This is a genomic window from Clostridium frigoris, assembly GCF_018861865.1.
GTDB lineage: Bacteria > Bacillota > Clostridia > Clostridiales > Clostridiaceae > Clostridium_AD > Clostridium_AD frigoris.
In genome coordinates this window covers 1-57,671 of sequence record NZ_JAHLDV010000007.1, presented here as the reverse complement: position 1 = coordinate 57,671, position 57,671 = coordinate 1, and the positions used below count along the sequence as shown (strand labels likewise).

Annotated in this window: 53 protein-coding genes and 1 pseudogene (1 of these 54 running past the window's edge); 33 read left to right on the top strand and 21 right to left on the bottom strand. The window is 30.5% G+C overall.

From position 1 onward, the window contains the following. Positions 1-383: the 3' end of an SNIPE associated domain-containing protein gene (locus KPL37_RS05390; RefSeq protein WP_216146391.1), read on the top strand. The gene continues 778 nt to the left of window position 1, outside the view; only the last 383 of its 1,161 coding nucleotides appear in the window; the start codon falls outside the window, past its left edge; its stop codon occupies positions 381-383. A gap of 247 nt (positions 384-630) precedes the next feature. Next, entirely contained in the window at positions 631-1,470 is an 840-nt protein-coding gene (larE, locus tag KPL37_RS05385; protein ID WP_216146390.1) for an ATP-dependent sacrificial sulfur transferase LarE, read from the top strand. Between the two features lie 55 nt (positions 1,471-1,525). On the opposite strand, the gene KPL37_RS05380 is transcribed toward larE, so the two are convergent. After that, positions 1,526-2,824, bottom strand: coding sequence for a lactate racemase domain-containing protein (locus KPL37_RS05380; RefSeq protein WP_216146389.1), 1,299 nt, complete (start codon positions 2,822-2,824; stop codon positions 1,526-1,528). Positions 2,825-3,087: 263 nt separating this feature from the next. Here KPL37_RS05380 and KPL37_RS05375 point away from each other — a divergent pair. The 11 genes and pseudogenes from KPL37_RS05375 to KPL37_RS05325 form a co-directional block, all read left to right on the top strand. Beyond that, positions 3,088-4,089: pseudogene (locus KPL37_RS05375) on the top strand (pyridoxal phosphate-dependent aminotransferase); the annotation flags it as partial. A 119-nt stretch (positions 4,090-4,208) separates the two neighbouring features. Further along, positions 4,209-5,225 (top strand): LacI family DNA-binding transcriptional regulator, encoded by a 1,017-nt coding sequence (locus KPL37_RS05370; RefSeq protein WP_216146466.1) that lies wholly within the window; start codon positions 4,209-4,211, stop codon positions 5,223-5,225. A gap of 87 nt (positions 5,226-5,312) precedes the next feature. Next, positions 5,313-6,563: an ABC transporter substrate-binding protein gene (locus tag KPL37_RS05365; protein ID WP_216146388.1), complete on the top strand. Its 1,251-nt coding sequence runs from the start codon at positions 5,313-5,315 to the stop codon at positions 6,561-6,563. A 116-nt stretch (positions 6,564-6,679) separates the two neighbouring features. Then, entirely contained in the window at positions 6,680-7,528 is an 849-nt protein-coding gene (locus tag KPL37_RS05360; RefSeq protein ID WP_216146465.1) for a carbohydrate ABC transporter permease, read from the top strand. Further along, positions 7,528-8,355, top strand: coding sequence for a carbohydrate ABC transporter permease (locus KPL37_RS05355; protein WP_216146387.1), 828 nt, complete (start codon positions 7,528-7,530; stop codon positions 8,353-8,355). Before KPL37_RS05360 ends, KPL37_RS05355 begins: the two co-directional genes overlap by 1 nt. 15 nt (positions 8,356-8,370) lie before the next feature. Then, positions 8,371-10,059 (top strand): glycoside hydrolase family 13 protein, encoded by a 1,689-nt coding sequence (locus tag KPL37_RS05350; protein ID WP_216146386.1) that lies wholly within the window; start codon positions 8,371-8,373, stop codon positions 10,057-10,059. A gap of 223 nt (positions 10,060-10,282) precedes the next feature. Then, positions 10,283-11,368, top strand: coding sequence for a Gfo/Idh/MocA family protein (locus KPL37_RS05345; RefSeq protein WP_216146385.1), 1,086 nt, complete (start codon positions 10,283-10,285; stop codon positions 11,366-11,368). Positions 11,369-11,390: 22 nt separating this feature from the next. Then, on the top strand, positions 11,391-12,146 hold the full coding sequence (locus tag KPL37_RS05340; protein WP_216146384.1) for a sugar phosphate isomerase/epimerase family protein: 756 nt from the start codon (positions 11,391-11,393) through the stop codon (positions 12,144-12,146). 1 nt (position 12,147) lies between these two features. Next, on the top strand, positions 12,148-13,071 hold the full coding sequence (locus KPL37_RS05335) for a sugar phosphate isomerase/epimerase family protein (RefSeq protein ID WP_216146383.1): 924 nt from the start codon (positions 12,148-12,150) through the stop codon (positions 13,069-13,071). 21 nt (positions 13,072-13,092) lie between these two features. Continuing rightward, entirely contained in the window at positions 13,093-14,121 is a 1,029-nt protein-coding gene (locus KPL37_RS05330; protein ID WP_216146382.1) for a Gfo/Idh/MocA family protein, read from the top strand. Between the two features lie 58 nt (positions 14,122-14,179). After that, positions 14,180-15,034, top strand: coding sequence for an AraC family transcriptional regulator (locus KPL37_RS05325; protein WP_216146381.1), 855 nt, complete (start codon positions 14,180-14,182; stop codon positions 15,032-15,034). Between the two features lie 59 nt (positions 15,035-15,093). Here the strand turns inward: KPL37_RS05325 and KPL37_RS05320 are convergent, their stop codons facing one another. From KPL37_RS05320 to KPL37_RS05310, 3 genes are all read right to left on the bottom strand, one after another. Next, positions 15,094-15,930 carry a polysaccharide deacetylase family protein gene (locus KPL37_RS05320; RefSeq protein ID WP_216146380.1) on the bottom strand — a complete coding sequence of 279 codons (837 nt, stop codon included), beginning with the start codon at positions 15,928-15,930 and terminating at the stop codon, positions 15,094-15,096. A 294-nt stretch (positions 15,931-16,224) separates the two neighbouring features. Further along, complete coding sequence (locus KPL37_RS05315; RefSeq protein ID WP_216146379.1) at positions 16,225-17,679, bottom strand: hypothetical protein; 1,455 nt, start codon at positions 17,677-17,679, stop codon at positions 16,225-16,227. Between the two features lie 11 nt (positions 17,680-17,690). Then, positions 17,691-19,061: an MBOAT family O-acyltransferase gene (locus tag KPL37_RS05310; RefSeq protein ID WP_425514025.1), complete on the bottom strand. Its 1,371-nt coding sequence runs from the start codon at positions 19,059-19,061 to the stop codon at positions 17,691-17,693. 411 nt (positions 19,062-19,472) lie between these two features. Between KPL37_RS05310 and KPL37_RS05305 the strand changes: the two genes are divergently transcribed. Then, positions 19,473-19,814: a hypothetical protein gene (locus KPL37_RS05305; protein ID WP_216146377.1), complete on the top strand. Its 342-nt coding sequence runs from the start codon at positions 19,473-19,475 to the stop codon at positions 19,812-19,814. Positions 19,815-19,886: 72 nt separating this feature from the next. Here the strand turns inward: KPL37_RS05305 and KPL37_RS05300 are convergent, their stop codons facing one another. Further along, positions 19,887-20,039, bottom strand: coding sequence for a helix-turn-helix domain-containing protein (locus KPL37_RS05300; protein WP_216146464.1), 153 nt, complete (start codon positions 20,037-20,039; stop codon positions 19,887-19,889). An 8-nt stretch (positions 20,040-20,047) separates the two neighbouring features. Then, a complete protein-coding gene (locus KPL37_RS05295) occupies positions 20,048-20,800 on the bottom strand; it encodes an AraC family ligand binding domain-containing protein (protein ID WP_216146376.1) in 753 nt (250 codons plus the stop codon). Positions 20,801-21,122: 322 nt separating this feature from the next. Between KPL37_RS05295 and KPL37_RS05290 the strand changes: the two genes are divergently transcribed. Continuing rightward, positions 21,123-23,318 (top strand): alpha-galactosidase, encoded by a 2,196-nt coding sequence (locus KPL37_RS05290; protein ID WP_216146375.1) that lies wholly within the window; start codon positions 21,123-21,125, stop codon positions 23,316-23,318. Positions 23,319-23,377: 59 nt separating this feature from the next. On the opposite strand, the gene KPL37_RS05285 is transcribed toward KPL37_RS05290, so the two are convergent. The 9 genes from KPL37_RS05285 to KPL37_RS05245 all read right to left on the bottom strand — a co-directional run bounded on the left by KPL37_RS05285 (position 23,378) and on the right by KPL37_RS05245 (position 34,022). After that, positions 23,378-24,100: a phosphatase gene (locus KPL37_RS05285; protein ID WP_216146374.1), complete on the bottom strand. Its 723-nt coding sequence runs from the start codon at positions 24,098-24,100 to the stop codon at positions 23,378-23,380. A gap of 216 nt (positions 24,101-24,316) precedes the next feature. After that, the gene (locus KPL37_RS05280; RefSeq protein ID WP_216146373.1) at positions 24,317-25,339 is read right to left on the bottom strand and encodes a metal-dependent hydrolase; all 1,023 of its coding nucleotides are present in this window, start codon (positions 25,337-25,339) and stop codon (positions 24,317-24,319) included. An 86-nt stretch (positions 25,340-25,425) separates the two neighbouring features. After that, the gene (locus tag KPL37_RS05275; protein WP_216146372.1) at positions 25,426-26,067 is read right to left on the bottom strand and encodes a pentapeptide repeat-containing protein; all 642 of its coding nucleotides are present in this window, start codon (positions 26,065-26,067) and stop codon (positions 25,426-25,428) included. 199 nt (positions 26,068-26,266) lie between these two features. Beyond that, the gene (locus KPL37_RS05270) at positions 26,267-27,391 is read right to left on the bottom strand and encodes a Ger(x)C family spore germination protein (RefSeq protein ID WP_216146371.1); all 1,125 of its coding nucleotides are present in this window, start codon (positions 27,389-27,391) and stop codon (positions 26,267-26,269) included. Positions 27,392-27,453: 62 nt separating this feature from the next. Next, positions 27,454-28,551, bottom strand: a complete 1,098-nt coding sequence (locus KPL37_RS05265; protein WP_216146370.1) for a GerAB/ArcD/ProY family transporter — start codon at positions 28,549-28,551, stop codon at positions 27,454-27,456. Continuing rightward, the gene (locus KPL37_RS05260; protein WP_216146369.1) at positions 28,544-30,031 is read right to left on the bottom strand and encodes a spore germination protein; all 1,488 of its coding nucleotides are present in this window, start codon (positions 30,029-30,031) and stop codon (positions 28,544-28,546) included. Before KPL37_RS05260 ends, KPL37_RS05265 begins: the two co-directional genes overlap by 8 nt. A 162-nt stretch (positions 30,032-30,193) precedes the next feature. Then, complete coding sequence (locus KPL37_RS05255) at positions 30,194-32,029, bottom strand: extracellular solute-binding protein (protein ID WP_216146368.1); 1,836 nt, start codon at positions 32,027-32,029, stop codon at positions 30,194-30,196. 2 nt (positions 32,030-32,031) lie between these two features. Continuing rightward, complete coding sequence (locus tag KPL37_RS05250) at positions 32,032-32,922, bottom strand: ABC transporter permease (protein ID WP_216146367.1); 891 nt, start codon at positions 32,920-32,922, stop codon at positions 32,032-32,034. Positions 32,923-32,936: 14 nt separating this feature from the next. Beyond that, positions 32,937-34,022 (bottom strand): ABC transporter ATP-binding protein, encoded by a 1,086-nt coding sequence (locus KPL37_RS05245; RefSeq protein ID WP_216146366.1) that lies wholly within the window; start codon positions 34,020-34,022, stop codon positions 32,937-32,939. Between the two features lie 404 nt (positions 34,023-34,426). On the opposite strand from KPL37_RS05245, the gene KPL37_RS05240 reads away from it, so the two are divergent. From KPL37_RS05240 to hisE, 10 genes are read left to right on the top strand one after another with little or no spacing between them, the layout of a single operon-like run. Next, complete coding sequence (locus KPL37_RS05240; RefSeq protein ID WP_216146365.1) at positions 34,427-35,716, top strand: ATP phosphoribosyltransferase regulatory subunit; 1,290 nt, start codon at positions 34,427-34,429, stop codon at positions 35,714-35,716. Positions 35,717-35,718: 2 nt separating this feature from the next. Continuing rightward, positions 35,719-36,369, top strand: coding sequence for an ATP phosphoribosyltransferase (gene hisG, locus KPL37_RS05235; protein ID WP_216146364.1), 651 nt, complete (start codon positions 35,719-35,721; stop codon positions 36,367-36,369). After that, positions 36,366-37,658 carry a histidinol dehydrogenase gene (gene hisD, locus KPL37_RS05230; RefSeq protein ID WP_216146363.1) on the top strand — a complete coding sequence of 431 codons (1,293 nt, stop codon included), beginning with the start codon at positions 36,366-36,368 and terminating at the stop codon, positions 37,656-37,658. The genes hisG and hisD overlap by 4 nt, the downstream gene beginning before the upstream one ends. Next, the gene (gene hisC, locus KPL37_RS05225) at positions 37,658-38,698 is read left to right on the top strand and encodes a histidinol-phosphate transaminase (RefSeq protein ID WP_216146362.1); all 1,041 of its coding nucleotides are present in this window, start codon (positions 37,658-37,660) and stop codon (positions 38,696-38,698) included. Before hisD ends, hisC begins: the two co-directional genes overlap by 1 nt. A 51-nt stretch (positions 38,699-38,749) precedes the next feature. Next, positions 38,750-39,340, top strand: a complete 591-nt coding sequence (hisB, locus tag KPL37_RS05220; protein ID WP_216146361.1) for an imidazoleglycerol-phosphate dehydratase HisB — start codon at positions 38,750-38,752, stop codon at positions 39,338-39,340. Between the two features lie 11 nt (positions 39,341-39,351). Continuing rightward, entirely contained in the window at positions 39,352-39,954 is a 603-nt protein-coding gene (gene hisH / locus KPL37_RS05215; protein ID WP_216146360.1) for an imidazole glycerol phosphate synthase subunit HisH, read from the top strand. After that, positions 39,954-40,670, top strand: a complete 717-nt coding sequence (gene hisA, locus KPL37_RS05210) for a 1-(5-phosphoribosyl)-5-[(5-phosphoribosylamino)methylideneamino]imidazole-4-carboxamide isomerase (RefSeq protein ID WP_216146359.1) — start codon at positions 39,954-39,956, stop codon at positions 40,668-40,670. Before hisH ends, hisA begins: the two co-directional genes overlap by 1 nt. Before the next feature lie 3 nt (positions 40,671-40,673). Next, on the top strand, positions 40,674-41,435 hold the full coding sequence (hisF, locus tag KPL37_RS05205; RefSeq protein ID WP_216146358.1) for an imidazole glycerol phosphate synthase subunit HisF: 762 nt from the start codon (positions 40,674-40,676) through the stop codon (positions 41,433-41,435). A gap of 27 nt (positions 41,436-41,462) precedes the next feature. After that, positions 41,463-41,801: a phosphoribosyl-AMP cyclohydrolase gene (hisI, locus tag KPL37_RS05200; RefSeq protein WP_425514028.1), complete on the top strand. Its 339-nt coding sequence runs from the start codon at positions 41,463-41,465 to the stop codon at positions 41,799-41,801. Between the two features lie 58 nt (positions 41,802-41,859). Next, positions 41,860-42,195 carry a phosphoribosyl-ATP diphosphatase gene (hisE, locus tag KPL37_RS05195; protein ID WP_216146356.1) on the top strand — a complete coding sequence of 112 codons (336 nt, stop codon included), beginning with the start codon at positions 41,860-41,862 and terminating at the stop codon, positions 42,193-42,195. Between the two features lie 59 nt (positions 42,196-42,254). On the opposite strand, the gene KPL37_RS05190 is transcribed toward hisE, so the two are convergent. Then, entirely contained in the window at positions 42,255-43,019 is a 765-nt protein-coding gene (locus KPL37_RS05190; RefSeq protein WP_216146355.1) for a DeoR/GlpR family DNA-binding transcription regulator, read from the bottom strand. 259 nt (positions 43,020-43,278) lie between these two features. On the opposite strand from KPL37_RS05190, the gene KPL37_RS05185 reads away from it, so the two are divergent. From KPL37_RS05185 to pbfA, 6 genes are read left to right on the top strand one after another with little or no spacing between them, the layout of a single operon-like run. Beyond that, complete coding sequence (locus KPL37_RS05185) at positions 43,279-44,031, top strand: ABC transporter ATP-binding protein (protein WP_216146354.1); 753 nt, start codon at positions 43,279-43,281, stop codon at positions 44,029-44,031. Next, entirely contained in the window at positions 44,024-45,649 is a 1,626-nt protein-coding gene (locus KPL37_RS19685; RefSeq protein ID WP_246578138.1) for an ABC transporter permease subunit, read from the top strand. Before KPL37_RS05185 ends, KPL37_RS19685 begins: the two co-directional genes overlap by 8 nt. Before the next feature lie 39 nt (positions 45,650-45,688). Continuing rightward, the gene (locus KPL37_RS19680) at positions 45,689-46,675 is read left to right on the top strand and encodes an extracellular solute-binding protein (RefSeq protein ID WP_246578137.1); all 987 of its coding nucleotides are present in this window, start codon (positions 45,689-45,691) and stop codon (positions 46,673-46,675) included. Between the two features lie 21 nt (positions 46,676-46,696). Further along, entirely contained in the window at positions 46,697-47,794 is a 1,098-nt protein-coding gene (gene phnW, locus KPL37_RS05175) for a 2-aminoethylphosphonate--pyruvate transaminase (RefSeq protein WP_216146353.1), read from the top strand. Continuing rightward, the gene (phnX, locus tag KPL37_RS05170) at positions 47,787-48,602 is read left to right on the top strand and encodes a phosphonoacetaldehyde hydrolase (protein ID WP_216146352.1); all 816 of its coding nucleotides are present in this window, start codon (positions 47,787-47,789) and stop codon (positions 48,600-48,602) included. The genes phnW and phnX overlap by 8 nt, the downstream gene beginning before the upstream one ends. Next, positions 48,574-49,968 carry a (R)-1-hydroxy-2-aminoethylphosphonate ammonia-lyase gene (gene pbfA / locus KPL37_RS05165; protein ID WP_246578136.1) on the top strand — a complete coding sequence of 465 codons (1,395 nt, stop codon included), beginning with the start codon at positions 48,574-48,576 and terminating at the stop codon, positions 49,966-49,968. Before phnX ends, pbfA begins: the two co-directional genes overlap by 29 nt. A gap of 214 nt (positions 49,969-50,182) precedes the next feature. Here pbfA and KPL37_RS05160 read toward each other — a convergent pair whose 3' ends face one another. The 5 genes from KPL37_RS05160 to KPL37_RS05140 all read right to left on the bottom strand — a co-directional run bounded on the left by KPL37_RS05160 (position 50,183) and on the right by KPL37_RS05140 (position 55,687). Next, the gene (locus KPL37_RS05160) at positions 50,183-50,890 is read right to left on the bottom strand and encodes an MIP/aquaporin family protein (RefSeq protein WP_216146351.1); all 708 of its coding nucleotides are present in this window, start codon (positions 50,888-50,890) and stop codon (positions 50,183-50,185) included. A 78-nt stretch (positions 50,891-50,968) separates the two neighbouring features. Next, on the bottom strand, positions 50,969-52,459 hold the full coding sequence (gene glpK / locus KPL37_RS05155) for a glycerol kinase GlpK (protein WP_216146350.1): 1,491 nt from the start codon (positions 52,457-52,459) through the stop codon (positions 50,969-50,971). A 120-nt stretch (positions 52,460-52,579) separates the two neighbouring features. Continuing rightward, positions 52,580-52,945, bottom strand: coding sequence for a DUF1667 domain-containing protein (locus KPL37_RS05150; protein ID WP_216146349.1), 366 nt, complete (start codon positions 52,943-52,945; stop codon positions 52,580-52,582). Between the two features lie 6 nt (positions 52,946-52,951). Continuing rightward, the gene (locus tag KPL37_RS05145; RefSeq protein WP_216146348.1) at positions 52,952-54,211 is read right to left on the bottom strand and encodes an NAD(P)/FAD-dependent oxidoreductase; all 1,260 of its coding nucleotides are present in this window, start codon (positions 54,209-54,211) and stop codon (positions 52,952-52,954) included. A 36-nt stretch (positions 54,212-54,247) separates the two neighbouring features. Further along, complete coding sequence (locus KPL37_RS05140) at positions 54,248-55,687, bottom strand: NAD(P)/FAD-dependent oxidoreductase (protein WP_216146347.1); 1,440 nt, start codon at positions 55,685-55,687, stop codon at positions 54,248-54,250. 304 nt (positions 55,688-55,991) lie between these two features. Here KPL37_RS05140 and KPL37_RS05135 point away from each other — a divergent pair, with 304 nt between their 5' ends. Both KPL37_RS05135 and KPL37_RS05130 read left to right on the top strand, forming a co-directional pair. Then, positions 55,992-56,564 (top strand): glycerol-3-phosphate responsive antiterminator, encoded by a 573-nt coding sequence (locus KPL37_RS05135; protein WP_216146346.1) that lies wholly within the window; start codon positions 55,992-55,994, stop codon positions 56,562-56,564. 182 nt (positions 56,565-56,746) lie between these two features. Continuing rightward, positions 56,747-57,385 (top strand): histidine phosphatase family protein, encoded by a 639-nt coding sequence (locus KPL37_RS05130; RefSeq protein WP_216146345.1) that lies wholly within the window; start codon positions 56,747-56,749, stop codon positions 57,383-57,385. Positions 57,386-57,671: the final 286 nt, after the last annotated feature.

Below are 57,671 nucleotides of genomic sequence, written 5' to 3'. Positions count from 1 at the left end.
CTACTATGCTTCAAGATATAAGGGAAAAGCAAGTGAATATGATTAAATCCAAAGAAGCTATAGAATTTAAGCAATGGATTATTAATGGTAACATAAATGAAGATAACCAATTGGTTGGAGATATGACGGATGATATGATTAAACTAGTTGTTAGAATATTTAATGATGAGTGTGATTCTATAATTAATAAGGTTAAATTCAGTAATATTGAAGCAATAGAAAACAGGATAAAAAAATTCTTTGAAGATTTAAATAAACTTGGAAATATAACACAAGTTAAAATATCACCTAAATATTTCAATACTAAATTAGAAGAACTTCACCTTTCTTATGAATATAAATTGAAAGATCAAGAAGAAAAAGAAGAAAGCGAAACTACATAATAATATAATTAGTGAGTTTTTGGCTGTTGATGAATAAATCAATGGTATTGAAGTCTAATGTTATATCTAAAAATAATGTGAAGGACTAGTGTAATTGCTAGTTCTTTTTTTGCACCTTTCATATAAAAATCAGTATTGAAAAAAAATAAACAAATTATTATGTTCAAAAGTTAAATATTATGTTACATTAAATGTGTTAAAGATTTTATTATCAATAGTAATAGTTTTTATGACAAGGAGGACAAATATGGAGTTAAATCTGAAGTTTCAAAAATTAAAGGATAGTATTCAAGATTTAGGAAGTGTAGCAATAGCATATTCAGGAGGTGTTGATAGTACTTTTTTATTAAAAGTATCAGCTGATATCTTAGGTGATAAAGTTATAGCAATTACTGCAAAGTCAACAACATACCCAGAAAGAGAATTTAAGGAAGCTGTTAAATATATTGGAGACATTGGAGCAAAACACATAGTAATAATCTCAGAGGAATTAGAAATTGAAGGTTTTGCTAAAAATCCTATAGATAGATGTTATTTTTGTAAAAAAGAGCTTTTTTCAAAAGTTAGAAAAGTTGCTGATGATAATAATATTAACGCAGTATTGGATGGTTCTAATGCTGATGATGTTTCAGACTATAGACCAGGAATGAAGGCAGCGAATGAATTAAAAGTTATTAGTCCATTAAAGGATGCTGGACTTACAAAAGATAATATAAGAGAATTATCAAAAAGGCTAGGATTACCAACTTGGAACAAACCAGCTTTTGCATGTTTATCATCAAGGTTCCCATATGGTAATGAAATAACAGTTGAAAAATTGAGCATGGTTGAAAGAGCAGAACAATTTTTACTTGATTTAGGATTTAGACAGATAAGAGTGAGGCATCATGGAGATATAGCAAGAGTAGAAGTTAATGCCCAGGAAAGAAGTAAATTTTTCAGTACAGAAATGATGGATAAGGTTGCAAATGAATTAAAAATCATTGGTTTCAAATATGTTACCCTTGACTTGTTAGGATATAGAACTGGAAGTATGAATGAAGTACTTAGTGACAAAGAAAAGAATTCAGTAAAAGCCCTTGATTAAAATCAAGAGCTTTTCTACTTATTTAAACTTTATTTGATAAGAGCAAACCATTGTTCTAATTAATAGGTAGAAATTTTGGTAAGGTGTTTGATCCATGAGGCATTATATAAGTTTTTAGATTTTTGCCTTTTTCTGCGTAGGTTAAGTTTAGCGCCTCATCTATTGTTTTAACTATTTTAATCCCAGTATTTTTAAAAAATTTAGGATCTAAATCTGATACTACAATGAGATTAAAATTGTGTGCAGTTTCACAAGAAAGACATCCAACATGTTTTGAAATTGTGTAACGCTCTCTTAATGATTTTTCTCGGTCAATTAAGGTATCATAGTTAGAAAGCATTGACCTAACATCATCATCTCCGCCAAGTCCTTCACTACACTCTGTTAATGCGATGATAGTTCCTCCAATTTTTGCAGCTTCTCTTGAATTCATAAGAAGTTTTGAAGATTGATAAAAATTAATATCTTTAGGATATCCACCGGCGGTAGCTATTACCAAATCAGCTTTTTCTTTTATATATGCACAGTCAGACTCATCAACATATTTTCTTCCTTGTGCATGTGCCTTGATGCAATCGCCTGCAACTGCCGCAGAGATATTTCCATGACTGTCCATGATCACATTGAACATAAAACTTGGTTTTACAAAGGCACAGGCCTCTTCCATATCTAAATGTACAGGGTTATTTATTATGTTTCCACATCTGATTTCATCTCGAGTGCCTTCTCCTAAATTTTCGTTAAGTGAAAGACCGTGATTTGCCATTATTGTTTCATATGATGCAATTCCAGGTAAAATTGATTTTTTTCCACCGGACCATCCTACTAGAAAATGATATACTATTCCTCCAGCAATTATAATACGGTCACATTCCATGGCCTTTTTATTAATGGATACTGGTGTACCAAAGTTAGTTTTACCTAGATAAACTAAATTATCTTTATCTTTACAATCATGATCAATTATATTATATTTACCGTAAAGGGTGTTTCCTAGTAATTGTTTATATTCATTTTGAGTTTGTTTTCTATGAGAACCAGTAGCACTAATAAATAATATATCTTCATCAACTATACCAGCTTTAGTGAGTTCAGCCACAATGAATGGAAGATATAAGGATGACTTTTGCCATGCCCTAGTAATATCAGGTATAACAATACAAATTTTTTCACCTGCATGTACAATTTCACTAAGTTTAGGACTTGATATAGGGTTTTGTAAGGCTTCGTTTATTACTTCTTCTTCAGTTTTAGAACTTGTTGAAGGGATATTATCAAGAACTCCAATAACATCTTTTTCGTTAATTGAAAACTTAACAGTGCCTCTTCCTTGTTTTAATTCAAACTTTTTCATGATTAGTTCCTCCCATATGTTCTCTTTCTATACATTAAACATGAAATTTTGAGTTATGTCAATGGATGGCTCGGTAGTTAAATTCTATTTAAGGAAAAGCATTGACAATTATTTTCATGAGTAATATACTAAGGATTAATAAGTTTAATTGTTTAATTATTCTGTTTATTAATATAATTATAACTTTCCTCTATCTAGGGGAGTAGTTTTTTAATATCTGAAAATATAAAATGAATATAAATAAATTATCTGATAAGGAAATGCAATATGCTGTTACTGGGGGTGCACAAAATTTTAGGGAAGCATTAGCTAAAAAACAGTCAAGATTTATGGGTATAAATATTGACCCCAATACTGAAATTGTTGTAACTTGTGGGAGTACAGAAGCAATGATGGTAGCGATGATGAGTGTTTGCAATCCAGGCGATAAGGTTATAGTCTTTTCTCCTTTTTATGAGAATTACACTGCAGATGCAATTTTATCAGGAGCAGAACCTATATTTGTTTCACTAAGGCCTCCTAGTTTAGATTTTAATGTTTTAGAATTAGAAGCAGCTTTTAAATAAAAGCCTAAAGCACTTATACTATGTAATCCATCAAAACCAACTGATAAAGTATTTACATACGCTGAGTTAAAATTATAACTGATTTAGCAGAAAAATATGATGCTTTTGTAATTACAGATGAAGTGTACGAACATATAATCTATGCTCCATATAAACATACATATTTTGCAGCACTTCCAAATATGTCTGAGAGGACAATTTCTTGTAGTTCTCTATCGAAAACCTATTCAATGACTGGATGGAAATTGGGTTACATTATAGCTCCAGAAAGAATTGTTGATGTTGCAAAAAAAGTTCGCGATTTTCTTACAGTTGTTGCAGCAGCTACACTTCAAGAGGCAGCTGTTACGGCCTTGAATTTTGATGATGTCTATTATAAGGGATTATAAAAGGTATACACTGATAAGAGAAATCTATTTTTAAAAGGTCTTGATGACATAGTAAATAACATATTCAACTCCACAAGGGGCTTATTATATAATGGTTGATGTATCAGAATTTGGAGTAAAAAATGATGTAAAGTTTTGTGAATGGCTAGTGCAAGCGGTTGGGGTTGCAGCAGTTCCTGGTTCGAATTTTTTTAAAGAAGATGTACATCATTTAACTAGACTTCATTTTACTAAAAAGGTGGACACGTTAGAAGAGGCTCTTAAGTGGCTGACCTCGCTAAAAGATAAGGTGAAAGGAATAAGCTTATAAAGCAAAAGTGGAAATGGATGTTAGAAATATTAAAAAACAATTAAAAACCATATACTAATATACATATATATGGTAAAATAATTTTGTGTTAATCGTTTACTGAAGGGAAAATGAAAATTATGAATAGAGCAATTAAAAAACCAACTATTAAGGATGTTGCAAAAAAAGCTAATGTCTCAGTAGCTACTGTTTCTAGAATTCTTAATGATCTAGGTGGCTATTCAGAGGAAACAAGGGAAAGGGTAACTACTATAGTTGAGAATATGGGATATCGTAGAAATGCAATTGCCAGAAACTTAAAGACAAAAACTAGCCATACTATAGGTGTATTGTTACCAAAGGTTGAAACTACTTTTTATGTGGAAATTCTAAATGGCATAGAGGAGATGTCACATAAAAACAATTATAGTGTTTTTATTTGTAATACAGGTGCTAGTTCTCATTTAATGCCTTATTATCTAGATGTATTATCTGAAAGACAGGTGGACGGTATTATTGTATGTAGTCTATCACCTAAAGATATGTATGATAAAAATATTATGGATACTAAAATACCGTGTATACTTGTATCAACATTTTCTCCTCGTTTTACTATTCCATATATTAAAGTGGATGACTTTCAAGCTGCTTACTCGGCTACTAGTTATTTAATAGAAAATGGTCATACTAAAATAGCAATGATAGGTGGAGAAAAAGAGGATCCCATTGCTGGTATACCTAGATTAGAAGGGTATAGACAAGCACTAAAAGAGTATAATCTTAATATTGATGAATCTCTTATAAAACATGGCGGTTTCAGTTTTAAAGAAGGCAAATGCGCTATGGAAGCGCTTTTAAATGAAAATAAAAAATTTACTGCGATTTTTGCGACTTGTGATGATATTGCAGTTGGTGCAATGTTTATAGCCCATAAAAAAGGTATTTTAATTCCAGAGGATTTGTCTATAATAGGATACGATAACACGAAAGTATCAGAAATGTCTTATCCACCTTTAACAACTATATCTCAACCATCATATGAGATGGGCCAAAAATCAGTTGAAATGTTAATTAAAACTATTACGACTAATAAAAAAAGTGAGAGCATAATAATGCCTTTTGAAATTATTGAAAGAGAAAGTGTTAAAAAACTTTGATAGTTTTTTATATTGTTTACGTAATCGATTAACCTATTGATAATAAACAGTATAATTAATATAAACAAAAATTTAGGGGGGTATAAAATGAATAAAAAATCAAAATCGCTATTATCACTAGTGCTTACAATAGCATTAGGTTCTTCTTTACTAGCAGGATGTTCATCAAAGGGGAGCAGTTCTAGTACTGGTGGTAAGGTTAAATTAGAGGTATTCTCAAATAAAACAGAAAATAAACCTATATATCAAAAGATGATTAGTGATTTCCAAGTTAAAAATCCAAATATTCAAATTGTTCTTAACGCTCCGCCTGATGCTGGAACGGTATTAAAAACAAGACTTACTAAAAATGATATGCCTGATGTATTAAGCATGGGTGGTGACAATTTATACGGTGAGCTCGCAACTAATGGGGTTCTTCTAGATCTTAGTAAGGAAAGCTTTATGAGTAATATACAAACAGCCTATACTAAGCAGATGAGCGATCTTTTAACAAATGGAGATAAAAACTCATATGGAGTACCTTATGCAACAAATGCTGGTGGAGTTTTGTATAACAAAGAAAAATTTACAAAGCTAGGTTTAAAAATCCCCCAAACTTGGGATGAATTTATCAAGCTTTCTGAAAATATAAAAACTAGTGGTGAGACCCCATTTTATTTAACACTTAAAGATGCGTGGACAGGCATGTGTTTCTGGAATATACTAGCTTCAGATATTGCTCCAAAGACATTTCTTGCTGATAGAAAAGCTGATAAAACTACATTTGTAGCTTCTCATTCAGAAATAGCAGATAAAATGCTTGAAATTATTAAATATGGTCAAAAGGATATATATGGAATGGGATATAACGATGGTAACAAAGCGTTCGCCCAAGGAAAATCAGTAATGTACCTTCAAGGTAATTGGGCAATTTCTGATATTAAGAAAATAAATCCAAATATAAAACTAGGAATGTTCGCATTACCAGCAACTAATGATATCAATAAGAATAAGATTACTTCAGGTGTAGATGTAACACTAGTAATAACAAAAAACTCTAAACACCCTGCAGAAGCTAAAAAATTTATTCAATACATGTTGCAAAAGGAGAATGCACAAAAATATATAAGTGATCAGTTTGCATTTTCAGCTGTTAAAGACGTTATACAAAAAGATGATAGTGTTACAGACTTAGCAGATAACTTTAAAAAAGGAAAAATTGGAAGTTTTCCTGATCACTATTATCCAACTGGTATGGATACAGCCTCAATTGTACAAGGTTTTCTCAACAAAAAAGACAAAGTAGCTTTTTTAGAGAAGCTTGATACAGAGTATGATAAAAATAATAAAAAGTAGATATTAATTAAGTATGGAGAAATAACGTACATGTTATTTCTCTATATTGTATATGTTATAAGCTGTAATTATACCAGAGGAAAAGGAGAGTGAATAAATTGAAAAAAAACAAGAGAATGGCTTTTTATATGATGACAATTCCTGCATTGATTTTATTCTTCACCTTTCACACATTACCATTAATAAAAGGAATCTTTTATAGTTTTACTGACTGGAATGGATATAGTGATTGGAAGTTTATAGGACTTAAAAATTTTATAAACGTATTTCAAGATGATACTATCAGAAACGCTTATGGCTTTACATTCAAATTTGCAATACTTACAACTATAATTGTTAATGTTATAAGTTTAGCTATAGCCATCGCCTTAAATGCAGCTATTAAATTTAAAAATGTTTTGAGGGCTATATTCTTTCTACCCAATATACTAGGAGTCTTAATTGTTGGATATATATTTAATTATGTATTTGCTCAATTATTGCCACAACTTGGTACATACTTGAATATTCCTATTTTAAGTTCTAATATACTTGGAAATCCAGATCTTGCTTGGCTTGGAATAGTATTTGTAGCATCCTGGCAGTCAATAGCATTTAGCACTATAATATATATTTCAGGACTTCAGACAATTGATCAAGATATCTATGAAGCAAGTGATATTGATGGAGCTAACAAATGGAAGACCTTTATAAAAATAACATTTCCTTTAATAGCTCCTTTTTTTACAATAAATATGGTATTAAGTTTGAAGAATTCTTTAATGGTATTTGACCAAATTATTGCAATGACAGGTGGAGGACCTGGTAATGCGACTCAATCAATTTCTTATGTGATTTTTCATTTTGGATTTTCGGGGGGGAATTTTGCATACCAATCTGCAAATGCTGTGCTTTATTTTATTGTAATTGTAGCAATTTCACTTTTTCAATTGAAAGTACTTGCAAAACGGGAGGTTGATTTATAATGAAAAAAAAGAAAATTAGTTTGATTCTTACTTTAATAATGATAATCTTAGCAGCAATGTTTATATTATTTCCATTATATATTCTATTAAGTACTGCACTAAAATCCCCTCAAGATATGATTAATTCTACACTTTCATTACCTACGAAATTTCATTTTGATAATTTTACGAAGGCAATTAAAATAACAAATTTTTTTGATGCATTCGGAAATAGTGCAATAATAACATGTGTTTCTGTATTATTTATTATACTTTCAAATTCAATGGTATCTTATGCAATAGCAAGAAATAGAGAAGTAGAGTTCTTTAATATTCTTTACTATTATTTTGTAAGTGCTATGTTTGTACCATTTCAAATAATAATGTTACCACTCGTAAAACAAGTAAGTTCATTTCATCTTGATACTATACCAGGGATTATAGTTCTATATATTGTTTATGGACTACCCTTTAATATTTTTTTGTACGTAGGGTATTTAAAGTCTCTTCCTAAGTCGCTTGAAGAGGCCGCTACTATAGATGGAGCTTCAACTTGGCAAATATTTTTTCGCATAATATTTCCATTATTAAAACCAATAAATGCCACTATAGGAATATTAGCATTTTTAGGAACCTGGAATGACTTTATGCTTCCACTTATTATATTAAGTAAACCTGAGCAAGCAACATTACCTCTAGTACAGTATGTTTTTCAAGGACAATTTAGCACAAATTATAATTTAGCTTTTGCATCTTATCTCTTAGCTTTAGCTCCAATTATCATAGTGTATATATTTGCTCAGAGATTTATTATAAGTGGTGTTACTAATGGAGCTATAAAACAATAGAAAGAAGGAGATTTTATGAATAAATATTGGTGGAAAGAAAGTATAGTTTATCAAATTTACCCAAGAAGTTTTAAAGATAGTAATGGGGATGGCATCGGAGACTTGAGAGGAATAATTGAAAAACTTGATTATCTTAAGGAACTTGGAGTTGATGTACTCTGGTTATCTCCTGTTTATGAATCACCAAATGATGATAATGGTTACGATATAAGTAATTATAAGGGGATAATGAAAGAATTTGGAACCATAGAAGATTTTGATTTATTGCTTGCAGAGGCACATAACAGAAAAATAAAGATAATGATGGACCTTGTTATAAATCACAGCTCTGATGAACATCAATGGTTTATTGAAAGTAAGAAATCTAAAACAAATAAATATAGAGATTATTACATTTGGAGGGACGGAAAAGATGGATTACCACCAAACAATTGGGGCGGATGTTTTGGTGGTTCTGCTTGGGAATTAGACCCTCAATCACAAATGTATTATTTACACCTATTTTCAAAAAAACAACCTGATTTAAACTGGGAAAATGAAAATTTAAGAAAAGAAATATTTAGTATGATGAAATGGTGGTTAGAAAAAGGAATTGATGGTTTTCGTATGGATGTTATTAATATGATTGGAAAAGATCAAAGTTATCCTGATGGTATTATTAATGGAATTAGCATTTATGCAGATCCAGGCAATTTAAGTAAAAACCATCCAAAAGTTCATGATTATTTACAAGAAATGAACAAAGAAGTACTAAGTAAGTATGATATCATAACTGTTGGTGAAGCTCCCGATGTTACACCTTCGCAAGCAATTGAATTTGTTGGGGAAGATAGAAATGAGTTAAATATGGTGTTTGAATTTGAACATATGAGTGTAGGTGATGGACCTGAAGGTAAATGGGGCGAAACAACTTTTGACCTTGGTGAATTTAAGACCATTATGTCAAAATGGCAAAGTAAACTCCAAGGTAAAGGTTGGAATAGTCTTTATTTAAATAACCATGACCAACCAAGAATGGTTTCTCGTTTTGGAAATGATAATAAATATAGAATTGAATCTGCAAAAATGCTAGCGACCTTTCTCCATATGCTTACAGGTACTCCATACATTTATCAAGGTGAGGAAATAGGTATGACAAATGTGAAATTTGATAGTATTAATGATTACAAAGATATCGAAACTCTAAATGCTTATAAAGGTTTTACAGAAAGTGGTAAAAAAAGTCATAATGAAATTATGGATGCTATTTATAAAAGGGGTAGAGATAATGCAAGAACGCCATTTCAGTGGAATGATAAAAATAATGCAGGATTTACTGATGGGAATCCGTGGATAAAGGTAAACCCAAATTACAAATATATTAATGCACAGGCGCAATTAGATGATGAAAATTCAATCTTTAATTATTATAAAAAGGTTATAAGATTAAGAAAGAAATACGAAATAATAGTATATGGAGATTATAATTTGATTTTGGAAGATAATAAATACATTTATTCCTATACAAGGAAACTTAATGATGAGATTCTGTTAGTTATATGTAATTTTTGTGAAAATCCTGTTCTATTTTCGATCCCAAAAGACATAAAATATGATAGAAAAGAGCTTCTGATTTCAAATTATATAGTAGATATTGACTCAATAGATGAAATTATGCTTAAGCCTTATGAAGCAAGAGTATATCTATTAAAAAATAAAGCATAATATACTTTTTTATTAAGTAAGAAAGTGACGGTCTCAAAATTAAGAAGTGGACCTTCACTTTCTGCTTTTTACAAACTAAAACTATTAAAACGCAATATATGAGAAGTATTGAGCAATTCATGGGGAGCAATTAAAAATAAAATGTTATAGAATAGTATATGTAAACGATGTATAGCTTTTAGAAACTAGTCCAATATATTTTAAAGAGAAAGGGTGATATTATATGGATAAGAAATTAAGAGTTGGAATAATAGGATGTGGTGGCATAGCTAATGGAAAACATATGCCAAGTTTAGCTAAGATAGAAGAAATAGAAATGGTTGCATTTTGTGATGTAATAATCGAGAAAGCAGAAATTGCTTCAAAAGAATATGGAAGCGTAGGAGCAAAGGTTTATATTGATTATAAAGAGCTTCTAAAAGATAATACTATTGATGTTGTTCATGTGTGTACGCCTAATAGATCACATAGCTCTATAACAGTCGATGTGCTAGAAGCTGGAAAACATGTTATGTGTGAAAAACCAATGGCTAAGACCTCTAATGAAGCAAGAGAAATGTTAGAAGCTGCAAAGAGAACAGGTAAAAAGCTTACAATTGGTTATCAAAATAGATTTAGAGCAGATTCTAGATATCTTAAAACAACATGTGAAAATGGTGACTTTGGAGATATATATTTTGCAAAGGCACATGCTATTAGAAGAAGAGCCGTTCCAACTTGGGGAGTATTTTTAAATGAATTTGAGCAAGGTGGAGGACCTTTAATAGACATTGGAACTCATGCTTTAGATCTAACTCTTTGGATACTTGATAATTATAAGCCTAAGTATGTTGTGGGAAATGTATATCATAAGCTTAGTAAAAAAGAAAATGCTGCTAATGCATGGGGTCCATGGGATCCAAAAAAATTTACAGTAGAAGATTCTGCATTTGGGTTCATTACTATGGAGAATGGTGCTACTATAGTTATTGAATCAAGCTGGGCATTAAATAGCTTAGATGTTGGAGAAGCTCAGACAAGCCTATGTGGAACTGAGGGCGGTGCGGATATGACTGATGGTCTTAAAATAAATGGAGAAAATTTAGGTAGACTTTATGAAACTAAAGTTGACTTTGGTTCAAATGGAGTTGCATTTAATGAAGGAATCTCTGAAGATCCAGCAGATGTTGAAGCTAGATCTTGGATTGATTGTATTTTAAATGATAAGGAGCCAATAGTAAAACCTGAAGAGGCGTTAGTTGTTACAGAAATTCTAGAAGCAATATATGAGTCATCAAAAATAGGAGAGCCTGTTTATTTAAATAAATAACAAATAAAGGTTGGTGTAAATTATGAGTTTACCAATAGCACTTCAATTATATAGTATTAAAGATGAAACAGAAAAAAACTTTTCACTTGCATTAAAGAAAGTATCCCAAATAGGGTATAAGGGGGTAGAATTTGCTGGATACGGTGGTTTATCAAGTTCAAAGATTAAAGCTTTGCTTGAAGAACTGGATCTTAAAGTTTGTGGAAGTCATGTTAGTTTAGATGAATTAACAAATAATATTGATAAAGTTATAGAATATAGTTTAGAAATCGGTAATCCTTATATAATATGTCCTTATGCTACATATAAAAATAAGGAGGATTATGAGAAGATGGCGGAAACACTTAATATTTTAGCCATAAAGTGCAGTGAAAAGGGAATATTTCTAGGTTATCATAATCATGGACATGAATTTCAAAAGTTTAACGGAGAATATGGATTAGACATTATATATAAAGAAACTAATGCTAAACTTGTGAAAGCCGAAATAGATACCTATTGGGTGAAATATGCAGGGCTCGACCCAGTTGAATATATAAAAAAACATTCAGGTCGTTGTGATCTTATTCATATAAAAGATATGGAAATAGTAAATGGGGAAAAACGTTCAACTGAAGTTGGAAATGGGATTATAGATATTAAATCTATAATAATGGAATCAGAAGAACAAGGTGCTAAATGGCTTATTGTTGAACAAGAATTTTTTAACAAACCAACCTTTGAGAGTGTAGAAATAGGATTTAAAAATTTAAAGAAATTAGTTGAGGAGGGAATTTAATATGTATATAGGATTATTAACTGGTTGTCTTGGTGGGATTCCACTAAAGGAGAAAGCAAAGTGGGCAAGTGAGCATGGATTTAAAGCTTTAGAACTTTCTTGTTGGCCAAGGACTAATAGTCGTGATTATTCAGGAAGTGAGATAGATGTTGCTAATTTTACAAAGGCTGAAGCGGAAGAAATAAAATTATATTTTAAAGAATATGGACTTACAATATCTTCAATTGCTTATTATGATAATAATTTAGATAGAGATCCTAAAAAAAGAAAATTCATAAACAATCATTTTAAAAAATGTGTTGATGCGGCTGTGTTATTAGGTGTATCATCTGTTGGAACATTTATTGGGAAAAATATAGATAAGTCTTTAGAGGAAAACTTCGATGAATTTGAAGTGGTATTTAAAGATTTGGTTAAATATGCAGAGGATAGGGGGGTAAAGGTAGTAATTGAAAATTGTCAAATGAACGGATGGCAAGAAAAAGGAGTACCAGGAACTATTTCATTTACACCAGAGCTATGGAGAGAAATGTTTAGAAGAGTTCCAAATAAGAATTTTGGATTAAATTATGATCCGTCCCATTTACATGCAATGCTAATTGACTATATAACCCCAGTAAAGGAATTTAAGAATAGAATATTTCATGTGCATGCAAAGGACGCTGAAGTGTTTGAAGATAAATTAAGAACTTATGGAATATTTGATAAACAGTTAAATGTAGATAATGAGGATTTTGGATATTGGAGATACAGAATGCCTGGTCTTGGAGACATTAATTGGGAAAAGTTAATTAATGAACTAAAAGAAATTGGATATGACGACGTAGTAAGTATAGAACATGAGGATCCTCTTTATGAAGGTAGTGAAGAAAAGGTTAAAGAAGGACTACAACTTGGAATAGATTATCTTGAAAAATTAATATAGAGTTATTTAGGAGATGTTGATATGAAAATATTAAAAGTAGCTATTATTGGATGTGGGAATATATTTCCTATGCATGCTCAATCTATAAAAGAAGTTGAAAATGCAAAGATTATTGCAGTTTGTGATATTAAAGAGGAAAGGGCAAAGGCTAAAGCTGATAAATATAATTGTAATTATTATACTGACTATAAAGAAATGCTTTCAAAGGAAGATATTGATGTAGTGCATATATGTCTTCCGCATTTCCTTCATGCGCAGGTTGCAATATACGCTTCAAAACTTGGTAAACATATATTAACTGAGAAACCTATGTCTATAAAACTATCAGATGCAGAATCTATGATTGAAACTGCTAAGGATAACAATGTTACATTAGGAGTTATATTTCAAAATAGATACAATCCTGGTTCACAACTTATAAAAAAGACTCTGGAATCAGGAGAACTTGGTGAAATATTAGGAGGAAAACTTGAAGTCACTTGGAAACGAACAGATGAGTATTATGGCAATAGTGATTGGAAGGGCACATGGGACATGGAAGGAGGTGGAGTTATAATAGACCAAGCTATTCACACTATGGACCTTATGAGATGGTTTGTAGATAGTGACATCGATTATATAGATGCAAATATAAGTAATAGAGCTCATAAAATTATTCAGGTTGAAGATTCTGCTGAGGGGGTTATTAAATATAAAAACGGAATAGTAACTGCGTTTCATGCCATTAATTATTATACTTATGATGCACCTGTAAAAATTGAGCTTCATTGTGAAAAAGGTATGGTTAATATGGTAGGGGATAGGGCTGATATAAAATTTAAAGACGGTAGAGAGTTAATTGCAGATAATAATCCAGATGATACTTTTGATTATGGTAATGGAGCAAAGGGGTACTGGGGAACAAGCCATACGAAACAGATAAAGAATTATTATGCATCTATTAGTGCGGGGTTGAAACCTGATATAACTGGAGATGATGCAATAAAAACGCAAAAAATGATATGTGCAATATATGAATCAGGCAAAAAAAGAGTTAGAATTAAGTTGTAATAAATAAATTGTTAAAGCATAGAAAGCTTAAAATGTTTTATGAACATAGGAGGAAATTATGAGGGGTAGTTTCGAAAAAACAGTACTCGAACCGGATTTTCCATTTAGATTATTTTTAAATAATGGTGTTGATAGCACACCTCATCACTGGCATGAAGATATTGAAATTATTTATCTTATAGAGGGAAGTGTTAAAGTAGGTATAAGTAATGATTTATATCATCTTAAAGTAAGAGATGTTTTAATAATAGGTCCTGGTGAGGTACATTTTTTTTTAAAAGAAATGCAACCAAGCAATAGAGCAGTAATACAGTTTAGAATGTCTATCTATGATGCGTTTCTTTCTGGGGCAAAGGATATTAGAACTATAAGACCAATGTTTACTCATTCTAAATATCTTACTCCTGGTACTGAGATTCACAGCCTCATGGAAAAACAAATTCAGCAGCTTATTAATGAAAATATTGCTGAAAAAGAAGGTTATAAGCTTATTATGAAAGCTAGACTTTACGACTTGGCTGGAATATTAATTAGATATTTACCTAAATGTGAGTATTCAGCTGAAGCTGAAAGTCGTCAAATGGAAAAACTTCAAAAGCTGGATAAGGTATTTCAATATGTGGATAAATACTATCAAACAAATATTAACTTAGAACAAATTTCGAAAGTAGCTGGATTCAGTCTATATTATTTTACAAGATTTTTCAAGGAAAACACAGGAGTTACATTTGTCGATTATTTAAATAATTTTAGAATAACTAAAGCAGAATGGCATCTTATGGAGGAAAAGGACTCTATTACTGAAGTTGCATATAAGTCAGGTTTTAATAGCATTAAAACTTTCAATCGAGTATTTAAAAATTTAAAAGGCTGCGCTCCTATGCAGTATAGGAAAGGTAGGTCGCCAACTTAATAGTAATACAAAATATAATGGCTTTATTATAGATTAACATTTAGGTTTATATATAAAAGTTAATTTTGGATAGTTAATTTTGCTTTAAATTGTTCAAGATTAAAGTTTGAATTAACAAAAATTCTTCCTAAAGAATAAATGTTATCATTTTTATCTATTAAGCCAAATCCAGTTGAAAAAGCTAATTTATAACCTGATTGTTTTGCAGCTTTTATAGTATTAGATGTAAATTCACCGTAAGGATATGTTATGTAGTTTATTTTTCTTTTTAATATTTTTTCTAATTTAATTTTTGAATTTTTCATCGTATTTATATTATCTGCATATGATATTTTATCTAAGTGTTCATGAGACGAGGTATGACTTTCTATTTTTATATTATTGGAGTCCATTAATTTTATTTCAGTGGAAGTTAAATAATTTTTTTCATGATCAATAGTATTACTAATTACAAATATAGTAGCTTTTTGTTTGAATTCCTTTAATATAGGATATGCATTAGTATAGTTGTCTTTGTAACCATCATCAAAGGTTATCACTATGGGTTTACTAGGTAAGTTTTGACCTGTCTTCATATAGCTATAAAGCTTATCTAATGTTAATGTTGTATAATTATTATCTTTAAGATATTTCATTTGGTTTCTAAATTTTTCTTTAGGAACCTTTAATATATTATCTTTTTCGTAACTAATAGAGTGATACATTAAGATTGGTATTTTTTTATTTTTAACCGAATCATTTGATTTTTGTACAAAGACATCTTTTGTTGTCTTTGGTGTAGTTATACTATTTTTTTCTTTATATATAACTAAACCAGTAAACTGATAGAGTAGAACTATAACTCCTATTAAAATGGCAATTAAAGATAGTAATGACGCTTTTTTATGTAAACTCATAATATCCCCCATTTTATATTTATTTTAACGACATTTGAGAAGGTAAGGTTACCACTTCTATAAGTGGGAGTTACTACCCTATTAAAAAACAAAACTTCAGTGGAAATATAAATGTCCTTCTAAAGTCATTAATGCATCTTCTAAATCGCTATTGTAACGACTCAGGAGATGATTTAATATAAGTATGGTAGATATACGCAAATAATATACATTTGTTATAAATTAAAAAGGAAAGCCTATGACATAAACTAGGCTTTCCTTTTTATATAGAAAATAACTATAAAAATTGATTTGTTATCTTTTAATTACACCGGTTGAATCTAAATAAATAGTATCTATAATTTTCTTAAGTGATTTATCATATACCACTATATTTAATCCAGTGTGTTTATTTAGAGTTTCAACTCCTTTTGTAACTATACTTGGCATATTTTTATCAGTACTTTGTGTTGTGATTTTAAAATTAGTATCTTTATCAAGTGTAAAATTTTTGGATAATTTAGACTGGCTAAATGTTTCTGATTCTACTTTGTTATTATTGATAATACCAAGGTAATTAGAAACAATATTATTTTTAGTGAAAGATTTTAAGCCTAATAAAGTTAATGAATCTTTTATAACAATATTTTTTGAAATATCTTCATTTGAGGTAGCCATTATAACATAATTTTTATCTTTTATTAATGAAATATAGTTTTTAATATTTGTTTCATTAGTGATGTCTATAGCTTTTTCAGAGCGAGAATAAAGAATATAATCAGAATTCCATTTTTTATACTTTTCATCATTACGATGATCTGTTAATTTATAATTTGTTTTCAAATATTTTCCTAAATACGATGTTGCTTTTTCCGAACCAAAGATATTTAAGTGACCAATGTTTGCCATATCTTTTTTAAAGTTAAATCCTAATTCCTTTGTTATTTTGTTATAATCAATAAATCGAATATTACTTACTTTTGAGATTTCTGCTACCTTATTAAACATTTCGGCAGGTTGGGCAGTCCAAACTTTTGATCCAGATGTTTGACTATAATCATGTGGAGCATTGGTGAAAATCAATTTGAATTTTTCCTTTTTAGATAAAGCAATCATTTTATTCAAATATTCTTCAGTTTTAGGTGGAAGAGCTACGGTTTCCGTAGTTTCAGAATTTGAAGTGTTTTCTTTGCCGTATAAGGCGTGACTAGCATTAAATCCTTTTCTATAATAAGTTTCATCAGTATCAAAATTAAAATCTGTTTCTGTTAGTTCTTTCCAACGATCATGATATTTAAAAATAGGAAAAAGATAATTGAGCCACTGGTCCCTTGGTGTAGTGTTAAGAATAGCTTGTATCTTATTCATAGAAAACTTAACGTTATCCAAAGCTGTCCTTATATAACCCTCATCACCAAATTTAGAAGTTGAACCTAAATAATATAAATCAACTACTACAACTGGATTGTTATGCTTTTTCAAAACTTCTTTTAATAAATAGTAGGTCACATCTATTGGTTGGCCTCCAGTAGCATAGTCAAAGCTTGTTATTCCAAACTGTTTCCATAATACGTTAGGATTTATTAAAGCATCCATATGGCTTGAACCTAATAACACAACATCAAATGAATCGCCTGTATTAGTATATAACCCTTGCGTAAGTTTAGCACGATGATTTGTCTTTATAATAAAAACGTAATTAAGGGTTATAATAAGTAGTAATAATATAATTACAAAACTAACCCCTTTTAAAAATAATTTTTTAAGCATGCAAGTTCCTCCTAAAATTGTGAATAGATAAACTGCTGCATGCTATATCCAGGACCATACAACCCAAAGATTAGAATGACTGCAACAGCACCTACATATGTTACCCATCTAAACATTATGTTTTGATTTGCTAGACTAGTTCGTAGATTTTTTGTTCGTCTCAATATATCTATGGTTAGAACTAGAAGTATACCAACAAGTGCAATTGAAAAATCTTTTAGATCTAATCCAAGTTCAAAAATAGAGCCATTAAGAAGTACCCAAGGATTAAAATAAAAGACGTTTCTAATTATTGTTATAGCAGTTGATAATGAACTAGCTTTAAAAAATATCCAAGCGAAATTCACAAGCATAAAGGTTATAAATACCTGAATGAATTTGAAACTAAATACTTCTGTTTTAATGTTAAAAGTCTTTATTACTCGTTTCTTGAAGTGTTTAGTAATATTTTCTATAATTTGATAAAGTCCGTGAAGTCCACCCCAAATAATAAAATTAAAGGTAGCTCCATGCCATAAACCGCTAACTAGGAACACTATCATAATATTACAAAGAGCTCTATATTTACCGCGTCTATTTCCACCTAATGGGAAATATAAATAATCCTTAAACCAGCTAGTTAGTGATATGTGCCAACGGCTCCAAAACTCCTTGATTGATTTTGACAAATAAGGTTGCTGAAAATTGTTTGTTACCTTAAAGCCTAGGACCTCTGCAGCACCTCTTGCTATATCTGAATAAGACATAAAATCACAATAAATTTGAAAAGTGAAAAACAATGTTGCTATAAAAGTTGTAAAACCCTTATAATGATTGGGGTTATTGTATACAGTATTAACAAGTACAGCTAATCTATCTGATATTACTATCTTAACGAAGACACCCCATAACATTAGCAATAGACCGTTTTTAATATTATCATAATTAAGAGTATGTTTTTCATCAAATTGATGTAACATATTCTTTGATTTTTCAATAGGACCGGCAACTATTGAAGGGAAGAATGATACAAATAGTGCGTATTTTCCTATGTTTTTCTCAGCGGGAACATCTTTTCTATAAACATCTACAGTATAGCTAAGGGCTTGAAGGGTATAAAACGATATACCCAAAGGTAGCAAATATTCAAAAGATGGAGCCTGATTTGAGATGTTAAACAAATGGAGTAATCGCGATAAACTATCATTGAAAAAATTATAATATTTGAACAAAAATAAGATACCTAAATTACTAGAAAAACTTGCAAACACCCACAATTTTTTAATTTGAGTAGATTTTTTTTTATTGCTTATTTTATTTGCATTTTCAATTAACAAACCACTTAAATATGTGATGATAGTTGATGTAGCTATTAATATTGCATATTTGGGATTTAAAACCATATAAAAGAAATAACTGCATATTAACAGCCAAACCCATCGAAATTTATGTGGAATTATATAATATAAAACAGAAACAATTAGAAAAAATATTAAAAACTTTATTGAAGTAAATTGCATTTATAAACCTTCTTTCCATTACGTAACAATAATTATAGACATAATACTACAAATTATATCTACCAAATTTATTATAACAGAATATGTATTATAATAACAACTAATAATAAGAAAATGATAGTTAAGTGTAAATGAAAAAGTATAGAGATATTATATTTTTTATAGAAAGCTTTGTATATATTATTTATTAAAAATATGCAATATAGTGACATTCAATTAAGTAGAATTTTTTTATAGTAATGGGAAACAATATAATAAATGTTGTAAAATATTAATTTTATTAGGAGGATTATTATGAATTATTTAAGAACATTTTCAAAAATCAATAAATATAAACAAAAAAAGCAAAAGGTAACCTTGGTAAAAGGTATTGCAATCTTTTCAGTTATAGGTATTGCAATAGGAGGATTTGCTACAAGGTTATTAGCTCAAAGTCATTTAGATGAGAAAAAAGAGGCTACGATTAATGGTGATTATAAAAATGGTAATGAAGATATAAACATTAAGAGAGATGAAATTAAACATACATTAGAAGAATTCGGAGATGAAGTTGTAGGGGATGTAGGAATGGCTATGGAGAAAGCACTTGAGGGCTTAGAAGATAAGAAACATAATGAGAATGAGATTAAAGAGTAGTGTAAGTATACAGAGATTAAATCCTAGATTTCACTTTTGATTTTGTGAACTAGGATTTTAATTATAACACGTTCACTGATGGTTACTTCTATAATATGAAGGACATTGTCCTATGATTTTTTTAAATTGCTTTGAAAAAACAAATTGATCAGAGTATCCGACAGAAGTAGATACTTGAGCTATTGATAAATCATGATTTGTTAAAAAGTGACATGCTTTTTCCATACGTATTTTTATAATATATTCAATAGGGGTTGTCCTAAAGTGGTTTTAAAGATGGTACATAAATATTTTCGACTTATACCGATGTATTCAGCCAAGCTGTTTACACTAATGTTATAACAAAAATTCACTTCAATATAATCTATAGCATTTTTTACATATTGTTCTATGCTTGACTTATAAAGGGTAACTGTATTTGGTTTAGGTGCTATTTCGATTAATTTAGCAAGAAACATATATAAATAAGCTAATCTAGATAAGTCAGTTTCTAAAGAAAATTTGGTGAAGCTGGCCATTTTTTGTATCATATCTTTAAAATAGTTGTCACTATCATAATAAAATATTGGGTTATCATAGCTAAGACCTGCATTGTGTATGATTTTTGGCACTTTTACTCCATTAAAACCAACCCAAAGATAATGCCAAGGGTCCTTTATATCTGCTTCGTAATATGTAATATGATCGGGGCAAATAACAAATGCATCTCCAGCTTCTAAAGCATATTGTTTTTTACCACATTTAAAAGTACCTTTTCCGCTAAGTATAAAATGTATTATAAAATGATTTCTAGCTACAGGACCCCAAAAATATCCACTTGAACATACCTCTTCTCCACAATCATAAAAATTTAAATCGGTATTAGTAAAATTATCACTTTCAACACACCATACTTCCATTTCATCACATCCTTTTAATGTATCTGTGGACATTATAACATATTTTGAAGACATGTAATCATTTACTTGTAAATAGTTAGAGTTCATAATAAAGATAGTAATTAACAGAGGTAAACACAGTTAGTCATTATATTTTCAGTGATTAACGAGTTTAATAATAATAAACTATTAATATTAAATTAAAATTAAGGAGGTTTAATTATGCTTAAAATACCATCTATATGAGTAAAAAGCATAAATGTTAGCCTGTGTATTGTGGAAGCAACACTTCCAAAGAATAAAGAAGATATAGTATTTAATGTAGATGAATTTCTGAAGAGATTATAACAGTAATCTTTTTATAAAGGAAACCTTTTTATAAAGGAAACCTTTTGGTTTCAATATATATAACGACTAGGGGGAAGACAAAATGCTAATTTCTTATTTTGAAGAAAATAAAATTTTTCATCTTAAAGCAAAAGACACAAGTTATATAATTCAAATAGTTGAATCAAAATATTTACAACATATTTACTGGGGTAAGAAAATCAGGGATTTTAAATTAGATTATTTGAAGCCTTTTAAAGGTGAGCAGTTAAATGGATTTATGTTTGCAAAGGATAACATAAAGGATTTTTCTTTAGATATTTTGCCACAAGAATATCCGTCATTTGGGAATACAGATTTGCGTTCACCAGCATACCAAATTCAATTTGAAGATGGTTCTACGATTTCAGATTTACAATACTTAAGTCATGAAATTTTTGCTGGAAAGAAAAAATTAAAAGGACTACCTAACACATATGTAGAAAAAGATGAAGAAGCTCAGACTTTAGAAATAACTTTAAAGGATGAATTAAGTGGCTTATTAGTAGTGCTAAGCTATACAGTATATAAAGATTATGACGTTATTACAAGATCTTCTAAGATAATCAATCCAAGCTCCAAAGAATTAAAGATATTGAGGGCATTAAGTGCTAGTGTGGATTTTAGTGATGATAATTTTGATTTACTACAATTATCAGGTGCTTGGTCAAAAGAAAGAAATATTATTAAAAGAGCTTTAGTTAGTGGAAACCAATCTATTGAAAGTAAAAGAGGCGCAAGTAGTCCACAGCAAAATCCATTTATAGCTTTAATGAGAAAAGATGCAGATGAAGATAAGGGAGAAGTTTACGGAATTAATTTGGTGTATAGTGGTAATTTTTTAGCTAATGTAGAGGTATGTCAATATGGAACCGCTAGAGTTCAAATAGGAATTAATCCATTTGATTTTAGTTGGCTTTTAAAACCAGGTGAAGAGTTTCAAACACCTGAGGTGGTGATGGTATATTCAGATACTGGACTTTCCAAAATGTCGCAAACTTTTCATAATTTGTATAGAAAACGTCTTTGTAGAGGAAGTTATAGAGATAAAGAAAGACCAATTCTTATAAACAATTGGGAAGCTACTTATTTTGATTTTAATGAAGAAAGTATAAAGAATATTGCAATAGAAGCTAAGAAACTTGGAGTAGAGTTATTTGTTTTAGATGATGGGTGGTTTGGAAATAGGAATGATGATACTACATCTCTTGGAGATTGGTATGTAAATAAAGAAAAGATCCCCAATGGACTTAAAAAACTTTCTCGAGATATAAATGAAATTGGTCTTAAGTTTGGATTGTGGTTTGAACCAGAAATGATTTCAGAGAATAGTGAGCTATATAGAGCACATCCAGATTGGTGTATACATGTTAAAGGAAGAGAACGATCACTTGGAAGAAATCAATTGGTTTTAGATTTATCTAGAACAGAAGTATGTGATGCTATAATTGAAATGTTATCAGAAAATCTTACAACCTATAACATATCATATGTGAAATGGGATATGAACAGGTTTATGTCAGAGGTTGGATCGAATGCATTAGATGCTAATAGACAAAGAGAAACTGCACATAGATATATGTTAGGACTTTATAGGGTAATGGAAGAATTAACAACAAAATTTCCAGAGGTTCTATTTGAAAGTTGTGCTAGTGGCGGTGGCAGATTTGACCCGGGAATGCTTTATTATATGCCTCAAACTTGGACAAGCGATGATACGGATGCAATAGAACGATTAAAAATTCAATATGGTACTAGCTTGGTTTATCCAAGTATAACGATGGGGTCCCATGTGTCTGCTGTTCCTAATCATCAATTGCATAGGATTACGCAACTAACAACAAGAGGTAATGTTGCAATGGGTGGAAACTTTGGATATGAATTAGATGTTATTAAGATGAATGATGAAGAAAAACAAACTGTAAAAAAACAAATTCATGATTATAAAGAAATTAGACATATAGTTCAATTTGGAGATTTTTACAGATTAATAAGTCCTTTTGAAAACAATGATGCTGCTTGGATGTTTATTTCAGAAAATAAGGAAGATGTGGTTGTAAGTTACTTTAAAAAATTAGCAGAATGTAATGTAAAATTAAAAGTTTTAAAGTTTAAAGGGCTAGATCCACAAATGAATTATAGAGTAATTGGTACAGATGAAATATATGGTGGGGATGAGCTAATGTATGCTGGAATGGTTGTACCACAACTTAAGGGAGATTTCACAAGCTACGTTTGGAGATTAAAAAAAATATTGTAATGTTTATATGTAAAAAGCAGCAGTTTAATTTAATTAAGCTGCTGATTTTTATTACTATATTATATGCTTTTTCCTTTTTCTTTAAGAAATTTCATTAAATTTTCTTTATTTGTATTAATAACAAGTTCTTCAGGCATAAGTATTTCTGTAAGTATTTTTTCTACAGCGATAAAATTTGCAATAGAATAACAGAAATGAGCATCACTATTTACAATAATCCTTACTCCAAATTTTTTGCAAAGCTTTACTATTTTAGTGCAGTTTTTGTCACTGCCAAGTCTTGAGCTTACAAAAGAACTATTATTTAGTTCTATCAGTATATTTTTTTCTTTTGCTTTTTTTATTATTTCTTCCTCATGTATAGGAAATTTAGGATTTCCTATATGCCCTAAAATGTTAACATATGGATTATCCATAGCCTTTAAAATAGTAGCTGTATTTAAATCTGCACTTTTTCCTCCTTCCATTAAAGGTTCATGCATGCTTATTATCATTATGTCAAGACCATTTTGAATTTCTACTGGAATATCAAGATTACCTTCATAATCAATTATATTAGCTTCACATCCGTAAAGCATTTTAACACCGAATAATTCTCTTGGGAGTACTTTGAAATTTCCGAAATACCAAAGATCAGGTGCACCTGGCATATTAGGACCATGATCTGTAGTTCCTAATATTTTAAGACCTATTTCACTAGCATATTTTGCATTTTCAATTAAAGTACTATATGCATGGCCGCTAACTATAGTATGGGTATGTAAATCAGCTACAAATTTCATAAAATTTCTCCTCTCATTTGTTCATTTGTATATATTTAATTGTATACCAAAATTGAGACTTATGGGTAAAGCAACGCTATTTTTTATAAATTTATTTAAAGAAGTTATTTCTATCTGTTGAAGAATAAATGATATTTATAACATCTATGACGATTTAAATGATTTAATATTATATAAAATTTAAAAACAAAAGATATATAAATAATAAAGTTTTGTTTAAATTATTTTAAATTGTCCACCATAAACATTGAAACTTACTACAAATATAATAAATAATATTATAATATAGATTACTTCAAACAAATTTCCAACATCAGAGCCTGTAGTAATATGAGGCGGTAATTTAAGTTTAAACTTGCCTATTTTTTGAAATACATAAACAAAATTATTACGAATCCCTATTTTTTTTAATAACTCCGCAATAAACCTTGGTGTGGAAAGGAGTGGTATGCCTTCCTTTGTAAATATATCACCCCAATAAATATGACTTATATATCCAACAAAAAAACATCCAGTTAAATATTCGTAGCCTAGTTTCTTAAAAATATATGAAGCAGAAATAGTAAAAATAATTACTCCCTCTATTGAGTGCAAAAAACTTCTATGAGGGAAAACTGCGATACATATTAATAAGAGACAAATAATATAAATGAAAATATCATTTGTGTTGGCTATATTGTATAACACTAATATAAAGCTCGCGCCAATATATGTTAAGAACATAGTTGTTCTTTTAAAAGTATTTGATCCTTTATTTATTAAAAATGATAATTTCTTATAAACTAACCCAAGTATAGGAATTTTTTTATAAGTTTTATCATTAGCTATACCTATAACCATAAAAATGAAAGCCATAAAGTATGTACAGAATTTAGCATAGTTACCTATATACGTTATGGTTGTTAATTGTGCTATAATCTTTGCTGAATATATTAGAGTTAGTGCGCAGAGCACAACACTAAGAGATAATCTTAACAATAACTTTAATAACTTTTCTGTGTCATTTGTTACTATATTACTTGTACCTATAAGTGGGTTCATATGGTTTATCTTACTGTTTTGACTATCAGCATCAACAAGTAATCCTGAAAGACATGCAGTGCCAAGACCTATAAAGCTTATTCCCATTGGAATATGAATATATCTATTATTGAATAATGTCATTGAGTTTATTATGGGTACTGTTGCTACTATTGCGTATGATAACATTGCTATCTTCTGATGTGACCGCCCATTCATCTTTTGTTCTCCTTACTAATTTTGATGTCATTATAATATTACTTTATAATTTATATTATGTTAAAATGATTTATTTTAATATGTAGTTATAGATTGTTTTTTATATATTTTATTATGTAACTTAATGTGTGAAAATCACAATTCAAATCATCACTAACAATATTTAATCCTTTAATCAAAGTTTCTTCATCAAAGTTTTCTAGTAATATCATTACATTTATTATATTAATATCACCAGTTTTTGTATCAAGTACTCTTGCCGCTTTTACATATTTATTTTTCATTACTTTTAAAATAGCAAAACGAAGATTATCACTAATTTCTAATTCGGGTATTTCATCAAAAATTCTTATTTCTGAATTTTTAAGGCTTAAATTTTTAGCTTTATGAACATCGGTTAACAAAAATATAGTGTTTTTAAATTCTGCATCTTTAAAATCTGCTCCATCTAAATTTGTAGAATCAAATAAAGTATTTTCAAATACAGTGTTTTGAAAATCGCTGTCCTTTAAATTTGTTCCGATAAATTCGGCACATTTAAATGTACATTCAAGAAATACGCATGATTTAAAGTGAGCTCCTCTAAAGTTAACATAATTGAAATTTGAATCTGAAAAATCACTATTGTAGCAATTGCTTCTTTCAAGATTTTTATACATAAAGTTTTTTCCTGTTTTTTCTATATTGTTATAATTAAAATTACCTTTAACACTTCTATTTGTAGCCATTATTTGCCTCCCTTAAATTGATAAATATCAAAAAACTTCTAGCCAATTTTAAAAAGTGGGTAGAAGTTTTTTATTTCACTATAAATATTATACACAATTTCAATAAAAGTCAATCTTTTATTAATAAATATTGATTAAAGTCTATAAATACAGGCGAATACTTATATTTATAGTTAGAATTAATTTAAAACTCTATTATTTATTTGTTTTTATATAAAAATTGGCCTCTTCCAAGACTATCAACCTTAACAGTTACATTAACTGTAATATCTGCATTACAAACAACGTCATTCCAATCAGTTTTAGGATTCCGCCCAAAAGCAGCTGCAGCATCACGACCTAACTCTAGGCAGTCTGTTTTATACTGATTTTGCATCTTATATATAAATTTAGTACACTTTTTTTTCGTTTCGTCTTCTAATTCGTGAGTGTATTTTTCTACGGTTTTGGTATTATTCATAAAATCGTAATAAAGAGTATTATTTGCTACCTTGCCTTTAAATTCCATATCAATATTAAATTTATATTTACCATTGATTTTTTTACAGTGCACCTTTCTTTTCACTTCTCCATAAGTTGATATCCAGTGTGATGAATCCTTTTGAAATGTTAATATTCCTTTAACTTTATTGTTCCTTAAAAAATTCATATATCTGGCTTCTTCCATTGGTATTTTTGTTACCATTTTGTCTTTATTAAAAACAGCCATGCCGCTTATTGTAATTCTTTTGTTTAATATTTCTAAGTAAGGAATAACTAGATCTCGTCCTTCTGAATTTACTCGTACATACATATCAACAACTTTATAGTCTTTAGACATGAAATTTTGGTTTTTAGAGCTTTCTATCATATCGTTAATATGATCTGCTGAAGTTGGAGCATCATTAACTTTGAATTTTAACATATCAATGGCCTTATCTTTACAGACAACAAGCCATGCAGCATCATTCAATTCTTGATTCGCCATCAATATATCAATAAGGTGATTTATGCCAGAAGTTGCAAAGGATTCACTAAAAATAAATACTTTTTGCAATCCAAGAAAGTATAATTTACCACTGATAGGTTGCCTGGTTGATCTGGTATCAGCAATAGTTTTTCCGGTACCCTCCAATATGTCACTTGAAATTTCATCTTTTTTATTGAAATTATATATACTTGAAACAATGCTATATTCATTTAAAGGACGACTTGTTATGAGGTCCAATGATATACCTGATGAAATACCTATATCTTCTATCGGAACACTACCTTCACTTGAATTAAATATGATATATATAATTATACATGAAATAGATATTATTAATAAACTATATCTTTTCATTTATAGTGTCTCCTCCTTTTTTTACAAAGTATATGATATAAGAGATACTCTCATACTTACGGTTAATTTTTTTCAATATGATTAAGTTTATTTTTATCTATTAAAAGAGTTAATAATGCAATTATGGTCACATAAGCAATATTGAATAAGGTTATCCAAGGCATAGCCATGCCCAAAATTTCTTTTCTGATTACTTCATTTCCAATTAACATTGGAAAAACAAAAATAATTGGTAATAATAAAAAGCAAGTTGTTTTTCTTTTGAATTTTGTAATATTATTTAATATTTTAGTTGAAGCATAAAATTGAACAGATGTAGTTTTATATGCCATAATAACTAATGTAATGATGTTTATATATCTAAAATTATTTATAACAGGTATTTTAAAGGATTCAGCTACGAAGGAAAATGGCCATATTTGTTTTGATACTAAATCAGGTCCAGAAAAATAAATAGATGTAAAAACTACCCAGGTATGAAAGAAAATTATTACAAAAGTGCTTACTAAAGCAGCTTTTAATATATCTTTTTTTTGTTGTACATAGGGATATATTATTAAGAGTAATTCCATATTTGCATAAGCAAAGGCAGATTTTACGCTTCCTTCTAAAATCTTAGGGACACCTGTTCCAAAAAAAGGTTTTACATTTAATATACTAGAGGACTTAAAGGTTACTGTTGATGCCACTATTATAAGACATATTAAAAAAAATGTTATAGTAGTAAATCTGGCTAATACCTTTAAACCTTTAATTGAAGCATAACAAGCAATAGTCGCGAAAAGCATAACCATCTTAAAATGTGGAATAAAATACATACTATACGCTCTTAATAGATTGCTTGCACCAGAAATAACTAATACTGCATAGAATAAAAACTGGAGCATAAACAATAAGTTTAAAAAATTTCCTATTATTTTTCCAAAAAATGCTTTACTTAAATTCATAATGTTACTATTAGGATATTTCTTTATTATTATTCCTCCGATTAGAACAATATATAATGGATATATCCCACCTATAATGGTAGAAATCCACCCATCTTGTTTTGAAATACTTACTATATCTGCAGGTAGACTAGTGACACCTATACCTACGATACAGCCAACCAAGATGAAAAAAAGCTCAGTTGCGGTTATTAGCTTGTTTTTTTTATTCATCTTTTTTTCTCCTAAATTTATATCTGAAATTATTTTGTCTTTTATTATTCTGGTCTGAAACTATTGATGGACGAGTATTCATTTTCCATAATGGTGCTCTAGTAAAAGTATCCTTTAAATCATCTTTTTTAAAGTCCATATATGGAACCCCGAAATTCTCTAAGGAGGATAAATGGATGATAAGAAAAGTAAATCCTGTAGCAATACCCATTATACCCATAGCATTTGCTAAAAATAACATTGGGAATCTTAACAGCCTTATAGAGAGAGACATATCAACAGCGGGCACTACGAAAGAAGCAACAACCGTGATGCCAACTACAAGCAGTGTAGTTGGACTTACCATTTTTGATTCTACTATAGCATTTCCTATAATAATGCCTCCAACTATACTTACAGTCTGTGCTATTTTCGAGGGAAGCCTCAAGCCTCCTTCTCTTAAAATTTCCATTAATAGTTCCAATATAAGTATTTCCATAAAGGGGGTAAGAGATATTCCTATTCGCGATTGTACTATAGGAATAACAAATTGAACGGGTATAAGTTCAGCATTATACTTAATTAATGTTAAATAAACAGAAGGAAGTGTAATTACCAATAAAACTGTTAATATTCTAAGAAGTCTTATAAAATTTGCAGATATTGTTTTTTCGTTATAATCTTCAACAGTGTGAAAAAATTCAATAAATATAGATGGTAATGTTACGACAAATGGTGTGCCATTTAAAATTAAAGCAATTCTTCCTTCCATAATATTTGCAGTCACTCTATCTGGTCTCTCTGTGGCTAGGGCCATAGGGAAAATACTGTATGGATTCTCATCTATAAACTCTAGCAATATCCCAACTCCGATAATAGAATCTACGTCTATTGCATTTATTCTATTCTTTAGTTCATCTAGAACTTCAGTATCAACTAAATCTTTAATATATACTAAGGCTAAATCTGTTTGGGTCCGTCTTCCAACAATAAATTTTTCAATGGAAAGGTTTGAATCTTTTATTTTTCTACGGAGCAAACTTATATTAACTTCTAAACTTTCTACAAAACCATCTCTGGACCCCCTAAGGGATATTTCATTGGTCGGGTCAGATATCTTTCTTATTTCGCCACCAGTTGTATCGATTATAATGTAATCTTTTATATTTTCAATTATAAATAAAGTATTGCCATTTTTAATCTCTTTAGAAACTTGATCAATATTATCTTTGACAAAAGAACATTCTGCAGTGATGTAATTACTACACAAAAAGCTGGGCGTATTGCTATCTAAGGCTATGGAACTTGGTATTTGAAGCATTAAAGGATTAAGAATATCCCTATTAATAACATTTTTATCTACTAGACCATCAATATATATAATAGCTCCTTGTATTGATGGGTTTTTACCAATTGCTATATTCTTGACTTTAATTGGAGCTGTTGGTCCTAAAAAGTCTATTATATTATTTATTTTAGAATCAATTTTCTCGATTTTCATATATATCACCTTTATAGTATATTTTTCATTAAACATAATGATAATAATAGTGTATCCTTTGAAAAAAATAGTATGCAGATGATATTGAAGGTGTATAATTTCGAATAAAAAAATGGTGAATAATAAAGTGGCTAGGGTTTTAAAAAAACCTAGCCACTTTACTTATTTAACTTCTGTCCATATCTTATCTAAATCTGTTACTGATTTTCCTATATCTTTTAAGTATTCACCCTTTTTCACAACTTCTTTTGGAGGATAAACGGCTTTATCATTTAGTATTTTTTTATCGATATATTTGTATGCTGCTACATTAGGATTTCCATAAGGGAAGTTATGAGAAATCTCAGCACTTATTTCAGGCTGCATTATAAAATTCATAAAAAGCTGCGCTGCTTTAACATTTTTCGCAGCTTTGGGAATTACAAAGTTATCTTGTTGAAGAAATAGTCCTTCTTTTGGGATTACGTATTTTATATTTGGGTTTTCACTATGAGCCAGATTCCCCTCTGCTCCCCAGGCGAACATTGCTTTTGATTCTCCATTTATAAGACTTGTTTTAGGACTATCACTATCATAAGATTTTATGTTAGGCTGAAGTTTTATAAGTGCATCTTTTGCTTTTTTAAGAGCTACTGGATTAGTCTCATTTAGTGGATATCCAAGCATCTTAAGCGTCATTCCAATTATAGCTCTCTCATCATCAAGTACAGTTAAAGAATTTTTAAATTCAGGTTTCCAAAGATCCTTATATCCCTTTATTGTGCCTTCAGAGATTTTTGAACTGTCATAGGAGATTACCCCTGCAAGCCACATATAGGGGACACTATATTTATTACCTCGATCAAAGGGGAGGTTTAAATATTGAGGTCCTATATTGCTTAAATTTGTTAAACTAGCTTTATTTATCGGGGTTATAAGTTCTTGTTTACTTAATATTTCAACCATAAAATCACTAGCTACTGTTAGATCGTAATTTCCACCACCAGCCATAATTTTTGCCAGCATTTCTTCATTTGATGAAAAAGTACTATAATTTACTTTAATATTATAGGTTTGTTCAAATTTATCTATAACGGATTGTGGTAAATATTCAGACCAGTTAAAAACATTTAAAACTTCCTTAGGCTCCGCATTGTGTTTAGCATAAGTGAATATACCACCACTAATACTTCCAAACACAATAAAAATGGAAGTTATTATAGCTTCAATCTTTTTAATATTTACATTTACATTTCTAATTAAAAGTGCAAAACAAATTATTATAATAGTTAAAAATATTAGTAGTGTTGAAAGAGCATTAATTTCAGGTGTAACACCAAATTTTACCATAGAAAAAACTTTAAGAGGCAAGGTGACACTGCCAGGTCCAGCTACAAAAAAACTAATTATTACATCATCAAGAGATAAAGTAAAAGCAAGTAATGCGCCTGCAATAACACCTGGCATAATAATCGGTAGAGTTATATTAGAAAAAGTTTTTGTAGGCGTAGCGTAAAGATCCATAGCAACTTCTTCAACAGAACTATCGAAGCCGTCAAGTCTAGTTTTAACCACGGCTACAACATAAGCTATGCTGAAAGTAACATGGGCAATAATTAGAGATACTCTACCTAAAGGGATCTTTGCTATAGAAAAAAAAGCAAGTAGGGATATACCCATAACTATTTCAGGTATAACTAAAGGGACATAAAGTATCGCGTCAACCAACTTTTTAGCGCGAAATTTGTATCTATACATTCCAATGGCAGCCAAGGTTCCTATAATTACAGAAATTATTGTACTAATTATAGCTATAATAAATGAGTTTTTAACAGCATCTAATATGCTGGCATTATGGAGTAGATTACCATACCATTTAAATGTGAACCCGGTCCAAACTACATTTAATTTTGACTGGTTAAAGGAAAATCCGATAAGTACTATAATAGGTATGTATAAAAACATAAATATTAGAATCAAATATAAAAATTTCAGCGAATTTATTTTTTTGTTTTTCATTTTTATAATACCTCCTTAGTTCCTTTAGTTCCAGTTAGTTTTGTGCTATATAAAATAACAGATAACATAACAATTATTAAAATAACTGATATAGCAGAACCAAAGGGCCAATCTCTTGCAGTAAGGAACTGATTTTTGATTAGATTACTCATAAGGATTACCTTACTACCTCCCATAAGGTCAGTTACAAAGAAAAGTCCAAGGGTAGGAATAAAAACTAAAATAGAACCTGATACGATACCACCTTTAGTAAGTGGAATAATAATTTTAATGAATTTATAAAATGGACTGGCTCCAAGGTCAGATGCAGCATCTAATATTTTCTTGTCAAGTTTTTCTATGGAAGTATATAAAGGAAGAACCATAAATGGAAACATCATGTATAGCATACCAATCATAACCGCAAAATTGTTATACATTAAATTAAGAGGTATATTTATAATATGAAAGTGTAATAGTAGTGTATTTATTATTCCTTCTGTTTTAAGCAACACTATTATTGCATAGGTCCTAACTAATGAGTTAGTCCAAAATGGGAGTATTATTAGTAAAAGTAATAGGGGTTTATATTTTTTATTAACATTTGCTATTATGTATGCAAAAGGATATCCGAAAATTAAACATAACATAGTAGTATAGATAGCTATTAGGAGTGATTTAAGAAAAATATTAATATAAAGAGGGTCTAAAAGCCTTATATAGTTTCCTAAAGTAAACTTATATATGATGTTACCAACTTCGCCTCTAGTAGAAAAACTTACTACAACTATAAATAAAAGTGGCATAACAAAAAATACTATCAGCCATAGGAGAGCAGGGGAAATTGTTGTTAAATATTTTAGATTTAAGGTTAAATATTTATTTATAGAATTTCTTAATTTCTTATTTTTCATTTGCTAAACTTCCTTTATTCCTTAATAACTATAGTATGATTAGGATTCCATGTTACAAAATAATTTTTTGTCTCATTTAGAAATACAAAATTTTGTCCTATTGGCTCATTAACTATAATTTCTTTATTGTCTTTAAGAAGCATAATAACTTTAATGGTTGAACCTACATAAATTCTTTCTTTGAATTTACAAATTAACCAAACGTCACCTTCTTCAACAATTTCTTTTATTTTAATCCTTTCAGGTCTAACAGAAACTATAAATTTATCACCTAAATTATAATTATTGTTAGGTATCCTAATTATATCTTCTTCTTCATAAAGCTTAAGCAAAACTTCGTTTTCCTTTAATTTAATAATCTCACCTTCTAAGATATTTGTCTCTCCTAAAAAGTTAGCTACAAATTTAGTTGTAGGATGCTCATAAAGTTCTTCAGGTGTCCCAATTTGTTCAATAACACCACTGTTCATAACAACTATTCGGTCAGACATTGTCAACGCCTCTTCCTGATCATGTGTCACAAAAATAAAGGTTATTCCAAGAATTTTTTGAAGATGCTTAAGCTCTAATTGCATTTGTTTACGCAGTTTTAAATCAAGTGCACCTAGGGGCTCATCTAAAAGAAGAACTTTTGGTTTGTTTACGATAGCTCTTGCTATAGCAACACGTTGCATTTGTCCACCACTTAGCATAGAGGGCATCCTATTTTCAAAACCTTCAAGTTGAACCATTTTTAACATCTTGTTTACATTATCTTTTATTTCACTCTTTGGAATCTTTTTCATTTTAAGACCAAAGGCTATATTATCATAGATATTCATATGAGGAAATAATGCATAGTTTTGAAATACCGTGTTAACACACCTAAGATAAGGTGGTTTTTGCGTAATATTTTCTCCATCGATTACAATTTCGCCACTTGTAGGTAATTCAAAACCTGCAATCATTCTTAAGGTAGTAGTTTTTCCACAACCACTTGGTCCGAGCAGGGTTAAAAATTCACCTTGCCTAATATCAAGATCTAAGTTTTTAATGATAGGATTATCTTGATTAAAACTCTTACAAATATTTAACAATTGAACGAAAACACCTTTTGGCACACCGTAACAGCTCCTTTTTAGCAAAATGCTATATATGATTAAAATTTTTTATTGAAATTTATAATTATGCATTATCTTGAATAATAATGACTTTATGAATAATAGCACAATAAATTTTAAATATCAATAACTTGATATTATATTGTAGGGAAAGTTTTAATACAATGTATGAAAATTTTGTATTAAACGTAGAATGGAGAGTGGGTGAATGATATAATTGCCCTATAAAGAAGTTTGGATTAAAGAAATAATTTAAAATACAAACATCAATTGTTGTAATTTTTCGAAATTATAGAAATTTTAAAAAATTAACAGTTGACTTACCCATAAAAAGATGGTAATATTTTAACAAGATGAAGCGTTAAAGTGATAAAGTAATAAAGTGAAATTGGGGGATTGGAATTATGAATAATTGGAAAAGACACATACCGGAAGGTTCAAGAGATATACTTTTTGAGGATTGTAATAATAAAATTAAGATTATAGATACACTTAGGAACTTGTATATAAGTACTGGTTATTTAGAAGTAATATCTCCAACACTAGAATTTTATGATGTGTTTCAGGGAGATGACGTATCAATTGAACAGGAAAAAATGTATAAGCTTTTTGATAATGCAGGAAGGATATTAGTGCTAAGGCCAGATATGACTATGCCAATAGCGAGAATTGCTGCGACAAAGCTTCGTGATTCAGCATACCCACTTCGAATATGTTATAGCGGCAATATATTTAGAATAAATGAAGACTGGAATGGAAAGGTTAGTGAAATGACCCAATCGGGGATTGAAATAATTGGAAGTGAAAGCCCAAAAGCAGATGCAGAAGTAATAATAACTGCTATTTCAGCTTTACTTGCTATAGGAGTAAAAAAATTTGAACTCGAAATTGGTCAAGCAGAGTTTTTCAAGGGCCTTATTGAAGATATAGAGCTTGATTATGAAGAAATGGAAAGATTAAGGGGTCTTGTTGAAAATAAGAACTTTGGAGCTTTAAGAGAATTTATAGATGATAAAGAAGCAACATTTGGTATAGTAAATCTAGAGGCTTTGAAAAAATTGCCAGAGTTGTTTGGTGGAATTGAAGTACTTTGCGCTGCGAGAATGTTAACTCAAAATAGGAGAGCGCTTGCAGCACTTGATACTATCGAGAAAATTTATGAGCGTATAGTAAGTGTAGGACTTGGTGAATATATTTCTATTGATTTAGGAATGGTACAGCATATTGATTATTATACAGGGATAACTTTTAGAGGATATAGTAGTGAAGTAGGAACGACAATCATTAGTGGAGGAAGGTATGATAACCTAATATCAAAATTTGGTGCATCAATGCCAGCAGTTGGATTTGCCATAGATGTGGACAATATTCAATCTGTACTTTCAAAGCAAGGTAATGATAATGAGAAGGCTAATGAAAAATTCATGATTTATTTTGAAAATTCTTTAGTAGCATGTGCATATAAGGTTGCAGAGAAAATTAGAGTTAAAGGGTTTAACACTGAATTAAGTTTATTTGAAGAAAAGGAAAAAGCTTTAATTTATGCACAGCAAAAGGGAATAGATAAAATGATTTGTATATTAGAGGATGATAAAATTGAATTAATAGAAACTAAAAGTAAAAAAAGCTTTAAGACAAGTTCTGAAAAATTTATTAATGGTTTAGATATGTTTATTAATATTTTGGGGGAATAACTATGAAAACAATACGTATAGCATTAACAAAAGGAAGATTAGAAAAGTATGCTATTTCCATGTTTGAAGATATCGGAATAGATTGTACAGATCTTAAAAATAAGGGAAGAAAATTAATTCTTAAGGATGTAAAAAACAATATAGAATTTGTTTTAGTTAAGTCTACAGATGTTTTAACTTATGTAGAACATGGCGCAGCAGATATTGGGATTGTTGGAAAAGATACTTTAATGGAGCAAAATAAAGAATTTTATGAAGTAGTAGATTTAAAGGTTGGCAAATGTATGTTTGCAGTTGCAGCACTACCAAGTTTTAAAAGTTATGATGGGTATAATCGTAAAAAAATAGCTACTAAATACCCAACAGTTGCAAAAGAATATTTTAAAAAAAATAATGAAGATGTTGAAATTATAAAACTTGATGGGTCAGTGGAACTTGCTCCAATCCTTGAGTTATCAGATGCAATTGTGGATTTGGTTGAAACAGGGGATACACTTCGGGAAAACGGATTGATTATTATAGAAAAAATATGTGATATTAGTGCAAGAATGATAGTAAATAGAGCTAGCATGAAGATGAAAAAGGATGAGATAGGTAATTTAATAGTTAAGGTTCAACAATATGTAGATAAAAATGAGGCGATGATAAAATGATAAAAATTACAGAGGCAAATAGCACTGATGGAAAAGAATATATGAAATTTTTAAAAAAAAGAACGGAGGATGTTCAAAAAGATGCAAATATTATAGTAGATAAAATTTTAGTAGATATAAGAACTAGAGGTGATGATGCTATAATTGAATACACTCAGAAATTTGATAGTAAATATATTACTTCTAAAAATTTTATTGTAACAGATGCAGAAATTAAAAACGCGTATAAAATGGTTGACCAAGGATTTTTAGATGCCATAACACTTTCAAAAGCAAATGTTAAGGAATTCCACGAAAAACAAGAGAGAAATGCTTGGATGATGACAAAAGAAAAGGGTGCTATTTTAGGCCAAACTGTAAGAGGACTAGAAAGTGTTGGAATATATGTGCCTGGTGGCACTGCAGCTTACCCATCATCTGTTATTATGAATGCAATTCCAGCAAAGGTTGCAGGTGTTGAAAATTTAGTGATGGTAACACCACCACTTAAGGATGGAACTGTGAATCCTAATATTCTAGTTGCAGCAGATATAGCTGGCGTGGATAAGATTTACAAAATGGGTGGTGCACAAGCGATTGCCGGACTTGCATATGGAACAGAAAAAATATCTAAGGTAGATAAAATAGTAGGACCAGGAAATATTTATGTGGCTATGGCCAAAAAAAGTGTGTTTGGATCAGTTGCCATTGATATGATCGCAGGCCCCAGTGAAATATTAATTATTGCAGATGAGTTTGCAAATGAACATTTTATTGCAGCGGATTTAATGTCTCAAGCAGAGCATGATGTTCTTGCGTCAGCTATGCTTATAACTACATCAAGAGACCTTGCAAATAAGGTAGTTAAGGAGCTAGAAATACAGATAAAAGATATGAGCAGGTGTAATATTATTAAGAAATCGTTAGAGAAATATGGAGTTATTTTAATAGCTCAAAATATAAAAGAAGCTATAGAACTTGCAAATGACATTGCACCTGAGCATCTTGAAGTAATGGTTCGTGAACCATTTAATTATTTAGGTGATATAAAAAATGCTGGTTCCATATTTTTAGGTGAGTATGCTCCAGAACCACTAGGAGATTATATGGCAGGACCAAATCATGTTCTCCCAACCAGTGGAACTGCAAGATTCTTTTCACCATTATCTGTAGATGATTTTATTAAAAAATCAAGTTATATATATTATACTAAGGAAGCACTAAGCGAAGTTAAGGACAAGGTAATAAAATTATCAGATGTTGAAGGGCTTACAGCTCATGGAAATTCGATTAAAGTGAGGTTTAAATAATGGTACAAGATTTTTTTAGAGAAGATTTAAGTGATTTTGAATCATATAGTGCAGGTAGGACTGATTATAAAGTTAGGTTAAATGCCAATGAAAGTTTTAGTAACCTTGATTTTGAAACTAGAAAAGAAATAGGCAAGGTAATAGAGAATTCCATTTATAATAGGTATCCAGATCCAGAGGCACTTGAGGTATGTGCGCTTTATGCTAAATATGCTAACGTTAAAAATATAAATGTAATGGCTGGAAATGGTTCAGATGAGTGCATTCAAATAATTGCTCATACATTTTTAAATACTGGGGATAAAGTAGCAATGCAAAGCCCTGATTTCTCCATGTATGGATTATATACTAAGGTTGCTGGAGGAATCCCAATTGAATTTCCACTAGGACCTGCATTAGAATTGGATGTAAAAGGTTTTATTAACATGGCTAATAGCGAAAAGGTTAAAATTGTATTTTTATCTAATCCTGATAATCCTACAGGTAATATTATTAAAAGAGAGGATATTATTAAAATAATAGAAGAATGCAAATGTATTGTAGTAATTGATGAGGCATACTTTGAATTTTATGGCGAGAGTATTTTAGATAAAATAGATTTTTATGAAAACCTAATAGTACTTAGAACTTGTTCGAAAATTGGTCTTGCAGCCATCAGGCTGGGATTTATGATTACGAATAACGTTTTAATGTCTGAACTTAAAAAAGTAAAGCCACCTTATAATGTGAATTCTATCACTCAGAGTATTGCATGTATTATACTAAAAAGACCGGAAATAATATATAACAATGTTAAAAACATAATTGCAGAGAGAGTTTACCTATGGGAAAAATTGAGCAATATTGATGGAATAAAGCTGTATAAAGCTAAAGCAAATTTTATACTAGTTGAGGTCTCAAATGCTTTAGAAATTAAAGAAAAACTTTTAAAACAAAGTATAAATGTGCGTTGTTATACTTCTGGTAAATTAGTAAACTGTTTGAGAATAACAATAGGAAGTAGAGAAGAAAACAACTGTTTATTAAAAAATATTATCTAAAAAAAGAGGTATTATATAAATTCAATTAACATTTCAAAAGGAGCGAGGTATATGATTCAAAGAGAAGCAGAAATATCAAGAAAAAGTAATGAAACTGATATTGAGGTACGTATAAATTTGGATGGGTCTGGAAATTTTGAAGGCGATACAGGTATAGGTTTCTTTGACCATATGTTAACCCTTTTTGCAAAACATGGACTCCTAGATTTATATGTTAAGGCTGTAGGAGATTTATTTGTAGATTCTCATCATACTATTGAAGATGTTGGTATAGTGCTTGGACTGGCAATTAAGGAGGCACTAAAAGGCAAAGAGGGAATCAAACGATATGGAACTAGTTTTGTACCTATGGATGAAACGCTGGCTACAGTGTCACTAGATTTAAGCGGGAGACCTTACCTGGTATTTGATGCTGATTTTACAGTAGATAAAATTGGAGATTTTGATACAGAAATGGTGGAAGAATTTTTTAGGGCTTTAGCTATGAATAGTGGGATAACGCTCCATGCAAGGATTATATACGGGAAAAATAACCATCATATGGTGGAAGGCTTATTTAAAGCTTTAGGAAAAGCATTAAGTGAAGCCCTAACATATGATAAAAGGATAAAAGGCGTTATGTCTACAAAAGGATCTTTATAAGGAGGAAAACTATGATAGCAATAGTTGATTATGGTGTTGGAAATTTAAATAGCGTTCAAAATGCACTTAAGTCATTAAATATACAGTCAATTATATCATCAGATGCTGAGGAAATATCTAAATGCAAAAGTATCATTGTTCCAGGGGTAGGTGCTTTTCCAGATGCGATGAAGAATATGAAAGAGACTGGAATAGATAAGGTAATTATACAGGCTGCTAAAGAAGGAAAACCAATACTTGGCATATGTCTAGGTATGCAACTCTTCTTTGACGAAAGTTGTGAGGTTGAAAAATGCCCTGGACTTGGATTATTAAAAGGAAATATTATAAAACTGGAGGGTTCTATAAAAATTCCACACATGGGATGGAATAGCTTATCTTTTGAAAATAACTCTCCATTACTTAATGGCATAGAAGAAAATCAGTATGTATATTTTGTACATTCTTATTATGCAGTAAATTGTGAGGAGGGTATTATAAATGCATATAGTATGTATGAGAAAAAGATACCTGCAATTGTAAGTAAGGGCAATATATTCGGTTTGCAGTTTCATCCAGAGAAAAGTGGAGATTTTGGGATGAAATTACTTAAAAACTTCGCGGAGGTAGTATAATGAAAATATTTCCAGCAATAGATTTAAAGGGTGGAAAATGTGTTAGACTTTTTCAGGGTGAATTTATGTCAGCGAAAGTTGTAGGGGAAGATCCACTACAAACTGCTTTAAGTTTTACGAATAAGGGAGCAGAATATTTACATATGGTAGATCTGGATGGGGCATTAAGAGGATCTATTGAAAATTTGAATAGTATAAATAAAATTATTAATGATTTGAAAATTCCTATTCAACTTGGCGGTGGAATTAGAAGTATAGATACTATAGAGATGTTAATTAGCAAAGGATTAAGTAGAGTTATACTTGGTACTGCAGCTTTAAACAATCCGACACTTGTAAAAGAAGCAGTTAAAAAGTTTGGAGATAAAATTGCAATTGGAATAGATGCAAGAGATGGTTTTGTAGCAGTAGAAGGCTGGCAAAAAAGTAGCAAAGTTGAATATATAGATTTTGCAAAACAAATGGAGAATATAGGTATAAAAACTATAATCTTTACTGATATAAGTCGTGATGGAACTTTGACTGGACCCAATTTTGAGGCAACTGGAAAAATTAATGATGAGGTTTCATGTGATATTATTGCATCAGGTGGCATGAAATGTATTGATGACATAAAAAAGCTTAAGAAAATGAACATTTATGGAGCAATTATTGGAAAAGCACTTTATAGTGGCAATATATCGCTTGAAGAGGCAATACTTGAGGGGAGGGCTTAACAGATGCTTACTAAAAGAATCATACCTTGCCTTGATGTAACTAATGGAAGGGTAATGAAAGGAATAAACTTTGTTAATTTAACTGATGTAGGAGATCCTGTTGAAATTGCTGAGTTCTACAACGGCGAAGGTGCAGATGAAATCGTATTTTTAGATATAACAGCCACTCATGAGGGAAGAAAAACAATGATTGATGTTATAAAAAGGACTGCTGAGAAAGTATTTATTCCACTCACTGTAGGAGGAGGAATTAAAAGTATAGATGATTTTAAAGAAATACTTAGAGCTGGAGCTGATAAAATCTCTATAAATTCTGCTGCAATTCGTAATCCTAAACTCATAACGCAGGCTGCAGAAAAATATGGAAGCCAATGCGTTGTTGTTGCTATAGATGGAAAGAAGAATGAGAACAATATAGGGTGGCATGTAGTTATAAATGGTGGAAGAATAAATACGGGACTAGATGCAGTGAAATGGGCAAAAGAGGTTGAGCAGCTAGGTGCAGGTGAAATACTTTTAACAAGTATGGATGCTGATGGAACAAAACAAGGGTATGATATAGAATTTATAAATGCAATAACAGATATTGTAAATATTCCTGTAGTTGCATCAGGTGGCTGCGGGAAAATAGAGGATTTTTATGATGTTTTTAAAAAAAGTGGAGCAGATGCTGCTCTTGCAGCTTCTTTATTTCATTACAAGGAACTTTCCATTAGAGAAGTAAAAGAGTATCTTAAACATAAAGATATAGAAATTAGAATTTAAGTAAATAATAAAAAATAAAGAAATGTGGTGGTTAATTTGGATAGTATAAAAGAAATTCAATTTAATAAGGGGTTAATACCTGCAATTATTCAAGAACAATGTAGTGGAGAAGTTCTAATGCTTGCATATATGAACGAAGAGTCTTTTAAAAAAACAATGGAAACTGGAACTACTTGGTTTTTTAGCAGATCAAGAAATAAGTTGTGGAACAAGGGAGAAACATCAGGTCATTTTCAATATGTAAAAAGTATAAGTTTTGATTGTGATGGAGATACAATTCTTATTAAAGTAGAGCAAGTTGGAGCAGCTTGTCATACTGGTAATAAAACTTGTTTTTATAGAGAAATTTGGAAGGAAAAAGTATAGCTAAAAAGCAATAATAGAAACTAAGGGTTTAAAATAAAAATAAAAGGAGAATTGTAAAATGAGTGAAACTAATGTAGTACAGGAACTTTATAAGATAATTGAGGATAGAAAAGCTAGTCCTATAGAAGGGTCATATACTAGTTATTTGTTTGAAGAAGGAATAGACAAAATATTAAAAAAAGTAGGAGAAGAAAGTGCAGAAGTAATAATTAGCAGCAAAAACGATGATGATAAGGAGACTGTTGGAGAAATATCAGACTTATTTTACCATACATTAGTGCTTATGGTTGCAAAGGGTATAAAAATAGATGCTGTTGTAGCTGAACTAGAAAAAAGAAGAGGAAAGATATGCAATAAAAAACAAAAAAGAGTAGATAGTGAAGGTATTCATTAATATAAACACTTTAATTTGATTTTTATAAAAAGACTATTATATAATTATAGCTGAAGATTTTAATCTTCAGCTATAATTATTTTTGATTTGTATTTATTAAAGCTGCTAGCCATACTTTTAGTTAAATTAGAATCTGTAATGATAAAATTAACTTTGCTAATTGGAACGATATTAATTGTAACATCCCTACCAAATTTACTACTGTCAGCTGCTACTAATATTTCTTTTGATCTTTCGAGGATAGTCTTTCGTATTACTGCCTCTTGCATGTTAAAATCTGAGATTCCATTTTCTAATGTAATTCCACCTGCGCAAATGAAACTTTTTTGAATATTGAGTTGAGAAAAGTTAAATATGTAGTCATAGGATACAATAGACCTTTCATTATGTCTTACTTTCCCACCAATTACAATAATATCATGTTTGCTATTTATTAATTCATTTAATACTGGAATAGAGTTAGTTATGATTGTTAAGTTCTTTTTATTTGTTAGGTATTTTGTAAGTTGATAGGTGGTTGAACCACTGTCAATAAAAATACAATCCCCATCATTTATAAATTCGCTACACTTCTTTCCAATTGATTGTTTTTGAAGCAAGTTATTGCTCATTCTATTTTCCATGGTAGGCTCGCCAAAGGTGATGAGCTTTATTTTTGCCCCTCCATATACCTTTTCAATTTTGCTTTGTTTTTCTAGAATAGATAAGTCACGCCTAACTGTTTCTATGGATATGTTAAATGCAGTCATGAATTCAGAGATAGTAACTACATCTTTTTTTGAAAGTAAATCTAAAATTTTTTTTTGCCTTTCGCTTGGTAACATAAAATCACTCCCTTAAAGTTTCTTTATTATTATATAAACAATTTATCATAAATAATGACAATATACAAGAAATTGATCTAAAAAGTATAAACAAATTATCATATATGTAAAGAAAGTATGTCATAACATTGTATAAACATGATAAACAGATAGTGATAATTTACAAAATCTTAACCTGTTCATAATATAGTTTAACATTTATAAATGTATACTAAAAGTGCGATGATCTTAAAAGTAAAACATTTTGGAGGTGAATTAAATGTTAGAGCTCAGAAATATAACAAAAAGATATGATGGTAAATTAATATTAGATGATATAAATATAAAAATAGAAAATGGAGAGATTGTTTCTATGCTTGGACCAAGTGGAAGTGGTAAAACTACATTACTTAATATTATTTTGGGAATAACGACTATGGATAGTGGATCAATTATATTTAATGATATTGATATAAGCAAAGTTTCTATGAAGGATCGTGGATTTAATATTGTTTTTCAAGACTATGCACTTTTCCCTAATCTTAATGCTTATAAGAATATCGTATATGGGCTAAGAAATAAACCTAATTTAGTAAGTAAGGAGGAGCTTTGCGGACTTATAGATTTTTTAGAGTTAAAACCTCATTTATACAAAAGAATTCATGAGTTATCTGGTGGACAAAAACAAAGAGTGGCACTCGCAAGAACCCTTGCAATAAAACCAAAGATACTTCTTCTAGATGAACCGCTTAGTGCTCTTGATGGAGTTATAAAGGAGACAATAAAGGAGAAAATCAAGGCTATTACTAGAGAATATAAACTCACGACGATTATTGTAACTCATGACGCGGAGGAAGCTTTAACTATGGCAGATAAGGTATTGATTATTGATAAAGGTAAGGTTTCGCAATATGGGTCGCCAAAAGAAATAGTACATGAGCCTAAAAATAATTTTGTGGAAGAGTTTATACTACGTCAATTGAAAATAAAGAAAGATAACATTTACAACTTATTTGGAGATAACTATGTATAGAAAAAAAACAGAAACTAAAATTATATTTATTGTTATTACGTTATTTTTTATAGCATTTCTTTTTACTCCTTTATTAGTACTTTTAAGCAAGTCTCTTAATAGTGATAAAGGAATAGGATTTTTTAACTATTATTTAGTTACACATAATAAGGAATTTTTAAGTTCTATAGGAAATAGTATAAAAATTTCTATAATAACTTCACTTATAACAACGATTTTAGCTTTTATACTTGCTTACGGAGTAAACTGCACCAAAATGTTTAGACCTTTAAAAAACCTAATAAAGATAGGAATTTCAATACCAATGCTCTTACCTACTATAACTTATGGTTTCGCTATAATATATTCTTTTGGTAAGCAAGGATTGCTTACAAAACTTTTTGGAAGAGAGCTATTTAAAATTTATGGCTTTAATGGACTTTTGTTAGGTTATGTAATTTATACCCTTCCCTCAGCTTTTCTTCTCATTAATAATTCTTTTGAGTATATTGATAAAAGATTTATTATTGTATCAAAGCTTATGGGTGATAATTTATTTAAAAGTTTTATGAATACAATTTTCAGGCCTTTAATTGGAACGCTTGGCGGGGCCTTTGTACTTAGCTTTATTTTGAGCTTTACAGATTTTGGTATACCGGCATCAGTAGGTGGTACATACACCGTAATATCAATGCAGCTTTATCAGGTAATGCTGGGATCTATACCAGATTTTAATGCTGGAGCTGCTATAGCAATACTTATGCTTTTACCTGCAGTTTTCGGGGTGTTACTTTTAAATTACCTTGAAAAATTCAATTTTAGCTATGACAAATTTACAAGGATCGAACTATGCAAAAACAAATTTAGAGATATTGCTTTTGCTCTAGTATCAGTTAGTGTTGTGGCCTCAATTATGTTAACATTTTTAGTTATGTTTGTAGCACCTTTTGTAAAAAATTATCCTTATGATATGAGTTTTACGACCAAGCTTTTTAAAAATACTATTTTATCAGGAGATATTTTGGAGGTGTATGGGAATTCATTTTTAGTATCAATTATTTCAGCGGGTTTTGGTACTATGATATGTTACAGTGCAGCTATTGTAAATGCTCGCTCGTATATGAATAAGAAAGTCAAGATGACGATGGATGCATTTTCAATGATAACTAATACGGTACCAGGCATGGTTTTAGGACTTTCATACTTAATGCTATTTAATAAGAGTGATTTAAAAGGAACTTTCACTATAATAATAATTTGTAACACCGTACATTTCTTTACTACACCTTATCTCATGGCTAAAAATTCCTTGTCAAAAATGAATCCAACCTGGGAAACAACAGGAGAATTAATGGGGGATAACTGGATAAAAACTATAATGAGAGTGATTATTCCTAATTCAATAATAACAATAGTCGAGATGTTTGGATATTATTTTATAAATTCCATGGTTACAATTAGCGCTATTATTTTTCTTGTAACTGCAAGAACTTCTATGTTAACAAGTAAAATTAACGAACTCCAATACTTTCAAAATTTTAACGGGGTTTTCACACTGTCTATACTTATATTTTTGACTAATATATTTATCAAACTTGGCTGTGACTTAATTAACAAAAAAATAGCTATCCACAAATAAAGTAAAAAACAAAAAATGTAAAGCGAAGGAGAATTTATTATGAATAAAATATTTAAAATTATTACAATTTCTTTAATGGTATGTTCAATGTCAGTAGCATTTATAGGTTGTAGTCCTAAGAGTGCACAAAAGGTAGTTATTTATACTAATGCAGATGAAGAAGCTGTGGCATCTATGGAAAAAACTCTTAATGAATCAGGTTTCGACGGAAAATATGTATTACAAACTCAAGGAACATCTGAACTTGGAGGAAAGTTAATGGCAGAGGGTAGTGATATTGAGGCGAATTTAGTAACAATGAGTTCTTATTTTATAGACAGTGCACAGAAGAAAAACAATATGTTTGAGAATTTAACTTTTGAAACTAATACACTCGAGAAATATCCAACTTATTATACACCAATACTTGCAAACACAGGTGCTATATTCGTTAACACAAAGGTTATGAAAGAAAAGGGAATTACTATGCCCAGTTCTATAAAAGATTTAACTAAAGATGAGTATAAAGGATTAGTTTCTATTCCTAATATAATGAATTCATCAACAGCTTGGCTTCTTATTCAGTCAATTATAAGTGAATATGGTGAAAAAGAAGGTAGTGAGGTACTTCGCAAATTAATTTTAAATTGCGGACCTCATGTTGAAACTTCAGGATCAGGGCCAATAAAAAAAGTTAGAGTAGGAGAAGTTGCAGTAGGATTTGGACTTCGTCATCAAGCTGTAGCTGATAAAGCTAAAGGACTCAATATTGATTATATTGATCCAATAGAAGGTAATTATTCGCTTACAGAATCAATTGCAGTGGTTAAAAAGAAAGATACAGCAACAACAAAACTTGCTATGGAAATGGCCAAAGTTATAGTAACTAAAGCAAGGCCTGCACTTATTAAAGATTATCCTGTAGCACTTTATAAAGGTGAGACTATCAATAAATTAAATAAACCAGGAAATCCTAAAAAGTTTGTGAAGCCATTAACAGTTGAACTTCTTAAACAACATCAACAATTCTTTACAAATTCAAAATAAGTAAATAGAGGGGTAGTTAATATGGAAAATTATAAACTTTTAACACCAGGACCGCTTACAACAACAAAGACGGTTAAAGAAGAAATGCTTTTTGATAGGTGTACTTGGGATGACGAATATAAAGCAATAACCAAAAAGATTAGATTTGAGCTTCTTGAAATAGCTGTAGCATCACCTAAGGATTATACTACAGTTCTTATGCAAGGAAGCGGAAGTTTTGGTGTTGAGTCAGTTTTACACTCCACTATAAGTGGAAAAGACAAGTTGCTCATAATATCAAATGGAGCTTATGGTGAAAGAATTATAAAAATGGCTAAATGTATTGGTATTAATTATATTAGTTTTAAATTAGAGTATGATAATGTTTTTAAAACGTGCGACATAAAAGATATTCTTGATAATGATATAGAGATAACACATATTGCTATGGTCCATTCTGAAACAACCACAGGTATAATTAATCCAATAGAGGAGATTGCAAAAATATCTAAGGATTATGGCAAAATATTGATTATTGATGCAATGAGTAGTTTTGGAGGAATACCAATTAATGTACAAAATTTAGAAATAGATTATTTGGTTAGTAGCTCAAATAAATGTATCCAAGGAGTGCCTGGGTTTTGCTTTGTAATTTGTAAGATAGAGAGACTTATTAAATGCTTTGGAAATTCCAAGAGTTTATGTTTGGATTTATATGATCAGTGGAAAAGTATGGACAAGGATGGACAATGGCGATTTACATCGCCTACTCATGTAGTTGCTGCTTTTTCAAAGGCAATCGACGAATTAATTGAGGAAGGTGGGGTAGAAGCGCGAAATGATCGTTACAAGAAAAACAATTGTTTACTAAGAAGTAAATTAAAGAATATAGGGTTTGATGCTTATATAAAGGAAGAACTCCAATCTCCCATTATAACTACTTTCCTTTTTCCGAGCGAAAATTTTGACTTTAGCGATTTCTACAATTACGTGAAGGAAAGGGGATTCGTTCTATACCCTGGTAAGTTAACAGAGGTTAATTCCTTTAGAATAGGTAATATTGGTGAAATATATGAAGAGGATATTGAGAAAGTATGTAACATAATTGAAGGATATATGGGGGGAGAAAAACATGAATAAAGTTGAAGGAGTTATATTTGATTGGGCAGGAACAACCGTAGATTTTGGATGCTTCGCACCTGTAAATATATTTTTAAAAATATTTAAAAAAATGGGAGTAGAAGTAACGATGGAGGAGGCGAGGGCCCCCATGGGAATGCTTAAAAGGGATCATATTAAGGCTATGCTCCAAATGCTTAGAATAAGGGAAATTTGGAAAGAAAAATATGGTAGAGATTTTAATGAGAAGGATATTGATGATTTGTATAGTGATTTTAAGCCTTTACTTATTGCATCGCTCGCGGAATATACAGACCCAATTCCAGGGGTTATAAATACAGTTAGAATAATAAGAAACAGTGGAATGAAAATTGGTTCAACTACGGGATACACAGATGAAATGATGGAAATAGTAGTAGCTTGCGCTAAGAAAAAGGGGTATGAGCCAGATTGCTTTGTAACACCCGAGACTACAAACTCTATTGGTAGACCGTATCCATATATGATATTTAAAAACATTGAAAAATTAGGGCTTACGACTTCATGGAAGGTTGTAAAAGTAGGTGATACAATATCTGACATTAAAGAAGGGATAAATGCCGGAGTTTGGTCTGTAGGCGTAGTAGTTGGAAGCTCGCAGATGGGACTGAGTTATGAGCAGTTTATTAATCTTCATGATAATGATAGAAATGAAGTTATTAAAAATACCGAGGATAGTTTTTTTAAAGCTGGTGCAGATTTTACTATAAAAACTATGATGGAGCTTCCGGGGCTTATTGAAAAGATTAATAAATTGATGAATGAAGGTAAAAGACCGAATGCAAGATAACACAGGATTAAATTCTGAAGGTGATGTTAATTTTAGCAAAAGTCGAGAAAATTTGATAAATTCACTTGATGATAAGAGTAAAGATTTTTTAGAAGCTGATGAAGCTATATTTATGAGACAATCAATGTCTACTCCTTGTATGGACGTAATTGTTAACGCAAAAGGGTGTTACGTTTACGATATGGCAGGGAAGAAATACTTAGATTTTCATGGTAATAGTTTACATCAAGTAGGTTATAAAAATTCCTATGTAATAGATGCCGTTATAAATCAAATGAAGGAGCTACCATTTATTCCTAGAAGATACACTGCAGACGTTGCTATAAGAGCTGCGAATGCGTTAGTAAATAAGACAACATCAAAGGATTATAAAGTATTATTCACTCCATCGGGTACTGCAGCTGTAGGAATTGCACTTAAAATTGCAAGAAAAGCCACAGGAAGACATAAGGTTATATCTATGTGGGAATCATTTCACGGGGCAGGACTTGATGCCATTTCTGTGGGGGGAGAATATGCTTTTAAAAAGGATATGGGACCTCTAATGACAGGATGCATAAAGGCAATCCCCTACAATGGGTATAGGAATTTAATTGGGAGTGAAAGTAGAGATGATGTATCTAAGTTTTGCTTAAATTATATTGAATATATAATAAAGAATGAGGGAGATATAGGAGCTATATTATTAGAACCTGTAAGAGCTACAGACACACATATACCTCCTAAAAGCTATTTTAAAAAACTTAGAGAAATATGTGATGAAAATGAAATATTATTAATCTTTGATGAGATACCTACAGCGATAGGTAGAAGTGGTGAATTTTATGTGCATCAAATTTTTGATGTAGAGCCAGATATAATTGTACTTGGTAAGGGACTTGGTGGTGGAATAATACCTCAAGCGGCCGTGCTAACAAAAACTAAATATGATAAAGCGGGAGATATTTCTCTAGGACATTATACCCATGAAAAACCAGCTGTAGGATGCGCGGCTATCTGTGCAACTATAGATTTTATTGATGAAAATAAACTAATAGATAATTGCAGAAAAATATCGGAGTACGTAAAAGAAAAGGCTAAGGAACTTTATAACGTTTATGATTGTATTGGTGATATACGAATCTTAGGATTATTAATTACCTTTGAATTTGTAAAAAGTAGAAATTCAAAGGTGAAATATGAAGAACTAGCAGAAAAGATTTTATATAAATCACTAGAGCTTGGGTTGTCATTTAAAGTATCATCAGGAAATTGTATAACTTGGCATCCACCACTTATTGTCACGAAAAGCGAAATTGATAAAGCTTTTAGTATATTTGATCGGGCTATTAAGTGTAGCTTAACAACATATACAAATCTTAACTAATATTTCATGCAATAATTCGAAAACATGATTGAACTATATTAAAAACTAAATAAAAACATCCAATTTTACTAAAGTAATATGTACCCTATAGAGTAGACATTTTAAAAAGTCACTCTATAGGGTACATATTATTACATTGAAATTGGATGTTTTTATTTTATTTATAATTTATTAAAAATAAGATATTATTACAGGTTTAAATACTAAAATGAGGTTAACCAAACATAGTAACAGCTGCGAGTGCACCTACAAGGCCACCACAGATTGGAGCAACTACTGGTATCCATGCATATCCCCAATTAGAATCGCCTTTACCAGCTATTGGCAATATTGCATGAGCAATTCTTGGTCCTAAATCTCTTGCAGGATTAATAGCATATCCAGTTGGACCACCTAAACTTAAACCAATTACTAAAATTACAAATGCGGCAATAAGTGGACCAAATCCAGGAGCTGATTTGGTTTGAGCAACACCTAGTAATGCAAATACTAATACAAATGTTCCTATAAATTCTGATAAAAAGTTTGCTGGTGTATTTTTAATTCTAGGTGCAGTGCAGAATATAGCAAGTTTTCCAACTTTGTTATCTGTAGCTGCCCAATGAGGGTAATACATAAGCCATACTAAAACTCCACCAACTATTCCTCCAAGCATCTCAGCTACGATATAACCAGGTACAACTGACCATGATAAACTACCAATAGCAGCTAGTGATATAGTAAGTGCAGGATTAAATGAAGCACCGCTTGCTGTTCCAAAAATGTAAGCTGGAATACCAACTGCAAATGCCCAACCAAAAGTTATAACTATCCAGCCACCATCATGTCCATTTGTATCATTTAAAACTACATTTGCAACTACTCCATCACCAAGAAGAATGAGTAGTGCTGTTCCGAAAAACTCTGCATAATATGGTAACATAATATTTTCCCCCTCTATATATTATTTATTTCAGAAGTAGAATCTATTATGAATTCTACTTCTGTTAAATGTGTCTTTTTATTCTTCCCAGTCTCTAGATCTACCGACAGCTTTATGCCATCCTTTTAAAAGTTTAACTCTTTTTTCTTCTTCCATTTTAGAATGGAAAGATCTTGATAAGGCCCAGTTTTTTGAAATTTCCTCTTGATCTTTCCAATATCCAACTGCTAGGCCTGCCAAATATGCGGCACCTAAAGCTGTTGTTTCAATAACTTCTGGTCTATCAACTTGAACATCTAATATATCTGCTTGAAACTGCATTAAGAAGTTATTAGCACATGCACCACCATCGACTTTTAATGCTTTAAGAGTTATACCTGAATCCTCCTGCATAGCTTTTAATACATCATTTGTCTGGTAGGCTAAGGATTCAACTGCTGCTCTTATAAAGTGTTCTTTTTTAGTCCCACGAGTTAAGCCAACGATTGTTCCTCTTGCATACGGATCCCAATATGGTGCTCCAAGTCCAACAAAGGCAGGTACCATATATACACCATCTGTATCTTCAACAGCGGTAGCATATTCTTCTGATTCAGGTGCACTCTTAATCATCCTTAATTCATCTCTTAACCATTGAATGGCTGCTCCTGCAACAAACACACTTCCCTCAAGAGCATAGTTAACTTTGCCATCAATACCATAAGCTATAGTTGTAAGTAAACCATTATGTGATTCAACTGCTTTTTCACCAGTGTTCATTAATAGGAAACAACCGGTACCATAAGTGTTTTTAGCTGTGCCAGCTTCATAACAAGTTTGACCAAATAATGCAGCTTGTTGATCTCCTGCTGCGCCAGCTATAGCTATTGGAGAGCCAAATATAGAGCTATCAGTATATCCATAACAATAACTTGATGGTTTAACATCTGCAAGCATTGATTTTGGTATATCTAAAGTTTTAAGTATTTCATCGTCCCATTTCAATTCATGAATGTTGTAAAGCATTGTTCTAGAAGCATTTGTATAATCAGTTACATGAACCTTTCCATTTGTTAACTTCCAAATTAACCATGTGTCAATAGTACCAAATATTAAATTACCTTTGTCAGCTTCTTCTCTTGCTCCAGCAACATTATCAAGTATCCATTTAACTTTAGTTCCAGAAAAATAAGCATCAAGTATAAGTCCGGTTTTAGCTTGTACTACTTTATCAAAGCCTGTAGTTTTTAATTCATCACATATACCAGCAGTTCTTCTACATTGCCAAACAATAGCATTATATACAGGAACACCAGTATTTTTATTCCAAACTACTGTAGTTTCTCTTTGATTAGTTATACCAATGGCTGAAATATCTTTTGCTGTTATACCAATTTTGGCCATAGCTTCTTGTGTTACACCTAATTGAGTAGCCCAAATTTCCATAGGATCATGTTCAACCCAACCTGCTTTAGGGAATATTTGTGTGAATTCTTTTTGAGCTACGCTTACAATTAATCCTTCCTTGTTAAACACAATGCATCTTGAACTTGTTGTTCCTTGGTCTAGTGCAATTACATACTGAGCCATAATTTTTACACCCCTCATCAATTTAATTTAGTAACCGTTTACTTGATATTTATAAAAACCACGATATTATATTTAATAATATCGTGAATTTTTTAATAAAATATTAGTAAGCTGATACTATTATACCACGTAAATATTCTTTGTGGCTATAATATTTACTCCTGTATTAAGTACATTTTCGACAATTACATCACCTATGTGAATAGGTGCTTTTACTATAACGCCTTTTAATGCTTTTACACAATCAAACATTAAATTCTTGGGTATATCACTCTGCGTTTTTACAGGAACTACTTTAGCGTTTCCTCCAGAAACAAAAACAGATGAAGTGACGATTCGGGTAGGATTAGTACATTCTTTCTTACCGTAAGTCTCACCAATCTTACAATTGTTTCCTGATACACTTATAACTTCTTTGTCCTTAAGTTCTACTGTAAGAGCACAACCTACTGGACAGCCTATGCACGTCAATTCTCTTGTACTCATAATATATTACTCCTTTTCAACTTTAATAGTAATTTTTTTGCAGTCGCTGTATTTTTCAAAAACTGCCTTAGTTAATTTAACACTCTCCATTTCACCTGGTGTAAGTATCTTTTTCTTTAAGTGCATCTCGCGAACATCATCAAAGTAAACAGAGATATAAGCAGCTTTATGGACTTCGCCTACTCTAAATCTAACATCTATTCCATTACCTATGTTTTTAGGATTAATATTACTTGGTACTGTATACCTAACTCCATCAGTAGCGAAAACTTCAACACTCTGTCCCTCCTGATGAATTCCTTTTATACAGTCTGCGGCATTTTTACCAGCAGTATAACTTTCGGTAGTTACATTATCTACCAAATCATGAACATGAAGCACATTACCACAAGTAAATATTCCAGGTAGACTTGTCTGCATACTTTCATCGACTATTGGTCCACCTGTAACCCTATTAAGTACAATATTTGCTTTTCTAGAAAGCTCATTCTCAGGAAGAAGTCCAACAGATAATAGTAAGGTATCACAAGCGATGTATTCCTCAGTTCCAGTTATTGGTTTTCTGTTAGCATCAACCTTTGCAATAGTAACGCCGGAAAGTCTATCGTGACCATGTATATTTATTATAGTTGTGCTTAGTTTTAATGGAATGTTAAAATCATCTAAACACTGCACAATATTTCTTTTAAGTCCGCTTGAATGGGGCATTAACTCTACACAAGCTTTTACTTTTGAGCCCTCAAGAGTCATTCGTCTTGCCATTATAAGACCAATATCTCCAGAACCAAGAATTACTACTTCTTTTCCTGGCATTAATCCTTCAGCATTAACATATTTTTGCGCTGTTCCAGCAGTATAAATACCTGCGCACCTTGAACCGGGAATGTTTAAAGCTCCTCTTGGTCTTTCACGACATCCCATGGCAAGTATAATAGCTTTTGCCTTAAGTTCTAAAATACCATCTTCTGTATTTACAGCTGTAACTTGTTTATCCGAATTTACATCTAATACCATGGTATTTAGTTTATACTCAATTTTAAGATCAGTAGCTTTGTCTATAAATCGTTGTGAATACTCTGGTCCAGTAAGTTCTTCTTTAAAGGTATGAAGTCCAAAGCCATTATGAATACATTGGTTTAAAATGCCGCCTAATTGATTATCTCTTTCTAAAATTAAAATACTGTCTATTCCTTGGTCCTTTGCAGAAACTGCAGCTGCAAGTCCTGCTGGACCTCCACCAATAATGATTAAATCATATTCTTGCATATTTATTCCTTCCTCTCTATACTTAAAATTTATATTTTATAAAGATTGTTTATTTGTTCCAGTGATCAAAGTAGAATTTCCACCGAATTTTGTTACTTCCGAGCGGGGTATATTAAGTTCTTTTGCTAGAATGTCTACAACTTTTGTTGAACAGAAACCAGATTGGCATCTACCCATTCCAGCTCTTGTACGAAGCTTAACACCATCAAGTGTTTTTGCTCCAAGAGGTCTTCTTATAGCATCTAAAATTTCACCTTCTGTTACAGTTTCGCATCTACAAATAACTGTTCCATATTCAGGTATTTCTTTAATGATTGCTTTTCGCTCTTCAGTGGACATTTCTCTGAATTTTCTTATGCCTTTTCTTATTGGATTAAATTTTAAATTTTTTCCGGGATTTAGTTTATTTGTTATCATATCCACAACCATTACAGCAATACTTGGAGCACTGCTTAATCCTGGAGATGCAATTGATGCTACATTAATAAAGTCTTTAGCGTCAGCTGCTTCTTCAATTATAAAATCATCTGATTCAGTATGTGCTCTATTTCCTGCGAAAGAAGTTATAACCATATTCATAGGGAATGGCATTTCAATACTTAATTGAGCCTTTTTAACGATATCATCAATACCATCACGAGTTGTATCTAAATCTGCTTTGTCTTCTAAATCAACAGCATTAGGTCCAATTAACAGATTACCATCAACAGTTGGTGTAACTAGAACTCCTTTTCCAAGTTTAGTTGGAAGTTGGAAAATAGTATTTTTTATTAGTGCCCCTGCAACTCTATCAAATAAAACGTATTCTCCTCGTCTTGGTATTATGTTGATCTTATTCTTGCTAACCATATTATTCATTTCACCTGAATATAAACCGGCTGCATTTATTACAAATTTTGTTTCAATATCACCTTTATTAGTTTTTATAATATATCCATTTGAACTTTTTTCAATATTCTTAACTTCAGTTTCAAACTTAAATTCTACACCGTTATTATATGAATTTTCAGCAAGAGCAATAGTCATTTCATATGGACAAACTATTCCTCCTGTTGGAGCATAAAGTGCGCCAACGCAATGTTTTGTTATATTTGGTTCCATTTCTCTAACTTGATCACCATCAATAATAACTAAATCAGGAACTCCATTTAGTTTACCTTGTTCTAGTAAATGGTCAAGATCTGGCATATTCTTCTTATCGAAACAAAGAACTAAAGAACCATTTCTCTTAAATGGGAAATCCAATTCCTTTGCAAGGTCCGTAAACATTGCATTACCTTTTGCGTTTAATTTTCCTTTCAAAGTGCTTGGCTTAGCATCAAAACCACCATGTACAATTGCACTATTTGCTTTTGTTGTACCAGAAGCAACATCACTAGATTTTTCAATCACACAAGTTTTCACATTATATTTAGATAACTCTCTTGATATTGAGCAACCAATAACACCTGCACCAATAATAGTTACATCAAACATTATTTAACCTCCTAAATGCAAATAAAAAGAGAACCTTGATAAATAGACATAACATGTCCATAGATCAAGGCTCTCTTTTCTCCGCCTTTACTTATTTAATTACATATTATCATAATGTTTAGACGATTACAAGGGGGAAATAGTAAAAAAACGTAATTTCTAAACGATAACATAATAATATAAATTCTTGAATGAAAAATAATACTGTGATAAACTGAGCATAATAGTATAAGTCTGATTAAATCAAATTACTTTTATGATAATATATACTACAGACTAAAATAAAATTTTGGAGGAAACATCATTGGTAAATTTAGAACAACTCTTAATAGAGAACCCGGTTATTGCAGCAATAAGGAATGAAAAAGATTTGGAAAAAGTAATCCTTAGTAAAGTTCTTATTGTGTTTGTGTTATATGGAAGCATAATGAACATTAAGAAAATATCTGAGAGACTTAAAGAAGCGGGGAAGGTAGTATTTATTCATGTTGATTTAATAGATGGATTAAAGGGAGATTATGCAGGGCTGCTATTTATAAAGCAATGTGGTGATCCATATGGAATAATAAGCACAAGGCCGACCAATATAAAAAATGGGAAGAAATTAGGGCTTAGTGTTATACAAAGAATATTTGTACTAGACTCTTTGTCACTCGAGACAGGAATAAGAAATATACAATCAATACTGCCAGATGCTGTAGAACTTTTGCCGGGTATTGCAAGTAATATTATTAAAAGTATGGAAAATGAAGTGCGAGTACCAATTATAGCCGGTGGGTTAATTCAAACTAAGAAGGATATAATGCAGGCAATTGGTTCAGGAGCAATGGCTATTTCAACATCTAAACAAGAATTATGGAGTTTATCAGAGGAGTAGTTAAAATATAAATTTTAAATGAATGATAGCAGATTAAAAACATATAGGTTGAAATATAGAAAATAACAACCGTATCAATGATTTGATATGGTTGTTATTAATTATATACTGTGGTTTGGAACTAAAGGTATTACAGCTTAGTATACAAAAATTTAATAGCTATTAATAGGAAGTGAATAATATTGAATACAACAATAACATTAGTAAGGCATGGTGAAACCAACTGGAATGTTCTAGGAAAATTCCAAGGCTGCAAAGATATTATTCTATCAAATGAAGGTATTTTGCAAGCTCAATATTTAAATAAAAGATTTCAAAATGAGTATGATTATATTTATACAAGCCCATTAAAGAGAGCCCGCGCTACAGCAGAAATAATATCCAAAGGTAGTGATATTACACCTATAGTTGAAACAGGTATAACAGAAATAGATTTTGGAGAGTGGGAAGGTCTTACAATTAAAGAAGTTGAAACAAATTTCCCAAAAGAATTAGTTAAATGGAAAACTGATGAACTTAATGGACCAATGTGCGGTGGAGAGATAAGTCTTAAAATTGCGAGCATAAGGGCTAAAGAGGCAATTTTAAATATTGCAAGTAAACATCCCGGAAAAAATATTATAATAGTTGCTCATGGCGGAATTATTAAAGCTGGACTACTAGGCATATTTGACCTTAAAATGACCATGTATCATAAAATAATTTTAGGAAATACATCCGTATGCAAAATAGTTTTTGATAATGAATTAAGTCCTAAAATAATTACTTTAAATGATACAAGCCATCTCCCGGATAACTATAAGATAAAATCTTATGTTTAAGTAGTGAAAATTTAAAAGCAAATCCTGTCAATCATTTTTGAAAATGTCCCAAATTAAGTGAAACATTAGCACCAACGAATTGTTGGTGCTTTACTTTGTTTGAATTATAATTTTGGGTAAGTTTAATACACCTACTGAATACTAAACTTTTTTAAAAAGAAACATTCAGTAGATTTTATCAATGTATTTAAGCTGATTAAATATTAACCAGTTTTGTTTGATCTATGAGTTTGCTTGTCCAAGTATGCTTGAAATGATGCATGTTTCCAAGGATGACTCATAGGTG

Excerpts from the sequence above, each read along its gene's own strand:
- KPL37_RS19685 (WP_246578138.1), top strand. The coding sequence starts at position 44,024 with ATGTATAGAAAAAAAACAGAAACTAAAATTATATTTATTGTTATTACG.
- hisF (WP_216146358.1), top strand. The coding sequence starts at position 40,674 with ATGCTTACTAAAAGAATCATACCTTGCCTTGATGTAACTAATGGAAGG.
- KPL37_RS05255 (WP_216146368.1), bottom strand. The coding sequence starts at position 32,029 with ATGAAAAACAAAAAAATAAATTCGCTGAAATTTTTATATTTGATTCTA.
- KPL37_RS05360 (WP_216146465.1), top strand. The coding sequence starts at position 6,680 with ATGGCTTTTTATATGATGACAATTCCTGCATTGATTTTATTCTTCACC.
- KPL37_RS05305 (WP_216146377.1), top strand. The coding sequence starts at position 19,473 with ATGAATTATTTAAGAACATTTTCAAAAATCAATAAATATAAACAAAAA.
- KPL37_RS05370 (WP_216146466.1), top strand. The coding sequence starts at position 4,209 with ATGAATAGAGCAATTAAAAAACCAACTATTAAGGATGTTGCAAAAAAA.
- KPL37_RS05345 (WP_216146385.1), top strand. The coding sequence starts at position 10,283 with ATGGATAAGAAATTAAGAGTTGGAATAATAGGATGTGGTGGCATAGCT.
- hisA (WP_216146359.1), top strand. The coding sequence starts at position 39,954 with ATGAAAATATTTCCAGCAATAGATTTAAAGGGTGGAAAATGTGTTAGA.
- hisD (WP_216146363.1), top strand. The coding sequence starts at position 36,366 with ATGATAAAAATTACAGAGGCAAATAGCACTGATGGAAAAGAATATATG.
- KPL37_RS05365 (WP_216146388.1), top strand. The coding sequence starts at position 5,313 with ATGAATAAAAAATCAAAATCGCTATTATCACTAGTGCTTACAATAGCA.
- KPL37_RS05250 (WP_216146367.1), bottom strand. The coding sequence starts at position 32,922 with ATGAAAAATAAGAAATTAAGAAATTCTATAAATAAATATTTAACCTTA.
- hisG (WP_216146364.1), top strand. The coding sequence starts at position 35,719 with ATGAAAACAATACGTATAGCATTAACAAAAGGAAGATTAGAAAAGTAT.
- hisE (WP_216146356.1), top strand. The coding sequence starts at position 41,860 with ATGAGTGAAACTAATGTAGTACAGGAACTTTATAAGATAATTGAGGAT.
- KPL37_RS05330 (WP_216146382.1), top strand. The coding sequence starts at position 13,093 with ATGAAAATATTAAAAGTAGCTATTATTGGATGTGGGAATATATTTCCT.
- pbfA (WP_246578136.1), top strand. The coding sequence starts at position 48,574 with ATGAAGGTAAAAGACCGAATGCAAGATAACACAGGATTAAATTCTGAA.
- KPL37_RS05265 (WP_216146370.1), bottom strand. The coding sequence starts at position 28,551 with ATGAATAAAAAAAACAAGCTAATAACCGCAACTGAGCTTTTTTTCATC.
- KPL37_RS05320 (WP_216146380.1), bottom strand. The coding sequence starts at position 15,930 with ATGAGTTTACATAAAAAAGCGTCATTACTATCTTTAATTGCCATTTTA.
- KPL37_RS05240 (WP_216146365.1), top strand. The coding sequence starts at position 34,427 with ATGAATAATTGGAAAAGACACATACCGGAAGGTTCAAGAGATATACTT.
- KPL37_RS05275 (WP_216146372.1), bottom strand. The coding sequence starts at position 26,067 with ATGGCTACAAATAGAAGTGTTAAAGGTAATTTTAATTATAACAATATA.
- hisB (WP_216146361.1), top strand. The coding sequence starts at position 38,750 with ATGATTCAAAGAGAAGCAGAAATATCAAGAAAAAGTAATGAAACTGAT.
- KPL37_RS05145 (WP_216146348.1), bottom strand. The coding sequence starts at position 54,211 with ATGCAAGAATATGATTTAATCATTATTGGTGGAGGTCCAGCAGGACTT.
- KPL37_RS19680 (WP_246578137.1), top strand. The coding sequence starts at position 45,689 with ATGAATAAAATATTTAAAATTATTACAATTTCTTTAATGGTATGTTCA.
- KPL37_RS05270 (WP_216146371.1), bottom strand. The coding sequence starts at position 27,391 with ATGAAAAGATATAGTTTATTAATAATATCTATTTCATGTATAATTATA.
- KPL37_RS05140 (WP_216146347.1), bottom strand. The coding sequence starts at position 55,687 with ATGTTTGATGTAACTATTATTGGTGCAGGTGTTATTGGTTGCTCAATA.
- hisC (WP_216146362.1), top strand. The coding sequence starts at position 37,658 with ATGGTACAAGATTTTTTTAGAGAAGATTTAAGTGATTTTGAATCATAT.
- KPL37_RS05260 (WP_216146369.1), bottom strand. The coding sequence starts at position 30,031 with ATGAAAATCGAGAAAATTGATTCTAAAATAAATAATATAATAGACTTT.
- KPL37_RS05290 (WP_216146375.1), top strand. The coding sequence starts at position 21,123 with ATGCTAATTTCTTATTTTGAAGAAAATAAAATTTTTCATCTTAAAGCA.
- KPL37_RS05280 (WP_216146373.1), bottom strand. The coding sequence starts at position 25,339 with ATGAATGGGCGGTCACATCAGAAGATAGCAATGTTATCATACGCAATA.
- KPL37_RS05335 (WP_216146383.1), top strand. The coding sequence starts at position 12,148 with ATGTATATAGGATTATTAACTGGTTGTCTTGGTGGGATTCCACTAAAG.
- KPL37_RS05310 (WP_425514025.1), bottom strand. The coding sequence starts at position 19,061 with ATGGTTTTAAATCCCAAATATGCAATATTAATAGCTACATCAACTATC.
- KPL37_RS05185 (WP_216146354.1), top strand. The coding sequence starts at position 43,279 with ATGTTAGAGCTCAGAAATATAACAAAAAGATATGATGGTAAATTAATA.
- KPL37_RS05295 (WP_216146376.1), bottom strand. The coding sequence starts at position 20,800 with ATGAACTCTAACTATTTACAAGTAAATGATTACATGTCTTCAAAATAT.
- KPL37_RS05150 (WP_216146349.1), bottom strand. The coding sequence starts at position 52,945 with ATGAGTACAAGAGAATTGACGTGCATAGGCTGTCCAGTAGGTTGTGCT.
- KPL37_RS05285 (WP_216146374.1), bottom strand. The coding sequence starts at position 24,100 with ATGAAATTTGTAGCTGATTTACATACCCATACTATAGTTAGCGGCCAT.
- glpK (WP_216146350.1), bottom strand. The coding sequence starts at position 52,459 with ATGGCTCAGTATGTAATTGCACTAGACCAAGGAACAACAAGTTCAAGA.
- larE (WP_216146390.1), top strand. The coding sequence starts at position 631 with ATGGAGTTAAATCTGAAGTTTCAAAAATTAAAGGATAGTATTCAAGAT.
- KPL37_RS05315 (WP_216146379.1), bottom strand. The coding sequence starts at position 17,679 with ATGCTTAAAAAATTATTTTTAAAAGGGGTTAGTTTTGTAATTATATTA.
- KPL37_RS05380 (WP_216146389.1), bottom strand. The coding sequence starts at position 2,824 with ATGAAAAAGTTTGAATTAAAACAAGGAAGAGGCACTGTTAAGTTTTCA.
- KPL37_RS05350 (WP_216146386.1), top strand. The coding sequence starts at position 8,371 with ATGAATAAATATTGGTGGAAAGAAAGTATAGTTTATCAAATTTACCCA.
- KPL37_RS05340 (WP_216146384.1), top strand. The coding sequence starts at position 11,391 with ATGAGTTTACCAATAGCACTTCAATTATATAGTATTAAAGATGAAACA.
- phnX (WP_216146352.1), top strand. The coding sequence starts at position 47,787 with ATGAATAAAGTTGAAGGAGTTATATTTGATTGGGCAGGAACAACCGTA.
- hisH (WP_216146360.1), top strand. The coding sequence starts at position 39,352 with ATGATAGCAATAGTTGATTATGGTGTTGGAAATTTAAATAGCGTTCAA.
- KPL37_RS05190 (WP_216146355.1), bottom strand. The coding sequence starts at position 43,019 with ATGTTACCAAGCGAAAGGCAAAAAAAAATTTTAGATTTACTTTCAAAA.
- KPL37_RS05355 (WP_216146387.1), top strand. The coding sequence starts at position 7,528 with ATGAAAAAAAAGAAAATTAGTTTGATTCTTACTTTAATAATGATAATC.
- KPL37_RS05325 (WP_216146381.1), top strand. The coding sequence starts at position 14,180 with ATGAGGGGTAGTTTCGAAAAAACAGTACTCGAACCGGATTTTCCATTT.
- KPL37_RS05160 (WP_216146351.1), bottom strand. The coding sequence starts at position 50,890 with ATGTTACCATATTATGCAGAGTTTTTCGGAACAGCACTACTCATTCTT.
- KPL37_RS05300 (WP_216146464.1), bottom strand. The coding sequence starts at position 20,039 with ATGGAAAAAGCATGTCACTTTTTAACAAATCATGATTTATCAATAGCT.
- phnW (WP_216146353.1), top strand. The coding sequence starts at position 46,697 with ATGGAAAATTATAAACTTTTAACACCAGGACCGCTTACAACAACAAAG.